54 protein-coding genes (2 of these 54 only partly in view) are annotated in these 57,671 nt (G+C 53.3%); 33 read left to right on the plus strand and 21 right to left on the minus strand.

All coding sequences use genetic code 11. The features are described 5' to 3' along the window. Positions 1 to 205, plus strand: partial view of a glycerol kinase GlpK gene (gene glpK, locus AADB16_RS09525; protein WP_410802887.1) — the 3' portion only. Its footprint begins 1,268 nt before the window's first position; 205 of the gene's 1,473 nt are visible here — the last part of the coding sequence; its start codon lies off the left edge, out of view; its stop codon occupies positions 203 to 205. 42 nt (positions 206 to 247) lie between these two features. Here glpK and AADB16_RS09530 read toward each other — a convergent pair whose 3' ends face one another. Next, on the minus strand, positions 248 to 2,149 hold the full coding sequence (locus AADB16_RS09530) for a sigma-54-dependent Fis family transcriptional regulator (RefSeq protein WP_410802889.1): 1,902 nt from the start codon (positions 2,147 to 2,149) through the stop codon (positions 248 to 250). 331 nt (positions 2,150 to 2,480) lie between these two features. Between AADB16_RS09530 and AADB16_RS09535 the strand changes: the two genes are divergently transcribed. From AADB16_RS09535 to AADB16_RS09570, 8 genes are all read left to right on the plus strand, one after another. Continuing rightward, entirely contained in the window at positions 2,481 to 3,575 is a 1,095-nt protein-coding gene (locus AADB16_RS09535) for an ABC transporter ATP-binding protein (protein ID WP_410802891.1), read from the plus strand. Further along, a complete protein-coding gene (locus AADB16_RS09540; protein WP_410802893.1) occupies positions 3,575 to 4,675 on the plus strand; it encodes an ABC transporter ATP-binding protein in 1,101 nt (366 codons plus the stop codon). The genes AADB16_RS09535 and AADB16_RS09540 overlap by 1 nt, the downstream gene beginning before the upstream one ends. Then, positions 4,675 to 5,541, plus strand: coding sequence for a carbohydrate ABC transporter permease (locus AADB16_RS09545; protein ID WP_309043203.1), 867 nt, complete (start codon positions 4,675 to 4,677; stop codon positions 5,539 to 5,541). Before AADB16_RS09540 ends, AADB16_RS09545 begins: the two co-directional genes overlap by 1 nt. Positions 5,542 to 5,551: 10 nt before the next feature. After that, positions 5,552 to 6,358 (plus strand): carbohydrate ABC transporter permease, encoded by an 807-nt coding sequence (locus AADB16_RS09550; RefSeq protein WP_200200998.1) that lies wholly within the window; start codon positions 5,552 to 5,554, stop codon positions 6,356 to 6,358. A gap of 11 nt (positions 6,359 to 6,369) precedes the next feature. Continuing rightward, the gene (locus AADB16_RS09555) at positions 6,370 to 6,645 is read left to right on the plus strand and encodes a DUF2160 domain-containing protein (RefSeq protein ID WP_410802895.1); all 276 of its coding nucleotides are present in this window, start codon (positions 6,370 to 6,372) and stop codon (positions 6,643 to 6,645) included. 216 nt (positions 6,646 to 6,861) lie between these two features. Continuing rightward, the gene (locus AADB16_RS09560; protein WP_410802897.1) at positions 6,862 to 8,610 is read left to right on the plus strand and encodes an extracellular solute-binding protein; all 1,749 of its coding nucleotides are present in this window, start codon (positions 6,862 to 6,864) and stop codon (positions 8,608 to 8,610) included. A gap of 182 nt (positions 8,611 to 8,792) precedes the next feature. Next, complete coding sequence (locus AADB16_RS09565; RefSeq protein WP_410802899.1) at positions 8,793 to 9,323, plus strand: methylated-DNA--[protein]-cysteine S-methyltransferase; 531 nt, start codon at positions 8,793 to 8,795, stop codon at positions 9,321 to 9,323. Between the two features lie 47 nt (positions 9,324 to 9,370). Then, entirely contained in the window at positions 9,371 to 10,345 is a 975-nt protein-coding gene (locus tag AADB16_RS09570; protein ID WP_410802901.1) for an FAD:protein FMN transferase, read from the plus strand. Between the two features lie 27 nt (positions 10,346 to 10,372). Here the strand turns inward: AADB16_RS09570 and AADB16_RS09575 are convergent, their stop codons facing one another. The 3 genes from AADB16_RS09575 to AADB16_RS09585 are packed head-to-tail and all read right to left on the minus strand — an operon-like array spanning position 10,373 to position 15,676. After that, complete coding sequence (locus tag AADB16_RS09575; protein ID WP_410802903.1) at positions 10,373 to 11,911, minus strand: hypothetical protein; 1,539 nt, start codon at positions 11,909 to 11,911, stop codon at positions 10,373 to 10,375. A 12-nt stretch (positions 11,912 to 11,923) separates the two neighbouring features. Then, the gene (locus tag AADB16_RS09580; RefSeq protein WP_410802905.1) at positions 11,924 to 14,437 is read right to left on the minus strand and encodes a LamG domain-containing protein; all 2,514 of its coding nucleotides are present in this window, start codon (positions 14,435 to 14,437) and stop codon (positions 11,924 to 11,926) included. A gap of 6 nt (positions 14,438 to 14,443) precedes the next feature. After that, positions 14,444 to 15,676, minus strand: a complete 1,233-nt coding sequence (locus AADB16_RS09585) for a hypothetical protein (RefSeq protein WP_410802907.1) — start codon at positions 15,674 to 15,676, stop codon at positions 14,444 to 14,446. Between the two features lie 215 nt (positions 15,677 to 15,891). On the opposite strand from AADB16_RS09585, the gene AADB16_RS09590 reads away from it, so the two are divergent. The 19 genes from AADB16_RS09590 (at position 15,892) to AADB16_RS09680 (ending at position 35,911) form a co-directional block, all read left to right on the plus strand. Then, on the plus strand, positions 15,892 to 18,555 hold the full coding sequence (locus AADB16_RS09590; protein WP_410802909.1) for a hypothetical protein: 2,664 nt from the start codon (positions 15,892 to 15,894) through the stop codon (positions 18,553 to 18,555). Between the two features lie 21 nt (positions 18,556 to 18,576). Beyond that, a complete protein-coding gene (locus AADB16_RS09595; protein WP_410802911.1) occupies positions 18,577 to 19,326 on the plus strand; it encodes an SH3 domain-containing protein in 750 nt (249 codons plus the stop codon). Further along, entirely contained in the window at positions 19,296 to 19,946 is a 651-nt protein-coding gene (locus tag AADB16_RS09600) for an outer membrane beta-barrel domain-containing protein (protein WP_410802913.1), read from the plus strand. The genes AADB16_RS09595 and AADB16_RS09600 overlap by 31 nt, the downstream gene beginning before the upstream one ends. Before the next feature lie 17 nt (positions 19,947 to 19,963). After that, a complete protein-coding gene (locus AADB16_RS09605) occupies positions 19,964 to 20,461 on the plus strand; it encodes a TlpA disulfide reductase family protein (protein ID WP_410802915.1) in 498 nt (165 codons plus the stop codon). A 20-nt stretch (positions 20,462 to 20,481) separates the two neighbouring features. Then, complete coding sequence (locus tag AADB16_RS09610; RefSeq protein WP_100639784.1) at positions 20,482 to 20,718, plus strand: DUF4266 domain-containing protein; 237 nt, start codon at positions 20,482 to 20,484, stop codon at positions 20,716 to 20,718. A 10-nt stretch (positions 20,719 to 20,728) separates the two neighbouring features. Then, entirely contained in the window at positions 20,729 to 21,856 is a 1,128-nt protein-coding gene (locus AADB16_RS09615; RefSeq protein ID WP_410803633.1) for a DUF3570 domain-containing protein, read from the plus strand. A 19-nt stretch (positions 21,857 to 21,875) separates the two neighbouring features. Continuing rightward, entirely contained in the window at positions 21,876 to 22,421 is a 546-nt protein-coding gene (locus AADB16_RS09620) for an AraC family transcriptional regulator (RefSeq protein WP_410802916.1), read from the plus strand. After that, a complete protein-coding gene (locus AADB16_RS09625) occupies positions 22,418 to 24,394 on the plus strand; it encodes a hypothetical protein (RefSeq protein WP_410802918.1) in 1,977 nt (658 codons plus the stop codon). Before AADB16_RS09620 ends, AADB16_RS09625 begins: the two co-directional genes overlap by 4 nt. After that, complete coding sequence (locus tag AADB16_RS09630; protein ID WP_410802920.1) at positions 24,387 to 27,305, plus strand: tetratricopeptide repeat protein; 2,919 nt, start codon at positions 24,387 to 24,389, stop codon at positions 27,303 to 27,305. Before AADB16_RS09625 ends, AADB16_RS09630 begins: the two co-directional genes overlap by 8 nt. Further along, positions 27,292 to 27,876, plus strand: coding sequence for a tetratricopeptide repeat protein (locus tag AADB16_RS09635; RefSeq protein WP_410802922.1), 585 nt, complete (start codon positions 27,292 to 27,294; stop codon positions 27,874 to 27,876). The genes AADB16_RS09630 and AADB16_RS09635 overlap by 14 nt, the downstream gene beginning before the upstream one ends. A 15-nt stretch (positions 27,877 to 27,891) precedes the next feature. Further along, positions 27,892 to 28,206 (plus strand): hypothetical protein, encoded by a 315-nt coding sequence (locus AADB16_RS09640; protein ID WP_309043223.1) that lies wholly within the window; start codon positions 27,892 to 27,894, stop codon positions 28,204 to 28,206. A gap of 162 nt (positions 28,207 to 28,368) precedes the next feature. Next, positions 28,369 to 29,058, plus strand: coding sequence for a MotA/TolQ/ExbB proton channel family protein (locus tag AADB16_RS09645; protein ID WP_298447696.1), 690 nt, complete (start codon positions 28,369 to 28,371; stop codon positions 29,056 to 29,058). Between the two features lie 24 nt (positions 29,059 to 29,082). Next, positions 29,083 to 29,604 carry an ExbD/TolR family protein gene (locus AADB16_RS09650; RefSeq protein WP_410802924.1) on the plus strand — a complete coding sequence of 174 codons (522 nt, stop codon included), beginning with the start codon at positions 29,083 to 29,085 and terminating at the stop codon, positions 29,602 to 29,604. Next, positions 29,601 to 30,107 (plus strand): ExbD/TolR family protein, encoded by a 507-nt coding sequence (locus tag AADB16_RS09655; RefSeq protein ID WP_298447692.1) that lies wholly within the window; start codon positions 29,601 to 29,603, stop codon positions 30,105 to 30,107. Before AADB16_RS09650 ends, AADB16_RS09655 begins: the two co-directional genes overlap by 4 nt. Beyond that, positions 30,104 to 31,114 (plus strand): AgmX/PglI C-terminal domain-containing protein, encoded by a 1,011-nt coding sequence (locus AADB16_RS09660; protein WP_410802926.1) that lies wholly within the window; start codon positions 30,104 to 30,106, stop codon positions 31,112 to 31,114. Before AADB16_RS09655 ends, AADB16_RS09660 begins: the two co-directional genes overlap by 4 nt. Positions 31,115 to 31,347: 233 nt before the next feature. Beyond that, the gene (locus AADB16_RS09665; protein ID WP_298447687.1) at positions 31,348 to 32,148 is read left to right on the plus strand and encodes a C39 family peptidase; all 801 of its coding nucleotides are present in this window, start codon (positions 31,348 to 31,350) and stop codon (positions 32,146 to 32,148) included. A 60-nt stretch (positions 32,149 to 32,208) separates the two neighbouring features. Then, positions 32,209 to 33,219, plus strand: a complete 1,011-nt coding sequence (locus tag AADB16_RS09670) for a transporter (protein WP_410802928.1) — start codon at positions 32,209 to 32,211, stop codon at positions 33,217 to 33,219. 39 nt (positions 33,220 to 33,258) lie between these two features. Continuing rightward, the gene (locus AADB16_RS09675) at positions 33,259 to 34,884 is read left to right on the plus strand and encodes an OmpP1/FadL family transporter (RefSeq protein ID WP_410802929.1); all 1,626 of its coding nucleotides are present in this window, start codon (positions 33,259 to 33,261) and stop codon (positions 34,882 to 34,884) included. A 34-nt stretch (positions 34,885 to 34,918) separates the two neighbouring features. Beyond that, positions 34,919 to 35,911, plus strand: coding sequence for a MalM family protein (locus tag AADB16_RS09680; protein ID WP_410802930.1), 993 nt, complete (start codon positions 34,919 to 34,921; stop codon positions 35,909 to 35,911). Positions 35,912 to 35,917: 6 nt separating this feature from the next. Here the strand turns inward: AADB16_RS09680 and AADB16_RS09685 are convergent, their stop codons facing one another. From AADB16_RS09685 to AADB16_RS09695, 3 genes are read right to left on the minus strand one after another with little or no spacing between them, the layout of a single operon-like run. After that, on the minus strand, positions 35,918 to 36,949 hold the full coding sequence (locus AADB16_RS09685; protein WP_410802931.1) for a polysaccharide deacetylase family protein: 1,032 nt from the start codon (positions 36,947 to 36,949) through the stop codon (positions 35,918 to 35,920). Then, positions 36,946 to 37,623, minus strand: coding sequence for a DNA-J related domain-containing protein (locus tag AADB16_RS09690; RefSeq protein ID WP_410802933.1), 678 nt, complete (start codon positions 37,621 to 37,623; stop codon positions 36,946 to 36,948). Before AADB16_RS09690 ends, AADB16_RS09685 begins: the two co-directional genes overlap by 4 nt. A 28-nt stretch (positions 37,624 to 37,651) precedes the next feature. Further along, positions 37,652 to 38,296 carry a TetR/AcrR family transcriptional regulator gene (locus AADB16_RS09695; RefSeq protein ID WP_309043232.1) on the minus strand — a complete coding sequence of 215 codons (645 nt, stop codon included), beginning with the start codon at positions 38,294 to 38,296 and terminating at the stop codon, positions 37,652 to 37,654. 72 nt (positions 38,297 to 38,368) lie between these two features. Here AADB16_RS09695 and ttcA point away from each other — a divergent pair, with 72 nt between their 5' ends. Then, positions 38,369 to 39,289 (plus strand): tRNA 2-thiocytidine(32) synthetase TtcA, encoded by a 921-nt coding sequence (gene ttcA / locus AADB16_RS09700; RefSeq protein WP_410802935.1) that lies wholly within the window; start codon positions 38,369 to 38,371, stop codon positions 39,287 to 39,289. A gap of 44 nt (positions 39,290 to 39,333) precedes the next feature. Here ttcA and AADB16_RS09705 read toward each other — a convergent pair whose 3' ends face one another. The 11 genes from AADB16_RS09705 to AADB16_RS09755 all read right to left on the minus strand — a co-directional run bounded on the left by AADB16_RS09705 (position 39,334) and on the right by AADB16_RS09755 (position 50,505). After that, positions 39,334 to 40,023, minus strand: coding sequence for a sulfite exporter TauE/SafE family protein (locus AADB16_RS09705; RefSeq protein WP_410802937.1), 690 nt, complete (start codon positions 40,021 to 40,023; stop codon positions 39,334 to 39,336). Continuing rightward, complete coding sequence (gene ccoS / locus AADB16_RS09710; RefSeq protein WP_309043235.1) at positions 40,020 to 40,274, minus strand: cbb3-type cytochrome oxidase assembly protein CcoS; 255 nt, start codon at positions 40,272 to 40,274, stop codon at positions 40,020 to 40,022. The genes AADB16_RS09705 and ccoS overlap by 4 nt, the downstream gene beginning before the upstream one ends. Before the next feature lie 37 nt (positions 40,275 to 40,311). Beyond that, entirely contained in the window at positions 40,312 to 42,762 is a 2,451-nt protein-coding gene (locus AADB16_RS09715) for a heavy metal translocating P-type ATPase (RefSeq protein WP_410802939.1), read from the minus strand. Beyond that, complete coding sequence (locus tag AADB16_RS09720; RefSeq protein WP_309043237.1) at positions 42,759 to 43,274, minus strand: FixH family protein; 516 nt, start codon at positions 43,272 to 43,274, stop codon at positions 42,759 to 42,761. The genes AADB16_RS09715 and AADB16_RS09720 overlap by 4 nt, the downstream gene beginning before the upstream one ends. 49 nt (positions 43,275 to 43,323) lie before the next feature. Continuing rightward, positions 43,324 to 44,754, minus strand: coding sequence for a cytochrome c oxidase accessory protein CcoG (ccoG, locus tag AADB16_RS09725; protein WP_410802941.1), 1,431 nt, complete (start codon positions 44,752 to 44,754; stop codon positions 43,324 to 43,326). A 135-nt stretch (positions 44,755 to 44,889) separates the two neighbouring features. Next, positions 44,890 to 45,780 (minus strand): cytochrome-c oxidase, cbb3-type subunit III, encoded by an 891-nt coding sequence (gene ccoP, locus AADB16_RS09730; protein WP_410802943.1) that lies wholly within the window; start codon positions 45,778 to 45,780, stop codon positions 44,890 to 44,892. Beyond that, positions 45,777 to 45,962, minus strand: a complete 186-nt coding sequence (locus AADB16_RS09735) for a cbb3-type cytochrome oxidase subunit 3 (RefSeq protein WP_298447662.1) — start codon at positions 45,960 to 45,962, stop codon at positions 45,777 to 45,779. The genes ccoP and AADB16_RS09735 overlap by 4 nt, the downstream gene beginning before the upstream one ends. A 4-nt stretch (positions 45,963 to 45,966) precedes the next feature. Then, positions 45,967 to 46,575, minus strand: a complete 609-nt coding sequence (gene ccoO / locus AADB16_RS09740; RefSeq protein ID WP_309043240.1) for a cytochrome-c oxidase, cbb3-type subunit II — start codon at positions 46,573 to 46,575, stop codon at positions 45,967 to 45,969. A 14-nt stretch (positions 46,576 to 46,589) separates the two neighbouring features. After that, the gene (gene ccoN / locus AADB16_RS09745) at positions 46,590 to 48,020 is read right to left on the minus strand and encodes a cytochrome-c oxidase, cbb3-type subunit I (RefSeq protein ID WP_298447659.1); all 1,431 of its coding nucleotides are present in this window, start codon (positions 48,018 to 48,020) and stop codon (positions 46,590 to 46,592) included. Positions 48,021 to 48,261: 241 nt separating this feature from the next. Further along, positions 48,262 to 50,088 (minus strand): diguanylate cyclase, encoded by a 1,827-nt coding sequence (locus AADB16_RS09750; protein WP_309043241.1) that lies wholly within the window; start codon positions 50,086 to 50,088, stop codon positions 48,262 to 48,264. Positions 50,089 to 50,214: 126 nt separating this feature from the next. After that, a complete protein-coding gene (locus AADB16_RS09755) occupies positions 50,215 to 50,505 on the minus strand; it encodes an antibiotic biosynthesis monooxygenase family protein (protein ID WP_298447655.1) in 291 nt (96 codons plus the stop codon). Between the two features lie 84 nt (positions 50,506 to 50,589). Between AADB16_RS09755 and tusA the strand changes: the two genes are divergently transcribed. Further along, on the plus strand, positions 50,590 to 50,829 hold the full coding sequence (gene tusA / locus AADB16_RS09760; protein ID WP_309043242.1) for a sulfurtransferase TusA: 240 nt from the start codon (positions 50,590 to 50,592) through the stop codon (positions 50,827 to 50,829). A 36-nt stretch (positions 50,830 to 50,865) separates the two neighbouring features. Here tusA and dsbD read toward each other — a convergent pair whose 3' ends face one another. Next, positions 50,866 to 52,761: a protein-disulfide reductase DsbD gene (gene dsbD, locus AADB16_RS09765; protein WP_410802945.1), complete on the minus strand. Its 1,896-nt coding sequence runs from the start codon at positions 52,759 to 52,761 to the stop codon at positions 50,866 to 50,868. A gap of 160 nt (positions 52,762 to 52,921) precedes the next feature. On the opposite strand from dsbD, the gene AADB16_RS09770 reads away from it, so the two are divergent. Genes AADB16_RS09770 through pdxB form a run of 3 tightly spaced genes read left to right on the plus strand, consistent with a single transcriptional unit; the run spans position 52,922 to position 55,968 of the window. Then, entirely contained in the window at positions 52,922 to 53,503 is a 582-nt protein-coding gene (locus AADB16_RS09770) for an elongation factor P hydroxylase (protein WP_410802947.1), read from the plus strand. 6 nt (positions 53,504 to 53,509) lie between these two features. Further along, positions 53,510 to 54,799: a DEAD/DEAH box helicase gene (locus AADB16_RS09775; RefSeq protein WP_410802949.1), complete on the plus strand. Its 1,290-nt coding sequence runs from the start codon at positions 53,510 to 53,512 to the stop codon at positions 54,797 to 54,799. A gap of 17 nt (positions 54,800 to 54,816) precedes the next feature. Continuing rightward, positions 54,817 to 55,968 carry a 4-phosphoerythronate dehydrogenase PdxB gene (gene pdxB / locus AADB16_RS09780; RefSeq protein ID WP_410802951.1) on the plus strand — a complete coding sequence of 384 codons (1,152 nt, stop codon included), beginning with the start codon at positions 54,817 to 54,819 and terminating at the stop codon, positions 55,966 to 55,968. Between the two features lie 26 nt (positions 55,969 to 55,994). Here pdxB and AADB16_RS09785 read toward each other — a convergent pair whose 3' ends face one another. Continuing rightward, positions 55,995 to 56,456, minus strand: a complete 462-nt coding sequence (locus AADB16_RS09785; protein WP_410802952.1) for a hypothetical protein — start codon at positions 56,454 to 56,456, stop codon at positions 55,995 to 55,997. Positions 56,457 to 56,482: 26 nt separating this feature from the next. Continuing rightward, positions 56,483 to 57,671, minus strand: partial view of a pyridoxal phosphate-dependent aminotransferase gene (locus AADB16_RS09790; protein WP_309043248.1) — the 3' portion only. The gene runs 26 nt beyond the window's last position; 1,189 of the gene's 1,215 nt are visible here — the last part of the coding sequence; its start codon lies off the right edge, out of view; its stop codon occupies positions 56,483 to 56,485.

Raw genomic sequence — 57,671 nt, forward strand, 5'->3', positions numbered from 1 at the left:
GGGCGCGAGAGTAGACAGGCCATCCGTTATTGAAACAACCGCTTTGGGTGTGGCGTATTTGGCGGGGCTCAAAGCAGGGGTTTATGAGTCACTCGACGAGCTCTCGGAATTGTGGCGGTGTGACCGTAGCTTTGAGCCCATCATGACGAAACAAAAGCGCGATGAGCTGTATGAGGGATGGATTCATGCCGTTCAGAAGCTCTGATCAGCCCCGTTGAGATCAGTAGGCATAGCCGGGAGTTGGGGGTTAGCGAACCCCCAACTCCCGTAGTCGTTTGTATAGCGTGTTTCGACTGATCGAAAGCTCCCTGGCCGTGCTGGACACGTTACCTTTGCACCTGTGATAAACCTGCAATATATGGGCATGGCTATTACGCTCATCGCCCTCCCGCCGGCAGGGAATCTTAGCTGGCTCAGGCTTGAAATCATCTGAGTGCTCGGAACCAGCAATTTCGTCTGCCGGTGTTGTGCCGCCGAACTCGGCGAGAAAGTCTGCAGGCAGGTGCCAAATCTGTACGACCTCGCCATCTGCCAAGGCGATGGCCACTTTCAAAACGTTTACCAGCTGGCGAATGTTGCCTGGCCAGGAGTGATTTTCCAGCGCGGATAATAGCTGAGGGGCTAAAGATTCACTTTGGCCCGGATCTCGATGTTGCTGATAGATATGCTGAATCAGGCTTCGTATATCTTTACGGTGTCTTAAGGCCGGCAGCTCCACAGACAGGCCGTTGATCCGATAATAAAGGTCCGCCCGGAACTGCCCGGATTCGATGCGGGATAGGGGGGAGCGATTGGTGGCTGTGATTAGTAGAATATCAACCGCAACATTTACTGTTGCGCCCACCGGCGTAACCACCCGTTCTTGTAATACCCGAAGTAGCCTTGATTGGGCGGAAACCGGCATTTCGCCAATCTCATCGAGAAACAAAATGCCTTTGTGAGCATTGCGGATCAAACCAAGCGAGCCTTTAGCTCTAGCGCCTGTAAATGCTCCGGGCTCGTAACCGAACAGCTCTGATTCCACAAGTTCTGGCGGTATAGCTGCGCAGTTGACGGCAACCAGTGGCTGGTCTTTTCGGTGCGAAGCCTTGTGCAACGCATTCACCAGAACTTCTTTTCCTACACCTGTCTCACCGGTTATCAAAACCGGAACGCCTCGCTCCAGGACTTTCAAGCTTTGCTCGGCACATCGGCGCACGGAGGCGTCACCGTATTCGAGGTTGGAAAAGCTTGCGGGATTATCAGAGAAAGTGTGGCGCTCCACATCCGCCAACACCTCGGCAGGCGCTGTTCGGATAGTTGAAGGCCGTTTTACGAGGGCGCTGAGTCGGACCTTGCTCCTGGTTTTCAGTTGCAGTGGTGTCTGTTCCGGATGGCCAAGAATGTCACCGCGCTCAGCAGTGAACAGTACATCGAGCATGACATTCTTTGTTTGAACACCCAGTAACTGATCTGCTCGTTGATTGCTGGCGACAACCCGACCCGAATCATTACACACGAGGATTCCTGACCAGGGGCTGTCGAAGTTGTCAGCGGTCGTGTTAAGGATGATTTGAAAGAAGTCCGCCTCAAATTTCCGATTGAGCAGCCGGTTTTCAACGGATTGAGCAAGCAGACGCACCATACCGAGAGTGTGATCCTGTGGCAGGTATGCATCGCTGAACACACTCAATACACCGGTAAGTTCTTTGTTCGAATCGAATATGGGAGCTGCGGAACCGATGAGGCTTCTGTGCACTTTCAGGAAATGTTCGCTCCTTTGTACCTGTACCGCCCGCCCAGTCGCTATGGCTGTACCTATGGCGTTGGTGCCACATAGCTGCTCCTGCCAGTTAGCGCCATGCTGAAACCAGGATTTTAACCGGGTTTCAGTGGTGCGCTGGTCTCCCCAGCTTTTTAGAACCGTGCCCTGCTGATTCGCCAGAAGAATCAGGCAGCGACTGCTGGAAAGTACATTCCGGTAGTAGGGGAGCACCTCAGCCTCTGCGCTGGCGAGTAGTTCACCATACTGGCGCGTTAAATCTTGCAGATGCTCAGTGCTGAGTGTTGGCTGAGTCGGTTCTCCTTCGTGGTCAAGGCCCAGGGCAATACAACGCTGCCAAGATTCAGAAACGTCTGTTCGAATTTCCGTTTGTACGCTCTTCTTCATCAGATACATCCCTGTGTTCGTTTTCTTGTTTTAGGAGATGCTTTTGGGAGCATGTGTTCAGTTGATGTATGAGAACTGTTCAATAATCTGTTTAACCGTTGTTCACGTCAATGCCTTGTTTGAACAATGTGTTTTCAAGCGAACACAGCCATTTTCGAATATGAAACTGACCATATTTCTAAATATCGCCTTAACTCAAAGTGTTGGGAGGCTTTTGGGGGCCTGTAAGAAAAAATTGGTATGCGCTTTGCGTTCTTAAATACAAACAATAAGTTTCCGGATGTTCGTTTTGAGTCCGGATGCGCTTTCATAAGAATAACAAGGAAAGCTTATGTCCTTAACGCTGGAGAACCTCTCCCGCACGGTCGACGGCGTCGATTACGTTCGGGATGCCAACCTCACTTTTGAGGCGGGATCTTTCAATGTTCTGCTTGGCCGGACACTCGCCGGCAAAACCTCAATGATGCGCCTGATGGCCGGGCTTGATAAGCCGACGAAGGGTCGTGTGCTCTACAAGGGGGAAGATGTTACCGGGCAAAGTGTGCAGCGCCGGAACATATCGATGATTTATCAACAGTTCATCAATTACCCTACGCTCAGCGTTTACGAAAATATCGCATCACCACTCCGCCTTGCCAAAATGTCAGGCTCTGAAATTGATCGCCGGGTGAAAGAAACGGCATCAATGCTACAGATCGAACCTCTGCTTAAACGTTACCCTCTTGAACTTTCTGGCGGCCAGCAACAGCGAACGGCTATGGCGCGAGCATTGGTAAAAGATGCAACGCTGGTGTTGTTCGATGAACCCCTGGTGAATCTGGACTACAAGTTGAGAGAAGAGCTTCGTGCTGAGCTGCGTGATCTGTTTCGAGAGCGTCAGTGCATCGCAGTTTACGCAACAACGGAAGCCAATGAGGCTTTGGCGCTGGGTGGCACCACAACTCTGTTACATGAAGGTGGCGTTGTTCAGAGCGGGCCTGTTATGGATGTTTATCGTTCACCCGTTAACACCCTTGCAGCACAGTTGTTCAGTGAACCCCCCATGAACATCATTCGCGGCCGTGTAAGCGATACCGAGGTGACCTTTGATGAATATTCACACCACGCACTAACACAAGAGTTGGCAAGACTGGCCCCTGGCGACTATTGGTTCGGGATTCGCCCCAGCCACATTGCGCTGGTGCCTGCGAATGATGATGACCTCGAAATGTCCATGGAAGTTGCGCTCAGCGAGATCAGTGGCTCTGAAACCTTTATGCATGTTGAAAACAGCCATTTTGAGATGGTGCTGCAGTTGATGGGGGTTCATCAGTACCACACTGGCGCGCCGCTCAAGGTGTACTTACCAGTAAACAAACTGTTTGTGTTCGATAGTAATGAGCAGCTGGTGCACACACCAACACGGGTTTCAGGAGGTGCAAACTGATGGCTGAAATTCAATTGAAATCTTTGGCGCACAGTTACAGCGCCAACCCATCGGGCCCCGGTGACTACGCCATCCGTCAGCTGGATCATGTATGGCACAAGGGCGGAGCCTATGCACTGCTTGGGCCATCGGGTTGTGGCAAAAGCACCATGCTGAACATTATCTCCGGGTTGGTTCAGCCTTCTGAAGGGGAGGTGCTGTTTGACGGCAAACGGGTGAATGAGCTGTCACCCCGAGACAGGAATATTGCCCAAGTGTTCCAGTTCCCCGTGGTCTACGACTCGATGACCGTATTCGAGAATCTGGCGTTCCCTCTCAAGAACAACAAGGTGCCCGCTGCAAAGATCAGAACCCGCGTGCAGGAAATTGCAGAGGTGCTTGAGATTGAGGACAAGCTGCACAAGAAGGCGAAAAACCTCACGGCTGATGAAAAGCAAAAGGTTTCTATGGGGCGTGGTTTGGTGAGGGAAGATGTCTCCGCCATTTTGTTTGATGAACCTTTGACGGTTATCGATCCTCAGCTTAAGTGGAAGTTGCGTAGAAAGCTCAAGCAGATTCACGAGCAGTTTGATATCACCATGGTGTACGTCACCCACGATCAGCTTGAGGCATCAACGTTTGCTGACAGGATTGCCGTGATGTACGACGGGCAGGTGGTGCAGTTCGGTACACCCACGGAACTCTTCGAAGCACCCAATCACACGTTTGTCGGCTACTTCATCGGTAGCCCCGGAATGAACATTTTAGAGGTGGAGAGATGTTCGGGGGGCGTTCGGTTTGATTCAACCGAACTGCGCCTGGAGCCATGGCAGTTAGACCTTCTGGGAGCCATGACATCGGAAAACGTGAAGGTTGGTATTCGGCCCGAGTTTATCGAAATCTCCCCGGTAATGTCCGATGACACCTACGCCGCTAAAGTGCGGGATGTGGAGGATCTGGGTACCTACAAGATTGTGACGGTAGAACTTGGCGGGCAACAGATGAAAGTGCGCCAGAGTGAAGAGTTTGATGCCGGCATTGGTAGCCAGGTAAATCTCCTGTTCCCGGCGCAGTGGCTAATGCTTTATGTGGATGAATTCCTGGTACAGGAGCAACAGTGATGGACAAGATCCCGGATAACAGAGCCTGGTGGCTCGTCCTGCCGGTTTTCCTGCTAGTAGCCTTTTCTGCACTCATACCACTGATGACGGTGGTGAACTATTCGGTTCAGGATATTTTTGGCCCGGGCCAAGCGTACTACGTTGGTACGGAGTGGTTTAAAGAAGTTCTGACGGATCAACGATTGCAGGATTCATTAATCCGACAGTTTGCCTTCTCCGGCGCGGTATTGTTGATCCAGATTCCTTTGGGCATAGGTGTCGCCTTGATGATGCCCAAGTCCGGAATCAAGGGGTCACTTTGCCTCATTCTGGTCGCTATTCCGCTCCTTATTCCCTGGAACGTTGTAGGGACTATCTGGCAGATATTCGCCCGGGGTGATATCGGATTATTTGGTTGGGCGGTGAACCAGGCCGGCATCGATTACAACTACACCGGGGATACAGTAGATGCCTGGCTGACCGTCCTTCTTATGGACGTTTGGCACTGGACACCTCTGGTTGCTCTATTGTGCTACTCAGGATTGAGGGCTATTCCTGAGGCGTTCTATCAAGCGGCTGAAATTGACCGTGCTTCCAAATGGGCGGTGTTTCGTTATATCCAGCTTCCGCGTCTCAAGAGCGTATTGATCATCGCTGTGCTGTTGCGGTTTATGGACAGCTTCATGATCTATATCGAACCCTTCGTACTCACTGGCGGGGGGCCGGGAAGCTCGACAACCTTCCTTAGCCAGACCCTGACAACCATGGCAATAGGGCAGTTTGATCTTGGGCGTGCAGCGGCATTCTCATTGATCTACTTCCTGATCGTATTGCTGATCTCCTGGTTGTTCTTCACAGCCATTACTCACGCCGATAAAGAAAAATAAGGAGAGTGTGATGAGGCAAACAGGCTATAAAAACATCGGGATCACAATATACATCCTGCTCCTTCTTACGCCGGTTTACTGGCTACTGAACATGTCGTTCAAAACCAACCGTGAAATTCTGGGGGGGCTTACGCTGTGGCCGCAGAATTTCACGTTTGATAATTATGCCGTGATCTTTACAGACCCCAGTTGGTATAACGGCTACCTCAACTCAATGGCGTATGTGTCTATCAACGTGGTGATTACCTTGTTGGTTGCTTTGCCTGCGGCCTACGCCTTCAGTCGGTACAAGTTTCTGGGGGATAAGCATCTGTTCTTCTGGTTGCTCAGCAACCGGATGGCACCGCCGGCGGTTTTCCTGCTGCCGTTCTTCCAGTTGTATTCATCTATCGGGCTTTTCGATACCCACATCGCCGTCGCACTCGCGCATTGTTTGTTCAACGTGCCCTTGGCAGTGTGGATTCTTGAAGGGTTCATGAAGGGCGTTCCCCGTGAATACGATGAGATGGCTTACATCGATGGCTACAGTTTTCCCAAATTCTTCATCAAAGTGTTTTTGCCGATGATTCGCTCAGGTATCGGCGTAACGGCCTTCTTTGCCTTCATGTTTTCGTGGGTTGAGTTGCTTCTGGCCAGAACACTGACCTCTGTGGATGCTCAGCCCATTGGCGCAATCATGACTCGTACCATAGGGGCGAGTGGCATTGATTGGGGAGTGCTGGCGGCAGCCGGCGTTTTAACAATAATCCCAGGCTTGCTGGTTATCTGGTTCGTTCGTAACCATGTGGCTAAAGGCTTCGCTCTCGGGCGCGTTTAAGGAGAAAGCATATGATTGCCTGGATGAATTGGACCCCTACGGTCATCGTGTTTTTTTCAGTTATTGCCATGATTCTTGCGGTAATGACCGTTTACGAAATCGTATCTCCCTGCACAGAGCGTAAAGGCTTTTTGCCAATAGAGACAACGCGCGGAGACCGGTTATTTATTGGTTTGCTTTCGGCTGCCTACATACATCTCACCTTCCTTGCGGTTAGTGACATCACTTTGTGGGTTGCGTTGGCTGTGTCTGTTGTCTGGCTTCTGGTTCTGTTGCGATGGGGCTAGAAGAGAGGCTGAACAGGGTGCAATAAACGCACCCCGAATAAACTTGCTTAAATGTTGTAAAGGATTCGAAACCGAACTATTTTTTCACCAGGAACGAACGTGATAAGTGTTTGGTTTTCGGAAGGGCAAGGCTAGAGGTACCAAGAGCTGTAACAAGCCGAAACCGGAGCGAAGGTATTCTTCGCCCAATTCATAATAAAGATGACGAGGTTGGGTATGTTTAAAAACAATAAATATCCTAAGACCCTACTGCTTGGCGCTGCAATCGGTGCCGTCAGTATGGGCCTGAGCTTGCAGGCCAGTGCTGACCAGTACTCGGATGCAGCTGAAAAGTGGGTAAACGACTCGTTCAAACGGTCTACCCTTACCAAAGAACAGCAGATGGAAGAAATGGCCTGGTTCACCAAGGCTGCGGAGTCTTTCCGTGGCATGGAAATCAATGTTGTTTCGGAAACCATTGCGACCCACGAATACGAATCCAGCGTGTTGGCCAAGGCCTTCACCGACATTACCGGCATCAAGCTTACCCATACCCTGATTCAGGAAGGGGATGTTATCGAGAAGCTGCAAACCCAGATGCAGTCGGGGCGCAACATCTATGACGGCTACGTGAATGACTCTGACTTGATTGGTACTCACGTCAGGTACGGTAAGGTTGTAGCGGTTGAAGATATTATGAACGGGGAGGGCAAGGACCTAACCCTGCCAACCCTGGATCTTGACGATTTCATCGGCCTCGATTTCACCACCGGGCCTGATGGCAAGCTTTACCAGTTGCCAACGCAGCAGTTTGCCAATCTGTACTGGTTCCGCGCTGACTGGTTTGAGCGTGACGATCTGAAAAAACAGTTCAAAGATATATACGGCTATGAGCTTGGTGTTCCTGTTAACTGGTCTGCCTACGAAGACATTGCAGAGTTTTTCTCGGTTCACGTTAAAGAGATAGACGGCAAAAAAGTATACGGCCACATGGACTACGGCAAGAAGGATCCCTCCCTGGGATGGCGCTTCACCGATGCCTGGTTCTCCATGGCTGGTGCTGGCGACAAAGGCCTGCCTAACGGTTTACCTGTAGATGAATGGGGCGTTCGGGTAGAGGATTGCCACCCTGTTGGTTCTGATGTTTCCCGCGGTGGTGCTACAAACAGCCCGGCTGCTGTTTATGCGACGGAGAAGTATGTTGAATGGATGGGCAAGTATGCGCCACCAGAGGCCACAGGGATGACCTTCTCTGAGTCCGGCCCAGTGCCTGCTCAAGGCAATGTTGCCCAGCAGATTTTCTGGTACACAGCTTTTACTGCCAGCATGATCGAAGAGGGTCTGCCAGTTGTAAACGAGGAAGGTTTACCCAAGTGGCGCATGGCACCTTCACCACGTGGCCCATACTGGGAAGAGGGCATGAAACTGGGCTATCAGGACGTTGGTTCCTGGACGTTCCTGAACTCGACACCTGAAAAACGCCGCTTGGCCGCATGGCTGTACGCACAGTTCACTGTGTCGAAAACAGTGTCACTTGAAAAGCTTGTGGCGGGCCTTACTCCCATTCGCGATTCCGATATCAACTCGGACGTGATGACGGAAATGGCACCTAAGTTGGGTGGCCTGGTTGAGTTCTACCGCAGCCCTGCAAGGGTTCAGTGGACGCCTACCGGCACCAACATTCCCGACTACCCGAAGATGGCTCAGCTGTGGTGGCAGTATGTTGCTCAGGCAGCCAGTGGCGAAGCCACAGCGCAGGAAGCGCTTGATGGTTTGGCAAAGGCTCAGGATCGGGTTATGGAGCGGCTACAGAGAGCCAATGTTCTGACCACCTGCGCTCCAAAGCTGAACGAGCCGCGTGATCCGCAGTACTGGTTCGATCAGCCTGGCGCACCTAAGCCCAAACTGGCGAATGAAAAAGTGCAGGGTCAAACTGTACCTTATGATGAGCTGATTAAAACCTGGGAAGATGCTCGCAAGAGCTGAGCCCGGTAGTAGGTTGTAGTAACTTGCCGGGCACTGTCATTCAGGCGGTGCCCGGCAAGCCGCTTTATCCCATCCCGCATAAAAAATTGCACGTTTGCCTTCTCACTGACATGATCCCTATTACGCTTGCTTGAACTCACGAGTATCGTAATACCGGATGAGCCCATGCTGAGGAGTTTTTCATGACGGCCAAGAACGCTCAGCGCGAAACCATCCTATGGCAAACCGGCCACTGCTACCTTGGAGAGGTACTGGTTGCATGTACACCAAAAGGTGTATGCGCTGTGCTCCCAGGAGAGACTGCCGACGAATTGGTTGAAGACCTTGCTGAACGTTTCCCCCGCGCTGAACTCACCCATGCAAACGATTTCCGGGCACCTTGGTTTACCGAGGTAATGAACCACCTGATCGACAGCCGAAGACCACTCACTGTCGAACTTGATCTTCGTGGCACGGAATTTCAATGCAAGGTCTGGCAGGCACTGCAAGAGATTCCTTCAGGATGTTCGTCCAGCTATGGGAACATCGCACAGCAGATAGGCATGCCCACTGCCTCCAGAGCTGTCGCAGGCGCTTGTGCAGCTAACCCGCTGGCGGTGGTTGTGCCATGCCATCGAGTGTTGCGCGGTGATGGCAGCCTTTCTGGTTACCGCTGGGGCGTTAAACGAAAGCAAGCCGTACTGAGTCATGAGCAGGGGCTGTCTGATCGCTGATGCCTCTAAACCGTTTCAATTCTACTAATATCCGCGAGCTTATCGGTTTGAATTCTTCTGTATTTTTCCTGTTTATCTTGTTAGTGCCTTCGATGGCTCAGGCCGAGTGGTTCCGATATACAGATACGGCCATGACAACACCGGTGGAACTGGAGTTTTGGGCTGACGAAAAAAGCGCTGCTGATGCAGTCGCGGAAGATGTTCTGGCGGTATTCCATCAAGTAGACAGGGGCATGAGCCGGTACAGAGAGGACTCTGAACTCTCTGGCCTTAATCGTAAGGCAGCGTATGGCCCCGTACAGGTTAGCACCGGCCTATTTGAGGTTCTGAAGAAAGCCGAAGAAGTAGCTGTTCTTAGCGGTGGTGCTTTCGATATCAGTTTCGGATCTGTTGGCTACCTGTATGACTACCGGGAGCGGCAGCAGCCATCCCCTGAAGAAATTCGGTCCAGGCTGGGCCATATCAACTTTCAGGACATTGTTCTGGATGATGAGGCGCAAACAGTCTTCTTTCGCCAGAAAGGTTTGTTGATCGATTTGGGCGGCATTGCCAAGGGGTATGCGGTAGATCTGGGCATTGAGCGCTTGACAGCGGCAGGTGTAAGCCATGCCCGGCTTAGTGCGGGAGGCGACTTGCGTCTGTTAGGCGACAAGCGAGGCCGGCCCTGGCTTGTGGGTGTTCGTGACCCCCGTTCGGAAACTCGCAATGTTGTGGTGTTGCCGCTTGCCGATCTCGCTATTTCCACATCTGGTGATTACGAGCGGTTTTTTATCGATGAGCAAGGCGAGCGTGTGCACCACATACTTTCCCCCGGTACAGGGAAATCCGTGCGAGGTGTGCAGAGCGTTACCATCATTGGCAGTGATGCCCTGACAACTGACGGGCTATCTACGGCTGTGTTCGTGCTTGGCCCGGAAAAGGGCCTGGAGATGATCGAGAAGCTACCAGGTATTGATGCGATTATTATTGATGACCAGCGGATGATGCACTTTACAGAGGGGTTGGCACCCCCGGAATCGTGAAGGGGATGCCGGGGGTGTGCTGCCGCGTTAGACAATAGATTCCAGCGCAATCAACCGGTCCTGACTCGCTGCATTACCCAAGCCATGGCCGAGGAACCTCGAAGCAAAGTCTGCTTGCTCGCCGTGCAATGCCATGTAGTTCAGCAAAACAGTCTGCACCAGTTGGTTTACGTTGTTTGCAGCCGGGCTGGAAGCGGTTTCCACAGAGGCATCGCCCCGCATGAAGCCAATCTGATTTCGAATCGGGGTAGGGCGGCCGTTAGGATTGTAAACCAGGAAGAAGGACGCCGCAGTCTGCTGGTTATCACCTGTCCAAACGCCTTTGCCTCTGCCATCTTCTGAGTCATCCAGGGTGCCGTTGCTGGATAACGAGCCGTCACTGAAGACATACAGCATCAACGGCTTGTTCATTCTCGCCGCGTATTCCAAGCAGGCGCCCATGCAGCGGCCAGCCAGTAAATCCCGGCGCTCTCCGGTTGCCCGCTCGCCAGTGTGGTAGTCATAGCCACCCATGGTGATGGTGCCAGCGCCGGCATAGCCGTTTACCGCTAACTTCATTACGGATGCTGTTTTCTGGAATTCCCGATTAGCCCTGAATTCCTCCTCAGTGAAAATTCCAGTAGCCCCGACAATGTGCTCATCTATGGCGGGGTCAAGAATTGCCGGGTCGCCATAGGTGTCAACCACATCGGCGCTCTTGGCATAGCCGCACCGCACCAGCTTACGAATATCATTTTCGGCGTCTGTGCCGAGGCCGGTGCTCACGCGGTTCATTTTAGCGTCACTGATACGCTGAACGGCCTCCATCACAGAAACCGCATCCGCCTGATTCAGTATGGAGGTCAGGTCGCCCACATCCACCAATCCAATTGCATCGGATGGGCGGTCGATTTTTGTAGGCCGAACTTTCGGATCAATGAGGTTCATAGGCGCCATGGAGTTGCCCCCTGATTCCGTGCTTTGTGAACCGATCAGGGAGAGCAGGGAGCCGTTGGCACCGGCTTTATAGATACCGTACATGGGGTTGTGCGGGTTGTTGCCGGTGTCGTTTTCCGAGCGTGCGGCAATAATCGCGCCGTTGGTCTGTGAGCGGGTCATCATGCTGGTGCTTTGCTGGATACCCCGCAAAAAACCGCTGTCTGAGTGGAACGCCAGCCCGAGTTCTGTGTTAACAAACGCCGGATCGTTCGGAAGCATGTCACCTGGTATACCCAGTTTGCTGTAGCCCGCCGTGCTCAGAAAATCCATCTGTCCACCAGATTTGCCCATCAGCACATTGGAGCCCGCAATGCTGGCACCGCCGGCCAAATCAAAACAGATAAACGGGATTTTTCCTGCACCTGCGATACCGATGCCACATTCTGCTTTTATTTGTTCAGACAACTCGGCAGCTGCCATTCGGGGGTTAGCGAACAGGCCGAGCATTGAAGTGCCAACAACCGTCGCTGTGCCAGCTCTGAAGCCTTGTGCAATGAACTCCCTGCGAGTCCGTGGTCGCCCGTGGTCGTTGTGGAAGAGGGGCTCGCCATTGGCCAGAGGCCGTTTCAGGGGTTTGCGTATAAACATGAGCGTAGTCCTCTACTGAACCAGGGTGGTGGCGCTGCCAAGCACAGCGGCACAACTTGCTTTAACGATGGTTTCGGTGCGGTCGTTCGGGCAGGTGGATCCGCCACACAGGGCGAGTTGGTCGATCAGGCTGCCCACTGCATCTTCAATGACCTGTGTACTCGGTTGACTACCGAGATTGTCACCCACAAATGTTGCTAACAGAGGTCCCGTAATCTGGCTCTTGCCGCCATGATCAAAGGCTGTGGCGGCAGGTGCGGAAAAATCGAATCCCGGGAAGAAGTTCTGTCTTTTCTGGACATTCGATACAAGAGCATCGCAGTACTGAATTGCCACCTGGGTTATGGCCATTTGATGTGACGAAAGAAAGCCTTCGATATTCTCCACGGTGGGCAGTTGCTGTTTCACCGTGTTGAATGTATTTGCAACCGCAGCGTTGGTGGTCGGGATGCCGGTCATGCGGGCCATGGACTCATTAATCTCATCAAAGGTTTTTAAGCCGATATGGGATGAGGGCGGCAGGATTGCTGGCGCGACGGTTCCGGGCAGTGGTGGCACGGAACGAGAGAAGGTGCTGCTGCCGAGCCGATCGAAGGTCAGGAAGAATTCGTCGCTACCCGGGCCATTCTCGAGTGCGATGATCGTGCCTTGCCGCGATAATGGTTGGCCTTTTCCTGGCTCGTAGGAGGAACTATCCAGAGTAACCTTAAGGTTTGCCCATGCTTGACCGACAGTAGCCTCTTTACCATTGATGCCCAAGCGCATGCCTTCTAGTGGAATACCTGATGGCTCAGCTGTTTCATCAAGGCTGATGAAAAATGGCTCCGTAAAGCGATAGCTGTAGTTGTCAAAAACGCTCACATCAAAAACGATAAAGCTTTCTGGCACATCGATCAGATGGGAAACACCAAACAGCAGGTAGAACTTCTGGCCTACACCTACATCGAAGTTTGTTTTGACCTGTTCGGATGTCAGTGCCCGGTTATGGAAGGCGACCATGCGAATGACACCTTGCCAAGGAGAACGGCCATCCGTCTCGTTCCCAAGAACGAGCGCAAAGCTGTCGTCCCAATCGGAAAACAGGCCAGGGTCGTCCGGGTCGAGATCGCCGGAGTGCTCGCCGTTGACATAGATCTGCCGCCCAGTGCCAGGGCTATAGTTCACGACAACATGCTGAAGAGTGGCCTGCAGGAGTTGGTCACCATCTTGAGTAGCGAACGGAGCGTTTTCATCGCTGGTGGTGCTGCGATGGAGCACTTCGTACCGTTGCAGGGTCTGGCTCAGTGTTACGTTCCGGGCAGTGGAGGAGCCAGAGTAGGTAATGATTCTTGCATCCTCCTGGGTAATGTTCCCCGGCGCGACCCAGGCTTCGATGGCATATTCACCGGACCCTGTCAGCAAGCTGTGCAGTTTGCTGCTGCTGGCGGTCGAACCTTGCGCTTTGCCGGCGGGTATTACAGGGGCACTTTCCGGCTTGACTTCGGGGCCTATATTGATTCCCCAGCCCAGTACCCAGTCAACGTTGCCGCTGAGAGTAAGATCTAGCGGTGTGGAGACGCCGCTGGTGTCGTAGGCGATCTGACCCTGGCCAGATTGGAATTCATACAGCGCAACAATATTGTCCTCAAAGCGCCCGCCAGAATTGGCGAGAAGGCCGTCTGAATCCAGTACCAGTGCCCTGCTGGCTACCAGAGCAGGATCGACTGGCTCGGGTGATAATGGCTCTGCGAACTGCTCAATAGCCATCTGCATCATGCCGGCAGACCAGTCGCAATCTGTCTCACCTCCATTTGCCCAGCAGTTGTGGAAATCTCTCCTCAGGCGGACTACAAAACGGGAATTTTCCGGCGAGTTAAGGTCTATCCTGCTTTGGGATTGTTGGTAGGCGATATCTACATTATCGCTGGCAACGTAAGGTGTTTGGCCACCGTCGCCATGGCATTCGGAGCAGTAGGTTCTCAATACTGGATAAACGGTGCTTCCGAAGGCGCTGCTGCCTTCCGGGAAAGCGATGGTTGAGCCAGGCGATTTGAGCACCGGCGCTTGAAGCTCCACCGTTTTCACAGAGCCCTCTGCTCCATCAGCCCACTTCGAAATATAGGTGGTGAGAATATTCCCGCAGACGACGTCACTGCCTGTCCAGCAGTTATGGCCATCGGCTACTTTGGTCACCATTCTGGATTGGGAGGGTGCAGTGAGATCTACAATGGTTCTAGCTTGGGCGTAGGCGCTGTTGATGTTGTTCTGGTCAACAAATGTGGGCGACTGGCCGCCCGCACCGTGGCATGAGCCACAGCGATTGTCCTGCACAAGGTTGTCCCAGACATTCAGTTTAAAACTCTGTATATCAGCGGTAGCCGGTGCGGGGCCGCTGTAGCTAATGGTATTTGATCCAGAAGATGTATTTGGCAGCGCCTCTGTGGACTCGCCACCACAGGCGCTGAGGAAGAGGGTGAACACTATCAGTAGTGCAATAGGTGCTGCGGAGCGGAGTTGGTTTGATCCGGGGAGCGTTAGTGTTTTCATCAGGCGTTACTCCCCCGCACAGTAAACAGCAGATTCGGCAAACACCTGCTTCAGATTGAAGTTATGAGACCTGAAACTCGACACCATTGTCTCGACCTGAGTATGGTCTTCGCTGGTGGAGGGCGGTCTGAGGCACACGTTCGTGAATACTTTCTTTACCTGGCATTCTGCGAAGGCGCCGGAACGTGCCCACTCTTCACCAAGACTTTTTGCACCGTGACCCGAACCGGGTAAGCTCCCATCCCAATCTAGCCGCCGGTTGGTGCCCTGGCGCCAGTAGTTATCCCATTTGTCGTCCGGCGTGACATACCCCGGGGCAAAGGTGGTGGAGTTGATGAGGTACTTGCCCTGCACCCGTGACTGAGTCTCCGGGTCATTAACGGTGTTGTAAACGAGTCTTCCAAGCATTCCATCAGGATCACTGTCCGGGTTGTATTCGTAATCGTAGTAGGCAAAAGCCTGGGTCATCGGGTCCATGCCCGTGTGACAACCCACGCAGTTGTTCAGGAACACACGGCTATCGCCACCCGGGCTTCGTGAAACGTCCTGGCGAATTCTGTCCGGGGACAGGTTTACGTCGGCTACCTGTTCCAGATCCCGGCACATGTGGTTGATCAAGGTAAACCGGAACATGGCACGGTTGGTACCTGCGCTGAAAAAAGCTCTGGCGGCTGCGCGAGATGTTATTACGCCGGCTGTGGCGTCCGCTGGCAGGCCGGTGAAGGCTGACTGACTTTCGGGCCGGAAATTTTGTTTGTCGGAAAGGTCGTGGCCAAGTTCTTCGATCTTCTCGTAATGATTGTTGTTCGAGTTGGAGTAGGCCGGTATATCGTTCCAGGTGCCTACGTATAAAATGTTGTCGTACAGCACCCTTCGAAAATCTGCATCATCTCGTACCAGGCCGATCACTGTAGCGGTGTAATCGTTCAAGGGGACAAAAGGCGTCATCGCCTCATTGGTCCAGGGCGCTGCGAAGTTTTTCAGCGTTACATTATAAAAAGCCGGATCTTCCAGTGCAGTAAATGCAGCTTCGAGCTTTCTGTTGGCAGCAATATCCTGCGCCATGTCATCAAGTACAGAGGCAGATGGAGGTACGCCCGCAATCCTGTCATGAATTCGTTTGGCCTGTTCACGTGGCCCGGCACTGGCTGTGCAAGCAAAGGCAGCAGTCAGCAAAATCAGCAGTGACATACTGCATGCCTTGAATGCGTTGAGTCGCATCCTGTCTTTGGCTTTCATGTCGCCGTCCTCAATGGTTTAGCTTTGGCACATTAGGCCAATTTGACAATTGTTAATAGTTTATACTTGCAATTAACATGGAATTTGTGGGGTGCTCCACGTAATTACAATTACTTACGTAAAGTCCCTGGAGATGCACGGTTTCACAGCCTTAATTTATGTCATGAATTCACTATATTCACTGCGGTAACACTGCTTCCAGGGGACTAAGGCGCGTGCCTCACAAATCGATCAAGATCATCCGCTTGCTGGCTTTTTCCGGTCTGTTGGTAACGCTTGCTGGCTGTTTGCCAAGTGCAGACAGCCAGCAAGCAGACCCCGTGGTGGTCGAGAACCCTGTGCTCTATGTGAAGCGACCATTGTTATTCGATAGCAATAGTGGGGCGTTGGTAGAGGACAACCTGGCTGACCCTTCCGGGTTTCGCCCGGGCGCCCGCTTATTTGTAAAAAACAGTGCCTCCATCGATGCCCGTGCCGTGGATGTGTCTTCCCGGGCCTTTTCTGGCGCTGGGTTTCTCAATGATGCGGGCCGCCTGTTGTATGACGTAAAAGATCTGCACGTTTCCCACGATGGTAACCGCGCGCTCTTTGCCATGCGGGCGCCGGAAATTGAAGATGCCGATGACGATGATCAGCCCACCTGGAATATCTGGGAATACGATCGTGTAGCGGATGTCCTTCGCCGAATCATAACCTCTAACGTAACAGCGGAAGCTGGTCAGGATGTTGCTCCGGCTTATTTGCCTGATGGCCGAATAGTGTTTTCGTCTAGCCGCCAGCGGGCTTCCAAAGCCATATTGTTGGATGAAGGCAAAGGCCAGTTTGCCGGCCTGGATGAAAACCGGAATGCACCCGCATTCGTTCTCCATACCATGGACGACGATGGTGAGAACATTCAGCAAATTACCTTTAACCAGAGCCACGACCTGGACCCTCTCGTTACCGATGAAGGGTTTATCGTATTCAGTCGCTGGGACAATGCAGGGCAGACCCGTAACAATGGTGTGAATCTCTACCGTGTAAATCCAGACGGTACAGGGCTTACCTACCTCTATGGCCGGCATTCCCACGACTCTGTTCCGGGAGCGCGCAATGTTCAGTACTTGAAGGCCCGGAAAACCGATTCAAACTCTGTGCTGGTGCAGTTGCGGCCTTTTGAAACCAACGATTACGCCTCTGCACCGGCGGAGGTGGATCTCCATAACTACGTGGAAGCTGGCCTGCGCCTTGATGGTGTTGCCGCTAATGGCGGCCAGCGCCCACTGATTCCGGGCATAACGCTTGATGGTCAACTGTCACTAAACGGACGCTACGGTTCTGTTTCACCTCTTATGGATGGAACCGGCCGGTATCTGGTTAGTTGGACACCCTGTCGGCTCAGCGAGAGGGCATCCGGCCGTATTGTGAACTGCACTGAGGAACGGTTGGAATCCGACGCCTATGTGCCCGCGCCACCGGTATACGGGCTCTGGCTGTTAGACGTGGCAAGCGGAACTCAGAGGCCAGTGGTGGAGCCTTCAGAGGGTGAGCAGTTTGATGAAGCTATGCTTATGCGAGAGCGACGTCTGGAAGGGTTTATTTCAGACGCGCAGCTCATGGGCGATGCCGCAGATCTTGCCGATGAAGGTTATGGCATTCTGCATATTCGCAGCGTTTACGACATGGATGGCATCGATATAACACCAAACGGTATCGCAGCGATGGCGAATCCTTCTATCACGCCAACGGCACAGCGCCCGGCGCGATTCTTGCGCCTTGAAAAGCCAGTATCGATGCCTGATGAGAATGTGAAAGATTTTGATAACAGTGCCTTTGGCCGCAGCCGTGGGCAACTGATGCGGGAAATTCTGGGATATGTGCCCATAGAGCCGGATGGCTCGGTAAAAATAGCCGTTCCAGCCAACGTGGCGTTTGCTATCAGCGTATTGGATGGTCAGGGTCGTAGAATCACTGAGCGCCACCAGAACTGGTTGTCGGTTCGCCCTGGCGAAACGCTGGCATGCCAAGGGTGTCACGAATCTGGTTCACCTGTATCCCACGGGCGCCCGGATGCCGGCCCAGAGTCTGTGTGGGAAGGTGCCAGTGCCATCACGCTGCCTTTCCCGGGTACGGATCCGGCCTTGTATACGGATCGCATCGGCGAAACCATGGCTGAAGTTTATGCGCGAACTCAGGATATTCGGCTGCCATTGCCTGATCCCATATACAGGGATGATGAGTGGGAGGATCTTATGAGCAGTGCAGAAGATAGGTCAATGGCTTATGAAAATCTGCAGACAACGCCGCCGATTTCCGTCGCCTGTGAAAACGACTGGGCAGCTAATTGCCGGGCAGTGATCAATTACGAAACCCATATTCATCCGCTATGGGATGTGAGTCGAGTAATTGTCGACGGGGGTGGACAGGTATTAGACGATCACACTTGCACCTCGTGCCATACAGAAGCAGACCCTGTTGACGCAAACTTAAAGGCTGTTCCAGAGGCCAACTTAGATCTAACCAACGGATCTTCCGATGCCAACCCGCTGCACTTTAAATCTTATCGGGAGTTGCTGTTTCCTGATAACGCGCAGGAACTTAATCCAGGTGGCGTGCTAGTCGACACAATGGTTGATTCAGGCGAGGTGCTGAGAGACGAAGAGGGTAATCCGATACTGGATGAGGTTACTGGCCTGCCAACGCCCATTCTTGTTCCGATTACAGTTCCAGCAAGCATGTCTGTAAATGGAGCCTTAGCCAGTACTCGTTTCCGTGAAGCGTTCAAGCCCGGTGGCACCCACGATGGCCGTTTGTCTCCAGCCGAACTTCGCCTCATAGCAGAGTGGCTGGACATAGGCGCCCAGTACTACAACAACCCGTTCGACGCCCCAGACAATTAATCAGGACCTGACACCACAATCATGCCCATTGCCATTCTGTTACTGATGCTCTGCTTACCCGGGACGGCCTGGGCTGGCTGGCTATGGGGCGGTGATGAACCCGAACAGCGGGTTCAGGTTGTCGAGCCTTTTGTGGCCTGGCGAACTGGCCCTGCGGTGGGTTATCCAGTGTTTCATAGCAGCGAGAAAGGGGAATGGTTAACCCTGCTGCAACGTAAAACCGGTTGGATGAAAGTACGGGATAAGAAAGGCCGGGAAGGCTGGGTGGCTGTTGCCGCCATTGCACAAACCCAGGACGCAACTGGTGAAAGCGTCAATCTCAGCGTGCCGGATATAAAGGCATTCAGCGAACGCACGTTTGAAGCTGGAATCCTGATGGGGGAGTTTGAAGGCAATCCCGTAACCTCAGGCTACGGAGGTTACTGGTTCACTCCCAACCTCGCTGGGGAAGTGTGGGGTTCGCAGGTACTGGGCAGCGCCTCGGAAATACTCATGGTGAATGCCAACATAGTGCACCAGCCGTTTCCCCACTGGAAAGTGTCACCGTATTTCACGCTTGGGGTGGGTCATATATGGGTAGATCCTAAAGCAACACTGGCAGTGCCAGAAGAGCGTGACAACAGCGTAGGCCATGCCGGTTTGGGTGTGCGGGTGTACATCACCGAACGATATTTTATCCGGGCCGAGTTCAAGGACTACAAGGTCTTTACCAGCCGATCAACCAACGAAGAAGCGACAGAATGGAAAATCGGACTAAGCATCTTTTTCTGACCGGGTTTTGCCTGGCACAGGTCATGGCTTTTGCACCTCAGGTATTCGCGCAGGAGCATGATGATCGGCCTTTGATCGAGCCTGATGTAAAACCTGTGCCGGTTAATGAGGCGCTGATTGATACCGAGAACTTCGAGATCGGCGCCTTTCTGGGCATGATCAATATTGAAGATTTCGAGTCGTCGTTTGTTTATGGCGGCAAGCTTATCTATCACCTGAGCGAGTCCTTCTTTTTCGAGGCAGCGATAGGTTTTGCGGAAGGTGGCCAAACCAGTTTTGAAAATCTGGCGGGTAACGTGCAGGTGTTAACCGACAGCGAGCGAGAGTATCGCTATTACAACATCAATCTGGGCTATAACCTTCTGCCAGGTCAGGCTTTTCTTAGCGAGAACTACGCGTTCAATACCAATTTTTATCTGATTGCCGGCGCGGGCGCTACGGAATTCGGCGGCGATACCCGCTTTACCGTCAACGCCGGTGCAGGCTATCAGGTTTTACTCACAGACAGCCTTGCCATAGACCTGGGTGTGCGCCAGCACTACTACCGCATTGACGTGGTCGGTGCTGAGAAAACGTCCATGAACACTGAAATCCGTACCGGATTGTCAGTATTTTTCTGAACACAGGAGCCATTTGAATGAACAACCCGGTTACAGCCATAGCCCTGGCCCTTGCTTTGTCCGGCGCTGCAATGAGCGCACAGGCAGAGGCCATCAATGTTCCGGCTCCGGACTTCACTCTGGAGAGCCGAGCGGGAGAAAACATCCGCTTGGAAGACCATCGTGGTGAGGTGGTCATGCTCAACTTCTGGGCGTCCTGGTGCGGCCCCTGCCGGCAGGAAATGCCTCTGATGGATGATATCTACAGCCGCTATCAGGATCTGGGCTTCACCATTCTTGCAGTGAACGTGGATGAGAACCGCGATGAGGCTTTGCGCTTTTTAGACAAGGTGCCGGTGGATTATCCCATTTTGTACGATCCGGAAAGTTCGGTGAGCAGGCTTTACGAAGTGCCGGCCATGCCCACTACTGTGATGATCGATCGTGATGGCAATGCCCGTTACATTCACTATGGCTACAAGCCAGGCTACGAAGTTGAGTACGAAGCCCAGATAAGAGAACTGGTGCGAGAGTGATTCCCGAGCGGGTAAGCAATATGCGCAAACTGACCATCATCGCGCCTTTGTTATTGGCGCTGCTGCTTTCAGCAACGGCTGGGTGCAGCTCTGTCGAGCCTTGGGTTAAGCCTTATGAGAGGGATCGCCTGGCGGATCCGATCATGAGCCTGAGCCGCCATGGCAAAGCAGATTCCTACATTAACCACGTCTACCAGGCGAGGGAGTCTGCCCGTGGGGCGGAAGGTGGCGCAGGAGGTGGCTGTGGTTGTAACTGATCGCGCTCATATGGCCTGGCTGTTTCTTGTGTTGATGGTGGCGACTTCGTTTGCCCAGGCAGCAACCCTGCCAGTGGATAACGTGGATCTGTTTTATCACCGCTACGATGGCGGCGGCATGGTAATTGATGGCCCCGTAGTGCTGGCGCGCAAGAGTGTTGGGCCTCAGGTGTCTGTGTCGGGGCAGTATTATGTGGATATGGTGTCGGCAGCGTCGGTAGACGTTTTGGCCACCGCAAGTGCTTATGAAGAAGAGCGCACGGAGTATACGCTGGGCGTTGATTACCTGTATGACCGGGCGATCATGAGCCTGGGATTTACCAACAGCTCAGAGAACGATTACGAGGCCAGTACCCTGTACTTCACCGTAAGCCAGGAGTTCTTTGGAGGAATGTCCACTGTGACCTTAGGGTATGCAGCAGGCTGGGATGAGGTGGGTAAGCTTGGTAACAATAGTTTCAGTGAAGATGCCGATCGCCGTAACTACCAGTTGGGCCTTAGCCAGGTTCTCACTCGCAATTTGCTCGTTGGGCTCGACCTGGAAGTAGTCACAGACGAAGGCTTCTTGCAGAACCCCTACCGACAGAATCGTTATCTCGACCCCAATAACACCAATGCGTTTTTGTACCAGCCTGAGCGTTACCCCGAAACTCGCACCAGTTCATCGGTGGCCGCGCGTGCTATTTACCACCTGCCTTACCGAGCCTCCATTCGTGGTGAGTACCGGTATTTTACAGACACCTGGGGTATAAACGCACACACCGTCGAGTTGGGTTATGTGCACGCGCTGAACCAGCATTGGTCGCTGGAAGGGTCGGTACGCTATTACCGCCAGGGCGAGGCAGATTTCTACAGCGACCTTTACGCCTATGAAAACTCACAGACCCATCTGGCGAGAGACAAAGAAATGAGCTCTTTTTCGGGTACAACCTTTGGAACAGGCGCAGTTTATGAGTGGAAGCAGACATCCTTGCCCGGTATCAAGCGGCTTCAGTTCAGTCTGCTACTGGGTTGGTTGAATTTCGATTATGACAACTTCCGGGATGTGACCGCTCCGGGCAATTTTGTGCCGGGCCAAGAGCCACTTTATTCATTCGATGCGTTAGTTACCCGAGCATCGCTGATTCTCGAATACTGAGTTTGCAGGAAACCTGACTATGACGGATTCACAAAAGACACTGGTTGCTGGCCTGCTGGCTGCATTCATGTTGTTCATGAGTGGGAGCCTGTTTGCGGAAACGGACCCGGCAGAAGACAGCAAAGCGGTTGCCGAACGTGTTCAGGATCTCAAAAAGAAAGTGATTCGCCTGAACCGGGATCTTTTCATTCTGGAAGAAGACTTGTTGTTCCCGGCCAGCACACAGTTTGTGGTATTTCTCAGTGTTGATGCGGGCAAGTTCCTGGAGCTGGACGCAGTAAAGCTGAAGGTGAACGGCGATATTGTCGCCTCGCATTTGTACACTGAGCGCCAGGTCACAGCCCTGGAGCGTGGCGGCATGCAGCGTTTGTACATCGGAAACCTCAAAACCGGAACCCACGAAGTGACGGCCTTCGTAGAAGGCATTGGTCCGAACAACCGCGCCTATAAACAGGCGGCTACTTTGTCATTTGAAAAGGGCACGGATACAGCAGCCCTGGAGATTCGCATTGAGGATCGCTCGTCAGACTACCAACCCATGGTTTCCATAGTGGAGTGGGAGTGACACGACCCGTGGCATTCAGCTCAAAGCCGAATAAAACCGGAACAGGCACACGCCTGGTTGCGGTAGCCGCCGGCTGCCTTTCATTATTGCTCAGCGTGTCAGCTGTGATTGCTGAAGAGTCGCCAGAGCGGGCCAAAGACCCTGCCTATGGTTGGGTGCTCTACAACTACCACCAAGGCGAGGCGTTTGAAGCGCTCACCCTGCTGGATGTGGCTCGCGAACGTGGTGGAATCCGAGGGCACGGCGATTATCCAGAACTGGTTGAAGGCGGGCTAATGCTCTCTTACGGCATGACTCGGGAAGCCCGTGAGCTCTTTATCCGATTGCTTGAAGATGAATACGGCCGCTCCCGCGTCACCCTTGCACCTGACGTGCGCAGCCAGGCCTGGTTTTATCTCGGCAAGGTTTTCTATCTCGAGGGTGATTACCACCTGGCCTACGAAAATCTTCAGCGGGTTGATTCAGAGGTGCTGGAAGAAGCCGACTCAGAATTACACGCAGAATGGCTATACCTGCGCGCGCAGTTGGCCATGATATCTGAGGAATTCAGCGATAGCGCGGGTGGCTATGAAACTCTGATTAAAAGCCTGAAGCACTCTGGCCCCAGGGCACACTACCTGAACTACAACCTGGCCATGGCTGACATCGCCGCCGATGATTTCACCGCAGCACAGCAAAGTCTGCAAGAGCTCATTTCTATTATGGACGCTGAGAGCCCGAACGATGATCTGATTTCCGAGCACGGGGCCCTACTGGATCAAAGTCGGCTATCCCTTGCTCGTCTTTATCTAAGGGATGGTAAATTTGATGAGGCATTAACACTGCTTGGAGCCATGCCCCTGGATGGCGTGTTTTCCGACAGAGGCCTCTTCGATTATGCCGTTGCAGCGGCCGGTCAGGGCGAGATGCAAAGGGCATTGGACGCGCTGAACGCACTCTCCCAAAGAGACTTGTTTTTACCCTGGAGAGAACAGGTTCCCTACGCACGGGGTTATGTGCTCGAACAGATGGATAAGCCCCGTGAGGCGTTGCAAGCGTTTACTCTGGCCGCGGAGCACTACGAAAATCGCGGTGAAGAGCTGGTTGCAGACATGCAAGCACTGACCGAAGAAAACCTCATGGCACGTTTGCATTTTCATCGGGACAGCGATGAGATTATTACCGACTCCTACGGCCGCCTTCGCGTAACGCCTGCGGATTTCGGACTTTCAGAAGTGCTCGCAACAGAGCCATTCCAGCAGGCTCTGGGGGAACTCAATGGGCTTTACCGGATGCAAGCATTGCTGGCGCAGCGGGAACAACAGCTCGGCACCTTTGAAACCATGCTGGAAACCTGGCGGGTGCAACGAGCGCGCCGAAGCCAGGAAGCAGGTATTGAACTAGAGCAGCAACAACCGGATGAGTGGATAGAAGCCCAGAAAGCGTTTCGGGCAGACATTGAGGCCGCCCTTGCCGAAGAAGATGCTGAATTCTTCATGACAACGGAGCAGAAAGCCTTGAAAGCCCGATTGGGCAAGGTCGCGGCTACGCTTGCTCAGCTCCCGGACGACCAGCGCACAGTCCGGCAGCGAAAAAAGTACCAGAGAATGAAGGCCTACTTCGACTGGAGTGTCGCGAACGATTACGGTGTAAACCGCTGGGCCGCGCAGAAACAGCTTCGGGAGCTGAGTTCGGAAATGGAGCAGCTTCAAACACAGCGATCCGATATAGAGCAGTTGATGGCAGGCGACAGCGAACATGAGGAACTGGCGAGTCGGCTTGCCAATAACGCCGCCGAGGTCCAGTCGCTTAAAGTACAAGTAGATGAAGCCTTGGCTCAGGCGCGGAACATTCTCATTAGCCGGTTGGATCATGCGCTGGAACAACAGAGCAGTGAACTGAGGCGTTACCGGGTGGCATCTCGCCATGCACAGGCGCGGCTGGCGGACCAGTTGTTCAGGGCAGGCAAGAGCACGGAGGCCGCAAATGATTAAACGGCCCCGCAACACGAACGGTGATGGGCTGGACACTTTCGCGGGTGTGACTCGTGCGCTGGTGCCAGTACTGCTTACGCTGTTGGTTAGTGGCTGCCAATCTCTGGGGTGGGGGCAGGGTGCTGGAGACATGCCCGCAGCCCGGCCAGGTACCCTGGCGTCTTTGAGCCCTGTTAGCCGGGAAAGTGAAGCCGATCTCCCAGGGATTGAAACTGGTGCTGAGGCCGTTTCTCTCGAATCTGTGATGCACAGCTACCGTGAGTTACTGCCATTGGTGGATGACCCCATCAAACAGGTCACCATTCGACACCGCCTCGCAGATCTCGAATTTGCCCGGGCCGAGCGCCTGATGACAGATTCCGCAGAGGATGATCTATCGGGGGCCATCGCTGCATACAGCGGTTTGCTGGCGGAATATCCGGAGCGTGCGGGCAATGATCAGATTTACTACCAGTTAGCCCGAGCCTGGGAAATGCGTGGCATGACGGCTGAGCAGTTAGCAGCGCTGGATACCCTGGTAACACAGTATCCAGGCTCAGCTTACTGGGTAGAAGCCCAATTCCGGCGGGCGGATATTCTGTTTATCAATGGCCGCTACGGGGAGGCGGAACAGGCATTTGATGAGGTCACTCTTGCGGCAAGGGAGCGCGATGCCGATCCGTCCTTCCTGATGAACGCCCAATACATGAAGGGGTGGAGTCAGTTCAAACAGGGCGACTACCAACAGGCGCTATTCAGTTACATTGAAGTGCTGGATCTGATCATGCCGCTTGAACAGGCCGCAGACGCACCAGAGCAACGCTATCAAACACTTACGGAAGACCTGTTCCGGGTTATGGGTCTTTCGCTTTCCTATCTTGATGGTGCTCAAACCCTGCAAGCGCTTTTCAGAGAAACAGGAAGCCGGCCCTATGAAATACTGGTGTACGATCGCTACAGCACTTTGTTGATTGGCCGTGAGCGCTACAGCGACGCTGTTGCTGTGTTTGATGCGTTTATCGAAGATCACCCGCATAGCCCCTGGGCGCCCAGTTACCACATGCGAGCCATTGATACCCTGGAACTTGCCGGATTCGACAAGGCTATTCCGGATCGAAAAGCCGCATTCATAGAAAATTATGGCATCTATAGCCGCTACTGGCCGGAGACGAATCTAGAAACCCTGGCCTACATTGAAGTTCAGCTTGAAATCCTCCTGCCCGAATTGGCTGATCGCCATTATCTGTTAGCTGGGGAGGCGCGGAGGGACCCACAAAGCCTTATTGCGGATCAACACTACCGGCAGGCAGCCGCCTATTATTCCGAATTTGCTGCGACCTTCCCGAATCACCCTCGCACACCTGAGCGTTTGTTCCTGCTGGCAGAAACCTATGTGGAGCTTCAACAGTGGCCGGATGCCATCGAAGCCTTTGAACGTGTTGCCTACGATTTCCCTGCGGCTGGAACAGTACCGGAGAGGGCAGCCGAAGCAGGTTATGCCTCAGTGCTGGCATTCCGTGAGTACGCAGGCACCTGGATGAATGAAACCACTGAAGGCCTGTTCGCGTTGCATGAAATGCAGCAGCTCAACCGCCTCAGGTTTGTGAATGCCTATCCTGAAGACCCGCGTGCGCCAGGTGTCTACTACATTGCACTGCAGCGGGAGTATGACCAGCAGAATCTTGATGAAGTGATTCCTATGGCCGGGCGCCTGGCTACCTGGCAGCCAGCGGCAGACCCCGCCCTGGTCACCGAAGCTTTGTTGCTTGCTGGACACAGTCTGTTCGAGCTCGCACGCTATGGCGAAGCTGAACAGTCCTACCGCGATGCCCTTTCCATGATGCCCCCTGAAGACCAACGGCGACCGGGCATACAGGAAAATATGGCCGCATCGGTATTCCGCCAGGCGGAGCAGTTTGCGAAAGCAGGCGATACAGATGCCGCCGTTAGCGAGTACCTGCGAGTAGGTTTTGTCGCGCCTGCCTCCGTACTGAACGCCAATGCCCAATATGATGCGGCATCGCTGCTGGTAAGCTCCGCACGATGGGGCGAGGCGATTAGTGTGTTGACAGGTTTCCGGGCAGATTTCCCCGAGCATGAACTGGCCGATACGGTGCCCGCAAAACTGGCGTTCGCCTATCGGGAAACAGGACAGTGGGAGAAAGCCGGCGATGAGCTTAATCTCATGGTGGCCATGGCGACCACGCCAGAGGAACGCCGGCAAAACCTGCAAATTGCGGCAGAATTATATGATCGGGCAGAGAACGACACCAAGGCAATTGATACTTGGCGCCAGTACGCAAACCGCCACCCTGAACCGGCTGACGTCTATATGGAAGCAGCCAACCGCCTGAGCGAGCTATACGCAGCCCAGGGCGACATTGACCGACGTAATTACTGGCTGAACCGGCAGATGGATAAAGTGGATGACAACCCCGGGGCGGCCGATGACCGCATGCGCTATCTGGCGGCGTCTGCCTCCGCAATCCTGGCGCGGGATGCACTGGCCCGCTACGACAGTATCCGCCTGACCTTGCCCCTGAATAAAAGCATGGTGGCCAAAACCAATGCCCTTGAGGCAGCCGTGCGCGCCTATCAGAAAACTGCCAGCTACGGGATTTCATCGTTTGCCACGGAGGCGGGCTATCAGATCGCCCATATATACAGTCGTCTGGGCGCAGACTTGATGGATTCGGAACGCCCGGAAGGGTTGAGCCAGCTGGAACTTTCTCAATACGAATTGTTGCTGGAAGAGCAGGCCTATCCATTCGAAGACAATGCCATTGATATCCATGAACAAAATATCCGCAGAGCCCGTGAAGGCATCTTTGATGAGTGGGTGAAACGCAGCTATGAATCCTTACGTCGCCTGCTCCCAGGCCGCTACAACAAACCCGAAGTCACCGCCGGAGTCGTCCATGATTTGGGTTAAAAAGCTGAACCCGGGGCTTATGTTGCTTCTGCTGCTCACGGGCTGTGCGGTAGGGCCGGAGCGCACAACTGCATTGGGTGATGCCGCCGTTACAGCGGAATCGGAGGCACGCCTGCAGAAGGCCTTTTCGGAAGCCGTTGTGTTAATGGAAAACGGCGACGTTGAAGAGGCCAAAGCCCGCTTTGAGGAAATGGCCGAGGAGCATCCGGAGCGAAGTGGCCCTATTGCCAATCTGGGACTGTTGGCAATGCAGTCGGGTGACATGGAGCTTGCCCGCGTAAGGTTTGAGCAGGTTCTTGCTCTGAACCCCAAACACCCGGTGGCCCTCAACAACCTTGGCGTTATTGCCCGTAACGCTGGCGATTTTCCCTTGGCTGAAAAGCGTTACCGTGAAGCACTGGCTGTAAACCCTGACTATTTGCCCGCGCTCCTAAATCTGGCGTTTTTGCTGGATATATATCTGGGCCAGCCAGCCCAGGCTCTGCCGTTGTACGAACAGTACAAAGAGCGTGTAGAAGAGCCGGATCCAAGAGTGAAAGACTGGATATTCGATGCAAAGAACAGAATCTGACGTGAGGCGAAAAGCATGAAAACTATTTCCAGAATCCTTCTGCTGGCAGCCTCGCCATTGGTTAGCATACTGCCTGCTCAGGCCCAGGACTCAGGGATAGTAACCATTGAGGGCACCCGAATTCGTGGTGACCAAGAGGTGCCGACAGTGATGTACCTGGTGCCCTGGCAACCACCGGAAGTGGATGAGCTAAGAGCGCCTGATGAGCAGCTGTTGGTGGAGCAGGCTTTTAGCCCTCTGGATCGTTACGAGTTTCAACGGCTTGTCCGCTACCATGATGTCTTCAAAGCAGAGCAGAATGCGCTGGAAAATGCAGAGGCAACACCTTGAAGCCACAGTGAAATCCACCTGCCAGTGAGATGTGCGTCACAGTGTGTCTGTGTTCGAGTGCAAACTACAACAAACCGCAACATAGACCCCCGCAAACTTAACCCCTTTGAAGTAGCCTAGCGCTTAGACTATTCCCAAACCGAACCATGGAGTGCCTAAACAATGATCGATACCGCCGTTCGCTTTTTTCAGGAAGGTGGCTTTTTTATGTTTCCGATTGCCGTTGTGCTAATTATCGGACTCATAGTAGCCATTGAGCGATACGTATACCTGTCTGCCCAGAAGATCACTAATCGTAGGGATTTCAACCGTCTGCACCAGATGATTGCGAAAAAGGATTTCAAGGGCGCACTTAATTACGCTCAGGAATCCGGCACGGGCATGTCCACCATGATCGGTTACGGCCTCCAGCGGCTGGCACGTCGACAGGGCCGTGAAGACATCGAATACGCTATGGAAGAAGGGTTGCTGGATGTAATGCCGCGCCTTGAAAAGCGCACCCAGTACCTTGCAACGCTTGCCAATATCGCAACACTGCTGGGTCTGTTGGGAACCATCATTGGCCTGATCGCCGCCTTTACTGCTGTTGCTGCTGCAGATCCCGCGCAAAAAGCCAGCCTGCTTTCACAGAGTATTTCCGTGGCCATGAACACCACCGCATTTGGTCTTATGTCAGCTATTCCCATGCTGTTGGTTCATTCGGTTCTGCAAACCAAGACCAACGAAATTGTAGACAGCTTTGAGATGGCCGGTATCAAGGTGCTTAACCTGCTTAGCGATGGTTCCGGTGTTCGCCCGGCTGCTCAGCCTCAGGCTACATCCTCTTCTGCCCCGGCGGCAGCGTCGGCCTGATAACCAGCTGAAGGATTTCGGGCTATGAGACGGAAACATCGTCGATTACAGAGCGAACCGGATCTCGATATCACGCCATTCATGAACCTCATGATTGTGCTGGTGCCGGTGCTGCTTTTGAACATGGTGTTTGCACACACCAGCGTGCTTGAGCTCAACTTTCCCACTGGCGAGAGTCTTGCGTCAGAGCAGGTTGAAGAGCTGCAGATACAGGTGGTCATCCACCCGGACAACCTTGTGGTTGCGGATAATCAGGGCGGCGTTATCAAAAGCATTGACCAGAAAAAAGGCGAGCACGATTTCGTTGTCCTTAAAGAGGTCATGAAAGAACTTAAAAGCCGTATTCCGGAGAAAAAGGACGTGATTATCATGCCTTCCCGGGAAACGTCCTATCAGGTGTTGGTCAGCGTGATGGATACGGTTCGTTCCTACGACACAGTCGTTGCAGGCAGCCTGGTAGAGGCGGAGCTGTTTCCGGAGATTTCTTTGGGTGATGCACCTCTCGAGAATACTGAAGACGCAGAAAAGGCAGGAGGGCAGTCGTGAAAGAGTCAGCAAAAGCCCGTCGCCAGAAGCGTCACCACAGACGTAACAAGAACCAGAGCAAGATGAATCTGGTGTCGTTGATGGACATCTTCACGATTCTGGTGTTCTTTCTGATGGTTAATTCCTCATCGGATGTGCAGGTGCTCAACCAGAGCAGCACCATCAAACTGCCAGATTCTTCGGCTGTGCAGCCACCGGGCGATGTGCTCGCGCTGACCGTTACCGACCAGGATATCCTGGTAAACGGGCGGTTGGTCATCAAGCGGGAGACATTGCAGGCTCTTGAGGGGCAGGTTGAACCTGGTCTCAAGCAGGAGTTGGACTATCAGGCCAGTCGGTCCGGTCAGCCGGCACCTGAAGAAGGGCGAGCGATTACCATTTTGGCTGACCGCGAACTGCCTTACGATTTGCTCAAAAAAATCATGTCTACCTGTGTGGATGCGGGATACGCCAGCATATCTCTGGCGGTTAACCAGCAGACAAAAGAGGGAGCCGGAGCATGACCCAGCAGTCGACCCAGAGCGTGTCAGAAAATCGGTACGGATTACCGTGGAGTGGTGAGCGCGGGGAACGCAGGCGACTGCTTTCCATTGCGCTGGTTGTAGCGCCCCTGTTTGTGATCTTTGCCGGTTATGTGAGCTGGATCGAGTTGCCAGAAAAGGATCGGCAGGAGCGTGAAGCTCTGCCGCCCCAGCTGGCGAAGCTGGTTATTGAGAAAAAAGAACCACCCAAGCCGGCTGTACCCGAGCCAAAGCCGGAGCCCGAACCAAAAGCTGAAATAAAGCCCGAGGAAAAGCCGGTTGAAGTGGCTAAGCCGGAACCCAAGCCTGAGCCAAAGCCCCAGCTGCTGCCGCCCAAGCCTGAGGTAGTGGAAACACCGAAGCCTGAAGCCGTAGCCAAGGCCCGCGAAAAGGCAAAGAACACAGGCATTCTGGCCATGGGCAACGAGCTTGCAAAGCTCAACACACTGGCCAGTTCCATCAAGCTTGACGCACCGGTGACCCGGACTGCTGAACCCATTGCGCGGAAAACAGAAGACACCCTGGCCGCGAGAGCCACGGCCAACGAACGCAGTGCAGGTGTGAACGATGCCGCGCTTGAGCGTGAGAGCCGTCAGGTTGCATTAGTGGAGCGTGAGAGAGCAGAAGTGGCGGACGCAACCCGCGTTGCTGAAGCCAAAGAAGTTGTGCGGCGCGAAAAGCAGGAAACCGCTTCCCGGACACGCAGCAAGGAAGAACTCAGACGCACCATGGATGCTAATAAATCCGCAATATATAGCATCTACAACCGTGAACTTCGTCGTAAGCCTTCGTTGCAGGGCAGTATTACGCCCGAATTGGTTATTGAATCCAGTGGCAGCGTGTCCCGGTGCTCTGTGGTTGAATCAACGCTGGGCGAGCCTGGTTTGGAGAACAAAATCTGCAATCGCTTGTTGTTGGTGGATTTCGGATCCAGGCTTGGGGTAGACAGAACAACGATTCGTTATCCGATTGAGTTGCTGTCAAGTTAGAAGCTTTCTGTTGCGGCTTTCAGTCGCACATAACTTCCCACTCTTACCTGCTTATGGATTTTATTCCCCTCCTCTAACTGACATGCGGGTGTAGCTTGTATTGCACCCGCGCGTTCGCAGCACCAGATTTGAGGCACAGTTATCTTTAAACTCTCCGCTATTTCGGTATCTTGCCGTAACAATATGTAATCCAAAAAATCTCATGGATAACAAAAACAGGGATTTCGTCTGACATGCTGCTGGTGCTCGCTGGATCCATTCTTACATTCGCCATAGTGCAGGAAGCTACTGTGGTCGAGCCCTTTGAGAAGGGTGCTGTGGTTATCGAGCAAAAGGTCGATTCCAGCCCAGTGGAGTTACTCACGGGGTTTCGGGTTGAGCCGCTGGTTGAGCAGAAGTTCCGCAATATTGTTCGTCAGGCTTATGACTACAGTTGTGGCAGCGCGGCCTTGACCACCATTCTGAACTTCTATCTTGGGCGCACTCTGTCGGAGCGCCAAGTTATGGAAGGCCTGCTGCATTATGGCGAAAGCGAACGCATTGTGTCGCGTCGCGCCTTCTCCATGCTCGACATGAAACGCCTTGTAACAGCCTTGGGTTATCCGTCTGGCGGTTTTCGCGCCACGATTGACGATCTGATAGACCTTGATCACCCGGCTATCGTTCCTATCCATCATGCCGGTTTCAAGCATTTTGTTGTGCTCAGAACCATTCGTGACGGCCGTGTATATATGGCAGATCCTGCGGTGGGCAACCTGTCCTTCACGCTCGCCCAGTTCGAAGAGAAATGGGACGACAACGTGCTCTTCATCGTATTTCCGGGTAGTGACAAACCACTGGATAACCTTGAGCTCAAGGAAGAGGATCTACGTTTTGTAGACGATCAAACCATGACGTTGCTGGCACTAGAACGCATGCCTGAGTTCCATGAGGCTACCGCCAGGCGCATTCAGAACATGCTTGAAAGGCAGAAAAACAATCCGGACGGCAGTGTTGAGAATACAAGAAAACAATTGCACTACCGTCGCAACTAAAAATTGTCGGGTACTGAGCCCGGCGCAGGACTACTACCAATAAAAATTAAGGGAGTCAGGATGAATCGTTGGTTTGTGCGAGGTCTTATCCTTGTTTCCGCGGCAGGTTTGCTTCCGGGCACAGCCCTGGCGCAGGATGACAATGTAGGCCAGGCGAGGGATGCGCTCGCAAAACAGGATGGTGATGAAGATTCGTCGCGTCAGCTTGAAGAAGTGTTTCAGGCTGCGGAGAAAAACTACTCCTTGCAGAAGAAAGGCAGTCACTCCCTTAACTACTCGTTTGATTATACCTATACAGCTGATCAACGTCTGGATCTTGCGATTACAAACGGCTCGGTGCGCAATCTGGATGTGGTTCCTTCGGCGACCCACAGCTTCACTAACTCGTTCTCCTACGATTATGGGTTATTGGACAACTTCACGGTGGGCACACGGATTCCCCTGGTCGTAAAGTACGACACCCAGGATGAACTGAACACCTACGATTTCGGTGACATCTCCTTTACTGGGCGTTGGCAGCCTTTTGCTTATGTGCCCGGCAAAATGTCGACGACCCTGTTCGGTACATTTAGCACCAAAACGGGTGTGAGCCCATACGAGATCGATATAAACGAACAGCTATCAACCGGCAGTGGTTATTACTCTATTGGCGGTGGCGCAAGCCTGTCGAAGGTACTTGATCCGGTTGTCGTATTCGGGTCTGTCAGTGTCACCTACAACCTGCCTGCAGAAGATTTACAGCAGGTTCGTGGTGCGCGATTGCTGAAAGAAGTTGAGCCAGGTTTCAGTCTTTCCGGTTCCGCCGGCTTTGCCTATTCGCTCTCTTACGATATCTCCCTGAGTATCTCAGCGCAGCTGAGCTACAGCGACGAGACCATCCTTATATTCTCCAATGGTGACCAGGCAATGGCCCAGGACCAGATGAGCGGTTTCTTGAGTATGTCTCTGGGAACCCGGGTCAGCGATACCACAATAGTGAACACAAGCCTTGGCATTGGTCTGACTGAGGATGCCCCGGATTTCTCCCTGGGCGTGTCCCTACCCATTAACTTCTCCGGCCTCGAAGAGTGATTGGCGCCGCTGACGATTTAAAGGGAAGGGAAGGATTTCATGGGACATAACAGCCACAAGCGCCAGCTTCTCGCGGCCATGATAGCCACGACACTTTCTTGTGGTGCACAGGCCCAGTTGGCGCAGAACCTGACTATTCACCCGAAAGCTCTGGCTCTGGGTAATGCTGTTACAGCCGACCCCCCGGGGATCATGGCTGTTCACTTCAATCCGGCCGGTTTGACCAAGTTGGAAGGTCGCCAGTTTGAAATCAACCTGCTGGGTGTCTATCTGGATGTTGACGCTGATTTTACCGCTCCGGAAGGCTATGAAATATTCGGCATTGATGGCACGGAAATAGACCCGAATACTGGCCAACAGCGGGATCCGGTTGCCAACACCCACAGTCACTCCAACAACGTAGCGCTCTACGTCCCCGGCTTTGGAATTGTGCGCACGCCGCCCGGGCCTGCGATTGCGCCTTCTGCGGGTTTTAGCATCACACCACCTGGTTCAAAACTGACGTTTGCCAATGCGTTCTACCTACCCATGGCGGCTGGTTTCTACCGTGATAAAGATGATCCGGGCCGCTATCAGCCCCAAGCCGCTGCATTGCAGCGCACGACCTACCTTTCGCCGACTGTAGGTTACAAAGTTAATGATGAGTGGTCTGTGGGTGCAGGTATTCACTTGTCGCACATGGGGATTGCGGCCGATCAGTATATGCGGGCGCCGAACATGCTGTTGGGTGTTGCGGAGATTCTTCAGGATGCATTTAATTGCGAAAGTGGCGATGAGCCATTGCAGCCTTGGTTGGCCCTTTGTGGCGGTAACGTGGGCCCTTGGGACGATATAGGTGCTTTGTCGCTTAATGTTCAGGACAGCCTTTCACCTACCTACACACTTGGGGTCATGTGGGAGCCTGTAGATTGGTTTGCTTGGGGCGCAAGCTACACCTCCGAAGCTGAAATGAACATGAAAGGCACCTTCGAGATTCAGTACACGGACGACTGGTCCGGGTTTTGGCAGAGTGTTAACGGATCAGTTTTGGGTGCTATTACCTCAGCCATTCTCAGCCTGCCGTCCGGGGCGCCACGAGAGGCCGGCAACGTCAGTATGGATCTTGTGTATCCGCAGCATTTTCAAACCGGCATCAGTGTAGATTTACATCCGAAACTCACATTAAACGCCGACATAGGCTGGACTGATTACGCACAGTGGGATGCATTCCTGTTCCGTTTTGATCGTAATCTTGAGTTTCTGAACGCTGCGCGAATTCTGTCTCCGGACAATGCCACGCCGAACACACTCAAATTACCGTTGGGTTTCACCAGCCAGTGGAACTGGGCCTTCGGTGCGGAATTTCATGCTTCCTCGCGGCTCGATTTGAGGGCGGGTGTTGAGATTCGTGACTCGGTGATTCCTGATGACCAGCGCTCGGTTATGGCTCCGTTTGGTGGCGCAAACCTGTACAGTGTCGGAATGGGATACAAATGGGACAAGAATACAGAAATCGATATGAATCTCAGTTACCTGCATTCAATCGAAACGATTCCGGCAAACACCAGTTGTAATATTAACTGCGATAACATAACCAATATTATCTATAACCCCTACGCAGGGCTGGATGTGAAAACATCTCTCCGCGTTGTTATGGCGGGTATCAGTTTCCGGAAAAAATTCTGACGGCACGCTGTTTCGTGCTCAAAAGGGCGTATCAGTGAACAGACATAGATTCCTGCATGCCGCTGTTTGTCTGATTCTTGGTGCGATGTTGTCTGCCTGCCAGATTGGTGGCTCAACCGTATCAAACAGGGAAGGCTATTTTTCCTGGGTTGATGAGCAGGGGCGCGTGCGTTACTCGCCCATAGTGGAGGAGCCCGCCAAGGAAATGCCGGTCAGCCAGTCTGCCGGCGCTGACGAGTTTACAACGGCCAATTATCCAGATGCAGAAGAGTTGCGGCGCCGGGGCTATGTGCGTGAAGGGGATGAACAACCTTATTTTACCTGGCGCGACGCCGATGGCACCGTTCGAAATACCTATTACCAGCCAGATACCCGAACCGATAAGGAAAAAGGGTTTATCGCTCCTCCGCTCGGGGCAACCCCTGCAAAAGTCTATCGCGCCGGCGACACTCTTATTGAAGCTGAACCGGTGGCCGGGCACGATCCTGATGCCTTTGCCATTCTTGGCATCAAGGACACTGGCGAAGACTACCTGAGCCGATTTTCCGAAACCTGCTGCGAGACGCTGGACACCGAAGATCATGAACGCTGGCAGGAAAACCGGGAATTTGGCGTACACCTGAAGGACAGTTCCCCTAAGCACATGTTCCTAACAGGCTTGAGCCCCTATCAGCTGATTTCATTGCCACAAGGAGATCAAACTGAAGGGCAGCTGCTTCGTTTGCGGTCCTATGCCAGTGCGGGCGTGGTTGCGCCTTCGGTGCTGTTTCTTGATGGCAACTTGAGTCCAGTGCGATTGGTAACGGATCTGGTGTCGGATTTTGTGCCGGAGAACTGGCACCGCCGAGGTTATCTGGAAGCTCGTATTGCATTTTCCAGCACCGGAGCGGAGCGCTGGATGCTTGTCTTCACCCGCAGTGAGGACCTCGAAGGCCAAACGGTAATTGAAACCCGCCGTGGCCCCCGAAAAATACCCCATGTCAGCACCGGTGAAATGGGACTGGACATGGTAGACGCTCTACAATAAAACCGATCAGTCTTCCGGTTTGCTCAAATCCAGCCATTGCTGTGAAAGCCAGTAAAAGCCACCCTCTTTAGCCGGGTGGGTACAGTTATAGCGGAATCGTCGGCTATTGAAGGGCTTGGGTGCCTTAATCGCCATACTGTCGCCAGACACGTTAAAATCGATCCGCCCCATGCCCGAAGCAAAGCAGGTGAGCTTGGTGGGCTTAATGTCATCGACCAACGGCAAAGTAAGGGTCGGAGGGTTGGCGCGCACGATTCCGTCAGGCAGCTTGTTTGTGTCTATGGGGAAGGCTTTACTGTTTAATTTATCTTTCAGCCCGTTGAGCTGCCCGTAGGCATTGGCCATGGGAAATCGGGGCAAGCGGGTTTTTCCTGTAAGGGGGCCGATAGCACCTGATTGTTGCCCGAAACCGTACCAGCCTCGTTCTGCGACAGCTGCTTCAAGAGCTTCATCGAACTCACCATAGGGATAAGCAAATACAGGCAGTCCGGTTCCCAGTTTCCGTTTTAATTCAGCTTGTGCGGTATCCAGGCTGTGAGTTATCCGCTTTTTCCAATCTGACTCCGCCTCGTCCGGCTTTCGTGCCAGGTGGCCGTGCCCTGCAGTGTGGTTGGCAATGCTTACGCCGTCCTGTTTCGCCAGTTCCAGCAGTTGTGCCCAGGTCATGTAGCCGTGTTTTCCGATGGCGGCCGTGTCGACGAAAATCGTGTATGGCAAACCCCGTTCCTGGAGGATGCCTGCGCCTGTGCTGTATACCGACTCATAGGCATCATCAAAGGTGATAGCGATGCGTTGGTCCGTCGACGGTTTGTCAGAAAAAATGTCCTTTGTGGCCTTATGCAAATCAACAACCTCAAGCCCCAGCTCGCTGATCATGTCCAATTGTGCATTGAACAGTGAGGTAGAGGTGCTGGTTGATGGCGGTGTAGACTCGCTGATGTGGTGATATTGAAGTACGACGAGATCGGCTTCTACGCCAAAACTTGTCAGAAAGAGTGAGATCAGGGCTGCTGATATCCAGGGTTTTCGTGCGATCATGTGTGCTCCAAAATCTGACTGAAGTGTGCCTTCAGAATGGCAAACGCTTCGTTTAGTGACTGTATTGCTTCTGTCTCGCCACCACGGTCGGGGTGAGCTTGCATCACCGCCCGCCGAAACGCTTGTTTTACCGTGTGAAATCGGTCGGGAACAGAATCAAACCCGAGAACTTGGGCGGCTTGTAGAATCTCCGTGTTGCCGGGTTTGCAACCGCTTCGGCCCTCCCAGAAGTTATCCATCATTTGCTGAACCGTTTCTTCCGGTAGCTCATATTGCGATAGATCCAGATAGAAGCTGCGAAGGCTGTCCACTGCCCCGGGTAGTCCCTTGCCACCGATAATATCTTGAGACTCAATACCGATACGCAAAGGAGATATGTACAGATTTTCTCCGGCTTCTGCGAGGGTATCCCTCAAGCGGTAAAGTACATGGAATAGTAAAAAGTGCACCGGGTAGAGCTTTTGAAGGTCATGAAACTCCAGGGCGCCAATCAAATTCCAAGGTGGGCCTTGAAGCTTTTTGATCAGGCTGAGTTCGTCTGTGCCGGCTGGCGCGTTGCGGAGTTCATGCTCAACAGCCACCAATAGATGCTCAACCTGCTGCTCAAGCAATGTATCCGGTGCATTTGCAAACGTTCTTTCCGACAGCTTCGTAGAAGCGGATATGTTTTTCATGGTCCCAATGTTAGGCCAGCAGCCGCACTCAGGGAAGGGCAGCTAGTCCGCGAAGCCCACCTTGGAACAGTGCGGTAGTGAGGTTAGTCGCCCGGTCTACTTCAGTATCCGCTTGTTCCGGGGCCAGGTGTACCCGCCGAGCTACCACCAGGCTGGTCTCATAGGCGACGCCGAAGAACGAAGCACAGAGATATTCCTGGTCAACGTTTGGCAAGATCCCCCGGGTGACGGCGCTACGCACATCATCTTCCAGCGACATCATGATGAGCTCAAGTATGCCCGAACCAAACAGCTCTCTGATGGCGCGATCGTTACGGTGAGCCAATTCGTAAACAAGGGGGTCCTTTGCGGTGGCGCTGAAAAGCGCATGGTAGGAGCGGTGAATAAATTCTTCAGTAGTCACAGCGGATCGGCGTGAGCGAGTCAGATTCTCGTTCAAGCCACTCAGGAAATCTGTAAGAAGTGCGGCAAAGATATCCTGCTTGTTGCGAAAGTAGTTGTAGAAGGTGCCGGAAGCCAGATCCGTTTTCTTGATAAGGTCCCGAATGGTTGTGTTCTCATAACCTTTTTCTTGAAAGCAGATGCGAGCAGAATTCAGTATTGCTGAATGGTTGCGCAAGCGGTTACGCTCTCGCTTGCCTGGTGTTTCTTTACCCGAGCTCAACATATCCATGTTAGTAGCCTGTCCCTGGTAGAAGTGGATGCGTATAATCTCACGATCATTTTCCCACTGAACACAATTGATATGCCCGAAGCGATGAGTGACAGCCCCGAACAGAATTATAGTTCAGTATACGAACGTACTATTAAACTGGAGCAGAATAAACTGCAGAAACGCCTGCGCCGGGATGTTGGTCAGGCCATTTCAGACTTCTCGATGATCGAAGCAGGCGACAAGGTAATGTGTTGCCTTTCAGGTGGCAAGGACTCTTATGCCATGCTGGACATACTTCTCAATTTGAAGAAAAGCGCGCCAGTGTCGTTTGAGCTGATTGCTGTCAACCTGGATCAGAAGCAGCCGGGGTTCCCGGAAGAGGTTTTACCGCGCTATCTGGCCGAAATGGACATCGAATATCACATCATTGAACGAGATACCTACAGTATTGTCACTGACAAGGTAGCAGAGGGCAAAACAACGTGCGGCCTATGTTCACGACTAAGGCGAGGCATTCTCTACAACTTCGCTGAGGAGCAGGGGGTCACCAAGATTGCCCTGGGCCATCACCGCGATGATCTTCTCGAGACCCTGTTTCTGAATATGTTTTATGGCGGCAAGCTTAAAACCATGCCGCCGGTGCTGCACAGTGACGATGGCCGGAATACAGTGATTCGCCCCCTGGCATACTGCCGCGAGAAAGATATTGCCCGGTACGCGGAGCTTAGGGAGTACCCGATTATTCCCTGCAACCTCTGCGGTTCTCAGGAAAATCTGCAGCGTCAGGTCATCAAGGAAATGTTCCAGCACTGGGACAAGCAACATCCTGGCCGGCTTGAGTCGATGTTCCGGGCCTTATGCAATGTTGAGCCATCACACCTCGCTGACCCTAACCTCTATGATTTTCGCGAGGGTAAACGCTTGGGGGGCAAGCGCCAGGCTGTCCAGACGGCTATGCCGGAACAAGGCCCGGAGCAGAGCTTTGGACGGCTGGACGTTCTGAATATTTAGGTATGGCGGGATGATTGCTTGGAGAGGCACAACGCAGGCCTGGTTCAGTGGCCGGTCAGTGCCAGCAGGGGCAGGGTCCAAAGCCCAAAAATAATCAACAGAGCGCCGGTGAATTTCCGGAATGTCTGATTGCTTTTCAAACCGTTGATCCAGGTAGCCGCATAACCTGCCCCGAGCATCGAGGGCAGGGTGCCCAGCCCAAAAAACACCATGGTAAGTGCTGCCGAACCTATTGTCGGTTGCAAGGCTGCCCAGCCAAGCGTGCTATAGACTAATCCACACGGCAACCAGCCCCAGAGAGCCCCGAGAGCGAGAGCCTGCCCCGCATGATTGATCGGGAGAATCTTGCTGGCAAGAGGCGATAGACGCTTCCAGAGGGGGGCACCAACGCGCTCTACATAACGAATGCCTTGCCACCATTGTCCCATGGAAAGCCCCATGGCAATCAGCAGCAGGCCCGCCGCCGAGCGCAGCAAGATACCCATCTGCGCCCACTGATTTGCAGCTGAGGTACTTAGAAGTGCGATCAGTGCCGCGATCAGTGCGTAGCTTCCTATGCGCCCAAAGTTGTACGCAAGCAATAACATTGATTGCCGAAAGCGGAACCCCTTGCCAACCGGCAGCGCCATGGAGAGAGAAGCGCTGATTCCGCCGCACATGGCAATGCAGTGAGTGCTGCCAAACAGGCCGATGAGAAACGCACTGGGATAACTGAGATACAATTCCGGGCTCATGTTCGGTCAGGCTTGGTCTCGGATTCGCCATCTTCAACCTGAACTTCATTGCTTGGTGAGTCAGCCGCTTTTTGCTGTTTGTCCGTGCGGGCTTCCTCCGGGATCATATCTATATCGTCATCGTACAGAATGCGGTGTGCAGGCCCCTCCAGATCATCGTATTGACCATTTTTGACGGCCCAGGAAAATAGAAAAATGCCCATCACCACGAGAATCAGCATGATCGGAATCAGGAACACTACGACTTCCACGGGATAAACCTCATATTAAAACCAGATGTTCACGGTATCAGGGCGCAACCTGTGCGCCAACTTGTAATGTTCCGGGACGAGTTTTGGCCCGAGTCTGTTTGCCGAGGCGTAATGCGTTCAATACGACAATCAGGGAGCTAATCGACATTCCAATTGCTGCCAGCCAGGGTGGAACCAGGCCTGCTGCTGCCAGAGGCAACGCACTGACGTTGTAGATGAGTGCCCATGCCATATTTTGCCGAATGATCTTTCGGGTGCGGCGGCTGGTATCCAGCGCCTCTACAAGTTGCATTAGTTGGCCATTGAGCAGGACAGCATCTGCTTTCAGTTGCGTAAGATCCGCTGCAGTGCCCATGGCAACCGATATACCTGCGCCAGCCATAGAGGGTAGGTCGTTGAGGCCGTCACCAACCATCATCACCTGATGGCCTTCTGCTTTGAGCTTTTGCAGAACCTCAAGCTTTTGTTCTGGCGATGCCTGGCCAATTGCCTCATCGATTCCCAACATGTCCGCTATCTCGCGCACATGGCCGGAACGATCTCCGCTCAACAATAACGTGCGAATACCTGCATTCTGCAACGCTTTGACAGCTTGGGCCGCATCCTCCCGGGGCTGGTCATCAAGCCAGAAGCTTGCAAGCCATTCGGTATCGGAGGCCAGCCAGATTTCCATGCCTGTGTGGGGCTCTGATTCCGGTTCTGGCGCGTTCAGATGTTCCGCCACGAAGGCCTTGTGCCCAATAAAAAACGTGTGATCACCCAAACGCCCGGTTAGGCCACCACCCAAATGGTTGGTGACCTCTTCGATGGCTGCAGATGGCCGGTTGTGAAATACCTGTGCAATAGGGTGTTCAGAATGTTGCTCAAGACCGGAAGCCAGGCGCAGGCATGTATCTTTGCTTTTGCTTCCTGTAATGCGGGTATCAATCAGGCTCAATCTGCCTCGGGTCAGCGTGCCGGTTTTGTCGAAGATTACCGTGTCTATGGTATTCATGGACTCAAGTGCATGGCCGCGGGTGGGAAGGAAGCCCAGCCGCCGCAGTTTGACCGTGGCAGAGGTAATCGCAGTCGGCGTTGCCAGCGACAGTGCGCAGGGGCAAGTCACTACAAGTACGGAGAGAGTGATATCGAAAGCATTGTCTGCTCCTGCCCACCACCATCCGATCCAGACTACAGGGGCAAGAATTAGCACGCGCCCAACAAACTTGCCTGCTATGCGGTCTGCCATACGGGCGACAGGTGGCTTTTCGGATTGCACCCGGTCGAGTATCCGAAGAATGCCGGATAGTCGTGTTTGAGCCCCGGACTTCTCAACTTGAATATCCAGCGGGTTTTCGCCATTCACGCTACCCGCATGCACTCTGTTGCCAGGAACCCGGGTTTCCGGCAAATACTCACCAGTGAGTGCGGACTCATTGAGCGTGGACTGGCCGCGCAGAATTACCCCATCTACTGGCAGTGTTTCTCCAGGCCGGATACGAACCACGTCGCCGGGTTTTACCTGGTGGGCGGGTACAACTTCCGTTTCCTCGCCGGTCACCTTGGTTGCTACTGTTGGGTTGAAGCCAGCCAAGGCATTACCAGTAAGTCCCGCGCGGTATCTTGCCTGAGCTTCAATGTAGCGTCCGAGCAGCAGGAAAAAGGTAAACATACAGACAGATTCAAAATAGACCTCTTCACCGCCCATTACGGTTACCCAGGCACTCGCCAGGTATGCAAGGCCTATAGCAATGGCCACAGGTACATCCATGGTCAGATGTCGGGTCTTTATATCCCTGAACGCATTGCGGAAAAACGAATCGGCGCTGTAGAAAACAACGGGCGTCGCCACCAATAAACCAAACCACCGGAAAAAGGACACAAGCTCAGGTGACAGGTCGCTGACCAGCTCAAAGTAGAGTGGGAAAGCGAGCATCATGCTTTGGAAGGTGCCCATGCCCGCGACAGCCAAGCGAATCAGCATGGAGCGATTTTCTGCTTTGAGTTGATCCTCTACTTCATCTGATTGATAGGGGCGGGCGGTGTAGCCGAGCTCATGTATAGCGATCAACAGATCGCTCAGTGCGGCTTGGTTCTGAGCCCAGTTGAGGCGTGCTCGTTGCGTGGTGTGGTTTACGGAGAAAGAAATCACACCAGGCTGCTTTTTCATGTGGTTTTCAAGCAGCCATATGCACGCGGCACAAGTGATGCCACCGATTAAAAGCTGGGCCTCCTGCCCACCCTTAACGGGAGATACAAAGGCTTGCTGAACCAGCGGGTGGTCCAGCTCTCTGAGTCTGTCGAGTTCGGCGGCTGTTAATTGGCGCGGTGTAATAGCGGTGTGCGTGCGGAGCTGATAAAAGCCTGTGAGGCCTTCAGTGTGAATGGTTTCACACACCGCCTTGCAACCGTGGCAACAGAAAAAACGTGTTTGGCCATCAAGCTCAAGAGTAATACGCGGCTCGCCGTCAGCCGGCTCGCCACAATGGAAGCAATCCACAGGGGTCACCCTTGGGCGGATCCTTTCGGGCCCATATGCAAGTTGCTGTCGGTCGGTAACCAGGCCTCGCCTTTAAGGCGCCAGTGGTTATTCGGGCCGCGTAGCTCGTAGTACCAACGGCCGTTAATGTCATCCAGCATATTGCCCGTATAGTGGCCATTACCGTCACTACGGAACTGGATCGTACGGTCTTTTTCGGAAAGCGTTGGGTGAAACAGGTTGAGTATCAGATAAGGGAAGTCTGCAGGACCTTGTAGCGTGTTTACATGCATCAGGATACTGCGATCTTCGAACGAAATATCAGCGTTGAGCCCCATATCTGCCGCTGCTTGGTCACGGGCAATCTCGAGGTTAATGCCGCGCCCCTCTTTAGAGTAGTCGTCAGACACCATCGTATCTTTCATGTTCGACGCTACAGCGAGCATGATCATGCTAACGGTAATAGCACATAATGGTGCAATGGTCAGAAACCAGAACCAGGGCTGGCGATACCAGGGTGCTACGGATACTTCTTGATTCATAATGCTCAGTCTCGTCTGTTTACAGGTTGCCAACGGTGATCGCTGTGGATCACTGGGTTGGACCGACAAATCGGCTTTCGGTTTCCAGCTTCAGTGAAGCATCCGTTTCAGACTGTGCATGGAAGATGATTTCATTATTCGATTGTGGAATCGACTCTGGTGGCACATCGACAACCGTCGGCAACGATCGGTTTTCTCCGCTGTCTACGGTTACCTGGGTTTGTGTGAGAATACGAATGCCGTCCATGCCTTGTACCGACAGGCTGAATGTCTGGGGCAATTCCGACATATTTACTATTTTCAGCGTGTAGGAGTTTTCAATTCGGCCTTCACCATTAAAACTGAATAGTGCACCCCGATCCCGCAGCACATCCATCTGTGCAGGTACACGAGTGGCGATGACGAACACGATAGCTCCGATCATCGCGGTCAAAACTGCACCGTAACCAAACGTACGGGGCCGAAGCAGTTTTGAAGGCTTTCCTTCAAGTTCATTCTCAGTGGTGTAACGAATCAGCCCGCGAGGGTAGTCCATCTTGTCCATGATTTCATCACAGGCGTCGATGCAGAGTGCACAGCCGATGCACTCGTATTGAAGGCCATCACGAATATCAATTCCTGTGGGGCACACGTGCACACACTGCCCGCAATCAATACAGTCTCCAAGACCAACTTCGTCTGGCTTTGCGTCCTTTTTGCGGCCGCCGCGAGGCTCGCCGCGATTTGGATCGTAGGAAACGATGCGGGTATTTGGGTCGAACATAACGGACTGGAAGCGAGCGTACGGGCACATGTACAGGCAAACTTGCTCCCGCATCCAACCGGCGTTGATGTACGTGGCCGCGGTGAAGAAGGCCACCCAGAAGTACGCCCAGCCATTCGCCTGAAGGGTGAAAATATCGGAAATGAGTTCGCGAATCGGGTAGAAGTAACCGACAAATGTTAGCCCGGTCAGCAAGGCAATAATCAGCCAAACAGTATGTTTTGCTGATTTTTTGAACATTTTTTCCCCTGAGTTGGGTGCTTTGTCGAGCTTCATGCGCTTGTTGCGGCTGCCCTCTATACGCTCCTCAACCCACATAAAGATGAACGTCCACACCGTTTGCGGGCAGGTGTAACCACACCAGACCCGGCCAAAGAGCGTGGTTATGAAGAACAGACCAAAGGCACTGATAATCAGCATGCCTGAAAGTAAAAAGAAGTCTTTAGGGTAGAACGTCGCGCCGTAGAGATGGAATTCCCGGGCCGGCAGGTCGAAGTGGATAAGCGGGTTGCCGTCCAAAGTTAACCATACGAACAGGAAGTACATACTCATGAGTAGCAGCAGGCTGACAGTGCGGATGCGCTGGAACAGACCGGTTACTTCTTTGACGTAGATTTTCTTGCGACTGGCGTAGAGCTCTACTGTTTTTGTGTTTTGTGTGTCGCCCGAAGGTTCTGAGGAGGGGTCGATCTGTTTGACCGGGATTTCGTTACTCATGAGTACCTCCAGATGGAGTCGTAAAGCGGGCGCAATGCCTTTTCAGGGGCTGGTGCTGATCTTTTCAAGCCTGTGCCCGCAAGAGCAGACACAGGGTTGAACAGACCAAGCCGGGTCAAAGACCCGGCAGGAACGTCAATTTGAAAGGCTGTAAACGTAAGCAGCCAGGATCTGGATCTGATCGCTGGACAAGCGACCGCTTTGGGCGGGCATCTCGTTTTGGCGACCGTGCAGAACCGTCTCTTTGATCCACTCGTAGTTGGAGCCGTACAGCCAGATGTTATCTGTCAGATTCGGCGCGCCAAGGGCTTGCATGCCCTTTCCGTCTGCTCCGTGGCAGGCAGCGCAGGCTTGTGCAAATACAGCTTCACCCGCCTCTGCAGCGGCTGCATCCTTTTCACGACCACTGAAGCTCAGTACATAGTTAACCACTTGGTCAACCTGAGCCGCGTTCATGTTCGGCATGACGCCTTTCGCTGGCATGTTACCCATGCGGCCGTTGCGCAAAGTCTCCAGAATGGCGTCAGGTGTGCCACCCCACAGCCAGTCGTCATCAGTCAGGTTTGGAAAGCCAACCTGGCCTCGAGCGGCGGAGCCGTGGCAGACAGCACAGTTGTTGGCAAACAGGCGCTGACCAATTTTTAGTGCGTCTTCGTCTTTCGCCAGCTCTAGTACCGGGGTTTGACCATATTGGGCATAGATTTCGCCGTATTTTTCATCAGCACTCGCAACTTCGGCTTCCCACTGATTAACAGCTGTCCAGCCTAGCAAACCCTTGAAGTTACCCAGACCCGGATAGAGTGCGAGATAGCCCAATGCGAAGATGCATGTGGCCACATACAGATAGAACCACCATTTTGGCAGCGGGTTATCATATTCTTCGATGCCATCGAAAGAGTGGCCGGTAGTGCGTTCGGTTTCTGAATCGGATACCTGGCTCTTACGTGTTGCAAGTAAAAGCCACCAGCAGCCAAAAACTGTACCGAGCACGATCACTGTGACCCAGATGCTCCAGAAGGTACTCATTGTTTTTTCTCCGTTTTTTCCTGTTCAAGAGTACGCTTTTCCACCTCGTCATCATCGAACGGCAGGTGGGCCGCTTCTTCGTTCGCCTTTTTTCGGTGGGCACTGAAAGCCCACCAGATGATGCCGATAAAGACCGCCATCAGTACAAGGGTGTGAACGCCGCGTAACTCGTTAATATCCATCAGATTACCGCTTGTCTGAGAGTACGGTGCCAAGCTGCTGCAGGTATGCGACCAGCGCTTCAATTTCGAACTTGCCTTCAAGCTCGTCGGCTGCACTGGCGATTTGCTCGTCAGTGTAGGGCACGCCCAGAGTCTGCAAAGCGGACAGCTTGGCTGCGGTGCCTTTGTGGTTCACCAGCGTATCGAACAGCCACGGGAAAGCAGGCATGTTTGACTCAGGAACGACGCTGCGGGGGTCCATCAGGTGCTGACGTTGCCAGGCATCTGAATAACGACCGCCAACACGGGCCAGGTCAGGCCCTGTGCGCTTGGAACCCCACAGGAACGGGCGCTCGTACACGAACTCGCCCGCAACGGAGTAGTGGCCGTAGCGCTCGGTTTCAGCGCGGAACGGGCGGATTTGCTGGGTGTGGCAGACGTGACAGCCCTCACGGATGTAGATGTCACGGCCTTCCAGTTCCAGCGCCGATATGGGCTCAAGGCCTTCAATCGGCTCGTTTACTTCTTTCAGAAAAAACAGCGGGAGCACTTCCGCAAGAAAACCACCACTGATGACCAGGATGATGAATACAATCATCAGGCCAATATTCTTTTCTACAATTTCGTGTTTCATCGGGTTTCTCTCCGTTACGCCGCCTGAATTGCTGCATTGTCCTGAGCAACCGCATCTTTCTGGCGCACGGTCATGTAGACGTTATAGGCCATGAACAGCATACCGCTCAGGAAGATGACGCCACCGAGGAAGCGTACAAAGTAGCCTGGGTAGGATGCTTCAAGACTTTCCACAAAGCTGTAGGTAAGAGTGCCGTCGTCGTTGACTGCACGCCACATGAGGCCCTGCATGATGCCGTTTACCCACATAGCAACGATGTACAGAACGGTGCCAACAGTTGCCAGCCAGAAGTGCACGTTAATCAAGCTGGTGCTGTACATTTCCTTGAGGCCCCATACTTTCGGGATCAAGTGATAAATTGCACCAATACTGATCATGGCAACCCAGCCGAGGGCACCGGAGTGCACGTGGCCAATGGTCCAGTCCGTGTTGTGGGACAGTGCGTTCACAGTCTTGATAGACATCATCGGGCCTTCAAAGGTGGACATGCCGTAGAACGACAGGGAAACCACCAGGAAACGCAGGATAGGGTCAGTACGCAGTTTGTGCCATGCACCGGATAGGGTCATCATGCCGTTGATCATGCCACCCCAGGACGGAGCAAGCAGGATCAGAGACATCACCATGCTGGCAGTCTGGGCCCAATCTGGAAGGGCAGAATAGTGAAGATGGTGGCCGCCGGCCCATACGTAGGTCGCAATAAGCGCCCAGAAGTGAACGATGGATAAGCGGTAGGAATAAACGGGACGTCCAGCCTGCTTGGGAACGAAGTAATACATCATGCCCAGGAAGCCTGCGGTCAGGAAAAAGCCTACTGCGTTATGACCGTACCACCACTGCATCATAGCGTCGGTTACACCGGCATATGCTGAGTAGGATTTAAATGCACTGACAGGCAGCGCCATGTTGTTTCCAATGTGGAGTACGGCGATGGTAAGGATAAACCCACCGTAGAACCAGTTGGCAACATAAATGTGAGGCGTGCTGCGCTTTGTAATAGTACCAAAAAACACTACGGCGTAAGTAACCCAGACTATCGCAATCGCGATATCAATAGGCCACTCCAGTTCTGCGTATTCTTTAGTGCTGGTGTAGCCCATCGGCAAAGTGATGGCTGCTGCGACAATAATTGCGGTCCAGCCCCAGAAGGTAAAGGCGGCGAGTTTGTCTGAAATCAGGCGAGCCTGACAGGTGCGCTGCACAACGTAATAGGATGTCGCGAACAGGGCACTGCCACCAAAGCCGAAGATAACGGCGTTAGTATGCAGCGGTCGCAGGCGACCGAAGTGAGTCCATGGCAGATCGAGGTTGAGGGATGGCCAGACCAGTTGTGCTGCAATCAACACGCCCAGCGCCATGCCTACAATACCCCACACTACTGTCATGATGGCGAACTGTCTCACCACCTTATAGTTATATGTCAGGTTCGGATTTTGTGTGCTCATAGCCTTACCAATGGGTTCAGAGAGGGAAATTATGCGGGCGCAAGTATGGAGAAAGCATTAGCTGTTTGCAATGACGCGGGTCAACTCCTGATATCTGTCAAATGCACCCGAAACAGCAGCATGGCGCCTTTCCCATGCGCTCATGCCTGCCGTTTCAATATGATAGCGCCCGAAGCGAGCAAGTTGAACTCGTCAAAATTGACTAAGGACAAAAAAACGGTGTGAAGCGACATAAAATACGTCAAACGTCAGCTAGCACTACCTGGTCTCGACCGCGGGCTTTGGCTTTGTACAAAGCGCGGTCGGCCCGTGCGAACAATGTCTGCTTATCTTCGTCCGGTAATAGTGTCGCAATGCCTGCGCTGAGAGTAAGTTGGGCGAGGTTTCCGCCGGGAGCCTCTATCTCGGTGGTGCGTAAGTCTTCAAGTATAGCGTCGCATACTCTTTTAGCGCCTTCGGTGTCGGTGCCCGGTAACAGTAGTGCAAACTCTTCACCACCAAACCGGACGGCAATGTCCCGTGGCCGCTTCACATGGCGGCTTAAAATGCCGGCTATTTGCTGTAGCCATATGTCGCCAAAGCCGTGGCCCCATGTGTCGTTGATGGATTTGAAGTGATCGGCGTCGAGTAGGGCGACGGTTAGCGGTTGCCCGGTTCTGCGCGCCTCAGCACACAGTTCAGCCAGAATGTTGTCCATATGGCGACGGTTAAAAAGCCCGGTAAGGGAGTCGTTGAGGCTAAGAGCGGCGAGTTTTCGGTTGGCTTTCTCCAGCTCTCGCATTGTGGAACGCAACTGGGCAGTGCGCTCGTGCACTTTGTGCTCCAGGTCTGTTCGGGCTTCTTGCTCTACTTTCAGCAGTTTATCGTTCAGAAGACGCCAGCGCTGAACCATGGCGTAGTTAAGCAAAATGACCTGACCACCGATGGCGATTTGCATCAGTGATTCTCGCGCTAAAAAGTCTGCAAGATAACCGAATGCTGCACCAGCATAAGCCAAAGCACCGCCTGCCATGATTGCCCAAGCCAGAACATACCACTTTGCTGGTTGATAACCTTGACGCCAACGGCTTATAGCAATAATTGAAAGAACAAAGATGATGGCCAGCCCGAGAGCGGTGTTGTACAGAATGGTTTCGGTGTATGGGAGTATGAGTGTCAACCCAGTAAACGCCGCGCAAATCCAGATGATGACTTTCAGGGTTTTGTCAGCACGTGTGCCTTGCTCTACTTCGAGGAATGAGCGGCCAAAGAGAGACATCGCCAAAGCGCAGAGTACCAGCGTGAGGGGAATGGATATGCTCGCAAACTGGGGGCTCTCGGGCCAGAAATACTGATTGGCAAAACCACCCATGGTAAACAGGAAAAGGCCCATGGCGACCATATAAAGTGCGTTATGAAAGTAATAGGCGGTGCGGGAACTGATAAAGAGCAGAAGGTTAAAAGCCGCAAGCACCAGAATGGCGCCGTAAAACAGCCCGTGGGTCACAGATAGGTGGTTGCTTGAGGCAATGAGCTCTCTCGGAGATTCCAGCCTCAAGGGGATGTTCAGCGCGCCACTGCTGTGCACTCGAAGTGTAATCGTGCGGGTTTCACCCCTGTCGAGTTTTATAGGAAAAAGGAAATATCGGTAGTCTATGGCCCTTGAGCCGAATCGGTGCTGGTCGCCAGTGACCAGGACGTCCCTGGAGTTGTTGCTCCACCAGTAGGTGACTTCGTCAAGCAAAGGATAGTTGAGGTTGAGATACCATAGCCCGCGCTCGCTGCCGCTATTTCGAATGTTCAGGCGAATCCAGTACACTGACCGGGTTTGAGTAAATGTCAGGTCGTGTCCGCGAGAGGGGGTCCACTCAAGGTTCTTTGGCAGTTCGTCAGGGCGCCTTGCGGAGTGCGCTGGCTCACCGGGAGAAGCTTGGTAATAGCAAACATAATGCATCAACGAGCTGCGTGCATAAACATCGTTGGCGTCTATCGCTGGGCACTGGGAGGCATGGGCAGCCATATTCGCAATAGCGAATGCCGGAACTAGGCTGCAGAGCAGAAAAACGATAAAGCGCGCTACGAGTGACATCAGCATTTCCCGAGAGCCTTGGCTTGGGGCAGAGCCTTGGAACTCGGAAGTGTAGCGAAAATGCAGAATCAGTGTTGTAAAACAGTTTGAAATTCTGCAAGCCGTCACAGGCTTTGCCCGGACGGATTAAACGCCGCTCTGTGCAAGTACCGTTATAGCTTCATCTTTGTCCATCATTGGCACTAGTTCTGCCATCAGGTTGCGGCGGTCGTCTGAAAGATACCAACGGTTCCAGTCCGCTTCAGAGCGCCAGTTTGCAAGGGTGATCCGGTGGTTGGGATCGTTTTTATCGACCAGTGTTTCCCCGGAAATAAACCCCGGTGCTGCCACAGCACGTTGCAGAACTTTGCGGGAGCGCTCTTCATAGGCAGTTTCAAGTGACTCAGCAATATGGCGTTCGATCAGAACCCGGATCATGCAAACCTCCAGATGTTTTAATGGTATAAACAGTAATTTAGCACGTATTTCTGAAAAATCAGATCATCCAGAAGGAGACATTTTGTGAGTGCTACCGATTTTGATGCCGAACTGGATGCCAGCGGCCTGTTTTGTCCTGAACCAGTGATGATGCTTCACACTGGCATCAATAATGTTGAACCTGGAAAGGTTTTGCGGGTGATAGCAACAGACCCATCAACGACCCGTGATATACCGCGGTTTTGTCAGTTTTTAGGACATGAGCTGATCAGTCATACAGAGCAGGAAGACCAGTTTGTTTACTTCATTCGCCGAGGCGAATAATGCCCGTAACGTCATCCTGCTGTGGTGCTTGAGTGGTCAAATAGAGGGCGTCAGCCCATTGAGGTGATCGAGGAACTGGCTGCGGTTCATTTCACCCAGCACTCTCTGTGGTTTCATTTCACCGCCGCTGCTATCGTAAAACAGTATCGCCGGTGGCCCGAACAGCCCTAGTTCGTCCAGCATGGCCTGTTGAGCAGGTGTGTTGTCCGTCATGTCAATTTGTAGCAGCGTAAAAGGCTTGAGCGAGTTAATGACAGTCCCGTCGCTAAATACGTTGCGCTCCATTACTTTGCATGAAATGCACCAGTCGGCGTAGAAGTCCAGCATTACAGGGCGACCTTCCTGTTGGGCTTGCAGGAGCATCGCTTCAATATCGGCGGGCGCTTCTACCCGGGTAAAGCCCGCGTGGCTAATGTCGTTGCCAGCTGTGTCACCTGGGTTCCCGCTGAAAGGCGCTTTGGCGATGAACGGGTCCAGTGGTGCAAGGGGGTTATTGGCACCGGCAATGGCGCCGGCCAGCAATGCCAGGCCATAAGCGAAAAAGATCAGCCCCAGACCTTTGCGGGTCCGTTCCCAGCCAGCCTTTGCGGCGTCAAAAGCCCCCAGCTGTACGCCGGTTATAGCAATCAGCATTCCCCATAAAGTGAGCCCAACCCACCCTGGAACCAGGCGCTCAATCAGCCAGATCGCGACGGCAATCAGCATCACACCATAGAAGTGTTTGACGGTGGTCATCCAGTGCCCGGTGCTTGGCAGAAGCTTGCGCCCACCAACCGCTACCAGAATGAGTGGGATCCCCATGCCCAGCCCTAGAGCAAAAAGAGCAATGCCACCGATTACTGCATCCTGTGTTGTTGAGATGTAAAGGAGGCTGCCTGCAAGGGGTGCAGACACGCAGGGCGATACAATAAGAGCAGAGAGCGCGCCTATGCCGAAAATGCTGATCACCCGGCCACCTGTGAGGCGCTGGCTGGCATTGTTTAATGAATCGCGGATGGCGCGCGGCAGCTGAATTTCAAACAGATCAAACATCGACAGCGCAAAAACCACGAACATCACCGCAAACACACCGAGCACCCAGGGCGACTGGAGCTGCGCCTGCAGGTTGAAGCTGGCTCCAAGTAATCCTGTAAGCACTCCGGCGCCAGCATAGGTTAGCGCCATGCCCAGCACGTAGCTGCTGGCAAGCAGAATTGCCTGGCCAGTCGTGCGGGTGTTTTGTCCGGACACTAGTGAGGAAATGATCGGAACCATTGGCAGTACGCAAGGGGTAAAGGTTAGCCCAAGCCCGAGCAGCAGAAATACGCCAGCTATAACCAGCGTCGACTGCTCCGAGAGAAAGCCCGCAAGCCCGGTTGCCGAGCTGGTGTCCGTTTTTATCTTTGTAGGCGCAGCTGAGCCCGTGGCCCCTTGTGCTCCGGCAGCGTCACTGCTTTGATAAAAGAGCACTTCGCGGGTCTGCGGTGGATAGCATAATCCTGCTTCTGCACAGCCCTGATAGGTTACCTCGAAGCGGGCTTCCCGGGCATTGTCTGGCAGAGTGACGTGAACCCGGGCTTCAACGGGATCAAAGAAGACAGTGGTCTTCCCGAAAAACTCGTCTTCTGTTTCTGTGCCGGGGCTGGAATATTGAGGGACGCCCGCACTGACACCTTCACTCAGCGATTTAATGCTGACGCGATCCTTGTAGAGATAGTGCCCGGGTGTGATGTCCCAGAGGAGCAGCACTGCGTCACCTTCTATGGAGTGGCTGAAGGGAAGGGCTTCATCTACCGGAAGAAACTGGTTGCTCTGGCCGCCAAACAGGGAGTTACCGCCGCCAAATGCCCAGGACGTATTTGTAGCTGTAAACAGCAGGGCGAATACGAGCAGCAAGCTGGCTGGAGAGAGGAGGCGGCGAGCGTTGCCGGAAGTGGAAGATAATACTGTCATGGAGTAAGCAGTTTCCCGGTGAGTGTCATGGCGTACAAGAGAGCTGGCGATACAATAAGGTGCCTGCGCTCCGGTAGTATTTTGCGAGTGAATGGACATAGGGTCCGCAAGAAAGTTCCCTCTGGCATTGGGCGCGTTAAAGTCGCACAATAGCTTCCCAATGAATCACAGCCCAAACGATCTTATCATGTTGTTTAATGACCTGTTCCGGGAGGCATTCCGGACTATTTTGGTCAGAGGCGACAAAGAACCTGAATACCTGCCTGCTGGTGGCACCAGTGAGCTTGCGCGGATTGTTTTTGCTCATGGCTATTATGCCAGTGCTCTGCACGAAATAAGTCACTGGTGCGTCGCAGGTGAGCACCGGCGCACACTTCACGACTATGGTTACTGGTATTGCCCGGACGGCAGGACACCTGCACAGCAGCGGGCATTCGAACAGGTTGAGGTCAAACCACAGGCTATCGAGTGGTTGTTTTCAGTGGCCGCCGGCTCGAATTTTCATATCAGTGTGGATAACCTGTCTGGTGGGGGGGCGTCTGACGAATGCGGTTTCCGTTCCAGGGTGCTTGGCCAGGCCGAGAATTATTTGACGACTGGTCTGCCGCGGCGGGCACAGTCCTTTTTTGATACGTTGAAATCGTTTTATGGAACCGACGATAACTTCAGTACAGCCTGGCGTGATGATGTCCGGCGCGTGGTTCCGCTATATTCTGCAAAAGAACATTATGAGGCAAACTGAGACTCCATGACATCTGATTCAAAGCACACCGGCGATCTGAGATTCAGCGATCTGAATCTGGACAAACGCCTGCTGGACGCCATTGCCGCCATTGGTTTCGAATACTGCACGCCGATTCAGGCGGAAACTCTGCCCTGGACACTGGCGTGCCAGGACTTGATAGGCCAGGCGCAAACAGGAACCGGGAAAACAGCGGCGTTTCTGATTACCGCCATTCAGAGCCTGCTCGAAACGCCAATACCAGAGGGCGATCGCTTTGCATCTGAGCCTCGGGTTCTAGCGCTGGCACCTACGCGCGAACTGGCCATGCAGATTGCCAAGGATGCAGAAGAGTTGTGCAAACACACAGGCCACAACGTCGTTACCGTAGTGGGTGGTATGCATTATGACAAGCAGCGCGAACAGCTGCACAACGGCATTGTTGATATTCTTGTGGCCACCCCGGGTCGCCTGATTGACTTCCTTGGCTCCCAGGACGTATTTCTTGATCAGCTCGACATCCTCATTCTGGATGAGGCAGACCGAATGCTCGACATGGGATTCATTCCTGATGTAAAGCGCATTATCCGCAAGAGCACTCCTAAAGATGAACGTCAAACACTGCTGTTCAGTGCCACTTTCAATCAGGACGTTCTGAACCTGGCGTCTATGTGGACCAATAATGCCGAGTTTGTTGAGATCGAGCCGGAGCAGAAAACTGCCGAGCGGGTCGAACAGACGGTTTACATGGTTGGTGATGACGAAAAACTGCCGGTGTTGGTGAACTATCTCAAGCGTCCTGAGGTTGAAAAGGCTTTGGTTTTTGCCAATCGACGTGACCAGTGCCGGGACCTCGAAGAGGATTTGCGTAACCAGGGCGTTAAAGTTGCTCTTATGTCTGGAGAGATTGCCCAGGCCAAGCGTCTGAAAACTCTGGAACAGTTCAAGGCCGGAAGCATTCAGGTGCTAGTGGCTACGGATGTTGCCGGGCGCGGCATCCATGTGGATGGCGTTACCCATGTGTTCAATTACAACCTGCCGGACAGCGCTGAAGATTACGTGCATCGCATTGGGCGCACTGGCAGGGCCGGAAAGACAGGTGTGTCGGTCAGTTTTGCAGGAGAGGACGACTCATTTGGTCTTCCGGCCATTGAGAAGTACATCGGTCAAAAGCTCAAAACAACCGTTCCGGAAGAAGAGTTGATGGCTGACATGGATAATCCGCCCATTACCCGCAAGCGTGGCCGCAGGCCGTCGCAAGGACAGGGCGGACGCGGGCCGGGTGGTCGTGGTGGCCCCCGCCCACGCAGAAACTGAGGCGGCATGAGCTTATTATGTTGATCGTCGCAGATGAAAACATTCCGCAGTTGGAGGCGTTTTTCGGTGACATAGGTGAGATTCGGCGTGTCTCCGGCCGAACGATGAGTGCCAACGATGTTCGTGATGCAGACATATTGCTGGTTCGGTCGGTTACTCGCGTTAACCGTGAATTGCTCGAAGGCAGTTCTGTTCGCTTTGTCGGAACGGCCACAATTGGAACCGATCACATTGACCTGAGTTGGCTGGAAGAGAATGGCACCCGTTTTTCAGCAGCACCTGGTTGCAACGCTAACAGTGTCGTTGAATATGTGTTGAGTGTTATGTCTCTGTATGCAGAGCGCAAGGTGCTGAATGATTGGTCGCAACTCACAGTTGGGATTGTTGGCGCCGGCAATGTTGGCAATGAGCTTGCGGAAAAGCTGGATCGCCTGGGCTTCAGTGTGAAGCTTTGCGATCCACCCAGAGCAGAGCGCGAAGGAGACCTTGCCTTCGTGAGCCTGGATGAAGTGCTTGCGTGCGATGTCGTCACCCTCCATACACCATTAACTCGAGACTCTGCTCACCCGACCCTGCATTTGATCGGCAAGCGTGAGCTGGATTTGCTGTCTTCCGAGCAGTTGCTGATCAATACCGGGCGCGGTGAAGTAATTGATGGCGCTGCACTGAATGAGCGCCTGAGCCAAGCTAATGCGCCACTGGTCGCGCTTGACGTTTGGGAGGAAGAGCCTAGGGTTGACCAGGAGCTTGTAGGAAAGACTTGGCTAGCGACCCCTCACATTGCCGGCTACAGTCTTGAGGGTAAAGTTCAGGGCACCGAGATGATCTACCAGGCGGTTAGCCGGTTTCTGGGGCTGCCGGCGCGCAAGCAAGCGGGCCAGTTCCTGCCTGAGCCTGCGCTCAGCAAGGTGTCATTTACAAGTGCAGCCGATGAGCAGGCGGCCATTCGCGTAGCGCTGCGAGCCTGCTACGACCCGAGGCAGGACGATGCGCGCCTGCGCCATATCATGGGGCTTCCAACCAGCGAAGAGCGCGGTGCCGCGTTTGACCGCCTGCGGAAGGACTATCCCACACGAAGGGAGTGCTCCAGCCTGAAAGTGCAGCTCAAAGGCACCAGTAAATCCCTTCAGGACAGTTTTCGTGCGATTGGGTTCAAGTTGAAAATCTGATTTGCCCCCTATCAGTCCCAACGGCTTTATTTCTCAGTAAAAAGTGTTGCTCGAACGACATGGCCAATACGTAAGGAGTGACGGCTTTTCAGCACAGTGCGTACAAGATGAATGTGACTGGAGAGGTCTTCTTTTAGAGACGGTGGCAGGGGAGCGCCTGTGAGATTTTCAGGGTCGCCGAACTCCTGCACAAGCGCATCGGGTGCAGGTGCGCTCAAGCGTATGAAGGCTTCCTGGGTGAGAACCGCCTGATCAAGAGCGTCCTGCCGAATAGTATCCACATAGCGAAGAAAACCTTCTTCTGCCAGCCATAATAGCGTGCCAAAGCACGCCATATGGCGTTTGCTATGCAGCCCGAACTCGTCCGGCTGGTCCGCGCCGGCAATATCTTCCACAAACAGGTTTACCCGCCTTGGAAAGGCGTTGTAAAGCTGCACCAAGGCAACAGCTGCGTCTTTGTAGAATTCTTCGATATGGATGTCAGCCATAGATCACTTCTTGCTTGCCTGCCGTTTTACTGTCTGTATTTGCTGAGGAAGTTGCCCAGTCTGGTCATGGCATCCTCCAGCGTGTCTTTCCGGGGCAGGAACACGACCCGGAGATGTTGCTTGTCATCAATATTGAACGCTGAACCCTGGACCAGAAGGATTTTCTCTTGCAGGAGAAGATCCAGAACCAGCTTTTCATCATTTACAACCGGATGTATCTTCGGATCCAGTCGCGGGAACAAGTACAGTGCGCCCTGAGGCTTAACGCAGCTTACACCGGGGATGTCATTGAGCATCCGCCAGGCAGTTTCCCGCTGTTCGTATAGCCTGCCCCCAGGTGCGACCAGATCATTGATTGATTGATAGCCGCCCAGCGCTGTTTGTATCGCTAGCTGCGCAGGTACGTTAGCGCACAGGCGCATGTTGGAAAGCATATCGATGCCTTCAATCAGGTCTTTTGCCAGGTGCTTGGCGCCGCTGATGATCATCCAGCCTGAACGGTAACCGGCAGCCCGATAGTTCTTGGAAAGCCCGTTGTAGGTAAAGAAGAGCACATCATCTGCCAGTGACGCAGTAGAAACGTGTTGCGTACCGTCATAGAGAATCTTGTCGTAGATCTCGTCTGATAGCACGATCAGGTTGTGCTTGCGGGCAAGCTCAATAACTTGCTCCAGCAGTTCCTGACTATAAACCGCACCTGTAGGGTTATTCGGGTTAATCAGCACGATTGCACGGGTGCGGTTTGTTATCTTTTTGCGGATATCGTCGATGTCCGGGAACCAGTTTTGTTCCTCGTCGCAACGGTAGTGCACAGGTTTGCCACTGGAGAGTGTCACGGCGGCTGTCCACAAAGGGTAGTCCGGTGCAGGAATCAGAACTTCATCGCCGGTGTTGAGCATGGCTTGCATGGTCATCACAATCAGTTCGCTGACACCGTTACCCAGAAATATGTCGTCAATATCGACCTTGTCGATGCCTCTTTGCTGGCAGTAGTGCATGACTGCCTTGCGCGCAGAAAACAGGCCTTTTGACTCCACATAACCCTGAGCCTGTTGCATGTTGTAGATCACGTCTTGCTGGATCTCTTCGGGAACATCCAGTTCAAAAGAGGCAGGGTTACCAATATTGAGCTTGAGTACCCGGTGTCCTTCTTCCTCGAGTCTGCGCGCTTCCCGCATAACTACGCCACGTATTTCATAGCACACGTTATCCAGC

Source organism: Marinobacter sp. KMM 10035 (assembly GCF_046537445.1).
In the GTDB taxonomy this organism is placed as follows: domain Bacteria; phylum Pseudomonadota; class Gammaproteobacteria; order Pseudomonadales; family Oleiphilaceae; genus Marinobacter; species Marinobacter sediminicola.

Bases quoted from the DNA above. Each gene is read 5' to 3' on its own strand.
- AADB16_RS09650 (WP_410802924.1), top strand. From the start codon at position 29,083: ATGAGACGGAAACATCGTCGATTACAGAGCGAACCGGATCTCGATATC.
- ttcA (WP_410802935.1), top strand. From the start codon at position 38,369: ATGCCCGAAGCGATGAGTGACAGCCCCGAACAGAATTATAGTTCAGTA.
- AADB16_RS09705 (WP_410802937.1), bottom strand. From the start codon at position 40,023: ATGAGCCCGGAATTGTATCTCAGTTATCCCAGTGCGTTTCTCATCGGC.
- AADB16_RS09555 (WP_410802895.1), top strand. From the start codon at position 6,370: ATGATTGCCTGGATGAATTGGACCCCTACGGTCATCGTGTTTTTTTCA.
- ccoG (WP_410802941.1), bottom strand. From the start codon at position 44,754: ATGAGTAACGAAATCCCGGTCAAACAGATCGACCCCTCCTCAGAACCT.
- AADB16_RS09595 (WP_410802911.1), top strand. From the start codon at position 18,577: ATGCCCATTGCCATTCTGTTACTGATGCTCTGCTTACCCGGGACGGCC.
- AADB16_RS09575 (WP_410802903.1), bottom strand. From the start codon at position 11,911: ATGTTTATACGCAAACCCCTGAAACGGCCTCTGGCCAATGGCGAGCCC.
- AADB16_RS09755 (WP_298447655.1), bottom strand. From the start codon at position 50,505: ATGATCCGGGTTCTGATCGAACGCCATATTGCTGAGTCACTTGAAACT.
- ccoP (WP_410802943.1), bottom strand. From the start codon at position 45,780: ATGAGTACCTTCTGGAGCATCTGGGTCACAGTGATCGTGCTCGGTACA.
- ccoO (WP_309043240.1), bottom strand. From the start codon at position 46,575: ATGAAACACGAAATTGTAGAAAAGAATATTGGCCTGATGATTGTATTC.
- AADB16_RS09580 (WP_410802905.1), bottom strand. From the start codon at position 14,437: ATGAAAACACTAACGCTCCCCGGATCAAACCAACTCCGCTCCGCAGCA.
- AADB16_RS09750 (WP_309043241.1), bottom strand. From the start codon at position 50,088: ATGTCACTCGTAGCGCGCTTTATCGTTTTTCTGCTCTGCAGCCTAGTT.
- AADB16_RS09540 (WP_410802893.1), top strand. From the start codon at position 3,575: ATGGCTGAAATTCAATTGAAATCTTTGGCGCACAGTTACAGCGCCAAC.
- AADB16_RS09560 (WP_410802897.1), top strand. From the start codon at position 6,862: ATGTTTAAAAACAATAAATATCCTAAGACCCTACTGCTTGGCGCTGCA.
- AADB16_RS09610 (WP_100639784.1), top strand. From the start codon at position 20,482: ATGCGCAAACTGACCATCATCGCGCCTTTGTTATTGGCGCTGCTGCTT.
- AADB16_RS09785 (WP_410802952.1), bottom strand. From the start codon at position 56,456: ATGGCTGACATCCATATCGAAGAATTCTACAAAGACGCAGCTGTTGCC.
- AADB16_RS09675 (WP_410802929.1), top strand. From the start codon at position 33,259: ATGGGACATAACAGCCACAAGCGCCAGCTTCTCGCGGCCATGATAGCC.
- AADB16_RS09660 (WP_410802926.1), top strand. From the start codon at position 30,104: ATGACCCAGCAGTCGACCCAGAGCGTGTCAGAAAATCGGTACGGATTA.
- pdxB (WP_410802951.1), top strand. From the start codon at position 54,817: ATGTTGATCGTCGCAGATGAAAACATTCCGCAGTTGGAGGCGTTTTTC.
- ccoN (WP_298447659.1), bottom strand. From the start codon at position 48,020: ATGAGCACACAAAATCCGAACCTGACATATAACTATAAGGTGGTGAGA.
- AADB16_RS09545 (WP_309043203.1), top strand. From the start codon at position 4,675: ATGGACAAGATCCCGGATAACAGAGCCTGGTGGCTCGTCCTGCCGGTT.
- AADB16_RS09550 (WP_200200998.1), top strand. From the start codon at position 5,552: ATGAGGCAAACAGGCTATAAAAACATCGGGATCACAATATACATCCTG.
- AADB16_RS09690 (WP_410802933.1), bottom strand. From the start codon at position 37,623: ATGAAAAACATATCCGCTTCTACGAAGCTGTCGGAAAGAACGTTTGCA.
- AADB16_RS09640 (WP_309043223.1), top strand. From the start codon at position 27,892: ATGAAAACTATTTCCAGAATCCTTCTGCTGGCAGCCTCGCCATTGGTT.
- AADB16_RS09605 (WP_410802915.1), top strand. From the start codon at position 19,964: ATGAACAACCCGGTTACAGCCATAGCCCTGGCCCTTGCTTTGTCCGGC.
- AADB16_RS09645 (WP_298447696.1), top strand. From the start codon at position 28,369: ATGATCGATACCGCCGTTCGCTTTTTTCAGGAAGGTGGCTTTTTTATG.
- AADB16_RS09615 (WP_410803633.1), top strand. From the start codon at position 20,729: ATGGCCTGGCTGTTTCTTGTGTTGATGGTGGCGACTTCGTTTGCCCAG.
- AADB16_RS09585 (WP_410802907.1), bottom strand. From the start codon at position 15,676: ATGAAAGCCAAAGACAGGATGCGACTCAACGCATTCAAGGCATGCAGT.
- AADB16_RS09775 (WP_410802949.1), top strand. From the start codon at position 53,510: ATGACATCTGATTCAAAGCACACCGGCGATCTGAGATTCAGCGATCTG.
- AADB16_RS09635 (WP_410802922.1), top strand. From the start codon at position 27,292: ATGATTTGGGTTAAAAAGCTGAACCCGGGGCTTATGTTGCTTCTGCTG.
- AADB16_RS09600 (WP_410802913.1), top strand. From the start codon at position 19,296: ATGGAAAATCGGACTAAGCATCTTTTTCTGACCGGGTTTTGCCTGGCA.
- dsbD (WP_410802945.1), bottom strand. From the start codon at position 52,761: ATGACAGTATTATCTTCCACTTCCGGCAACGCTCGCCGCCTCCTCTCT.
- AADB16_RS09720 (WP_309043237.1), bottom strand. From the start codon at position 43,274: ATGAATCAAGAAGTATCCGTAGCACCCTGGTATCGCCAGCCCTGGTTC.
- AADB16_RS09695 (WP_309043232.1), bottom strand. From the start codon at position 38,296: ATGGATATGTTGAGCTCGGGTAAAGAAACACCAGGCAAGCGAGAGCGT.
- AADB16_RS09665 (WP_298447687.1), top strand. From the start codon at position 31,348: ATGCTGCTGGTGCTCGCTGGATCCATTCTTACATTCGCCATAGTGCAG.
- AADB16_RS09685 (WP_410802931.1), bottom strand. From the start codon at position 36,949: ATGATCGCACGAAAACCCTGGATATCAGCAGCCCTGATCTCACTCTTT.
- AADB16_RS09770 (WP_410802947.1), top strand. From the start codon at position 52,922: ATGAATCACAGCCCAAACGATCTTATCATGTTGTTTAATGACCTGTTC.
- AADB16_RS09630 (WP_410802920.1), top strand. From the start codon at position 24,387: ATGATTAAACGGCCCCGCAACACGAACGGTGATGGGCTGGACACTTTC.
- AADB16_RS09735 (WP_298447662.1), bottom strand. From the start codon at position 45,962: ATGGATATTAACGAGTTACGCGGCGTTCACACCCTTGTACTGATGGCG.
- AADB16_RS09620 (WP_410802916.1), top strand. From the start codon at position 21,876: ATGACGGATTCACAAAAGACACTGGTTGCTGGCCTGCTGGCTGCATTC.
- AADB16_RS09565 (WP_410802899.1), top strand. From the start codon at position 8,793: ATGACGGCCAAGAACGCTCAGCGCGAAACCATCCTATGGCAAACCGGC.
- AADB16_RS09530 (WP_410802889.1), bottom strand. From the start codon at position 2,149: ATGAAGAAGAGCGTACAAACGGAAATTCGAACAGACGTTTCTGAATCT.
- AADB16_RS09535 (WP_410802891.1), top strand. From the start codon at position 2,481: ATGTCCTTAACGCTGGAGAACCTCTCCCGCACGGTCGACGGCGTCGAT.
- AADB16_RS09670 (WP_410802928.1), top strand. From the start codon at position 32,209: ATGAATCGTTGGTTTGTGCGAGGTCTTATCCTTGTTTCCGCGGCAGGT.